This is a genomic window from Amycolatopsis sp. NPDC039088 (assembly GCF_055598845.1).
The window spans coordinates 116,477-173,240 of record NZ_JBVKAE010000004.1 but is presented as its reverse complement, the minus strand read 5'-3'; the positions used below and the strand labels follow the sequence as shown (position 1 = coordinate 173,240).

The window sequence follows — 56,764 nt, the reverse complement described above, 5'->3', positions numbered from 1 at the left end:
TTCGAGCTCCCACGAGGTCACGACACCGTGCTGGTACTCAAGCGACATCTTGGTGTCAGGCACCAGATCGACGATCTTCGCCGGGGCGGGATCCTGCTCCAGCGAACCCATCGCCCAACGGCCGCCGACGTGGACCTCCGCCTCGATGCGGGCGCCGAACCAGCGGGTGAACACGCCGGGGTCGGCGATCGAGGCGTAGACTTCGCCTCGTGGCGCGTCGATCATTATTTCTTCGCTCATCAGGGGAGAGGTCAGGTCGCAGCGGGCGGTGAGTGCGCGGCCTTCGACGTGGTCGACCAGGTTCGTCACGGACAGCGCCCAGAACGTGTGCATCATGCCGAGCGGCGAGTCCGGGTCGGCGAGCAGCGCGTCGAAGTCCGGCACACCGGTTTGACTGAACGACAGGGAGGTTGTGTCCCCGTCTTCGGTCAGCACGATCTCGACGACCGTCTCCTTCTCCTCGACCGTCCAGGCGAACCGCAGGACGTTGTCCTCGGCCAGCAACAGTCGCTGTCGCGGACGATCGCCTTCCGGCGTGTAGCGGCCCCAGAACTCGTACCGGGACGGCAGGTCGACTTCCGCGTCTTCGGAAAGCCAAGTACGCAAGGCTTCCGCCTCGGTCAGGGCACGCCAGACCTCGGCGATCGGCGCGCGCATCCGTACCCGGAATCTCGATGGTTCAGTCACGGGCATTTCCCTTCGGGTAACAGGCCACGGCGAGCTTGAAGGCGTCTCCTTCCGCTCCGCCGTAGCGCGTGAACAGGTCCTGCAATGTCGTCTTCAGTTCGTCGAGGAACTCCTGGCGCCGCTCCGGCTCCACCCGGATCTCCCCGGAGACGCCGATCGACGGCAGTTCGGGCGCGGTCCGGTCGAGCGCGGCGACATCCGACTGGACCTCCTCCATGAGGTCCACCAGGTAGCCGAGGCTCAGTTCGTCCCGCACCGCCCGCGGACCGATCCGGCCGACCAGGGCCGGCGACAGCCAGTACGAACGCGCGCTCGCCTGGTACACGCCCTCACTGACGGCGCGCACCTTCCGCTCCGACACCTGCTTCACCAGACCGGCTTCCACCAGGCGTTTCACGTGGTAATAGACCCGTTGCGGGGTCTGATCCAGCACCGCCGCCACCTCGGTGCAGGACCGCGGCTCCGCCAGTTGCCGCAGGACATCCACCCGCTGCGGTTTCAGCAACGCCTCCGCCTGGTCCATCCGCTCCAGGTACTCGACGTCCTTCACGGCCCCACTTCCTCGATCACAAAAACAAGTTTGAACGTAAAAATCCATTTTGTCAATCGCGCATGTGAAAGCCCCCTTCCACTGGAACCCAGTGGAAGGGGGCTTTCAGGTGTTAGAGAAGCGATTTACTCGTAGATCTCGCCCTTCGCGGCCTTCTCGACCAGCGACGAGGGCGGGTTGAAGTGGTCGCCGTAGCGCTCGGCGAGCTGCCGAGCGCGATCGACGAAGCCCTGCAGGCCACCCTCGTACTGGTTGATGTACTGGATGACACCGCCGGTCCACGCCGGGAAACCGATGCCGAAGATCGAACCGATGTTGGCGTCGGCGATGGTCTTGAGCACACCCTCGTCGAAGCACTTCACGGTCTCGAGCGCCTCGGCGAACAGCATGCGCTCCTTGAGGTCCTCGAACGGAACCTCGGCGCTGCCCGACTTGAAGGCGTCGCGCAAGCCTGGCCAGAGACCGGTCCGCTTGCCGTCCTCGTCGTAGTCGTAGAAGCCCGAACCGGTGGAGCGGCCCTTGCGGTCGAACTCCTCCACCATCCGGTCGATGACACCTTCGGACGCGTGCGCGTTCCAGGTGCCGCCGGCGGCCTCGATCGCTTCGCGGGTCTCCTTGCGGATCTTGCGCGGCAGCGTCAGGGTCAGCTCGTCCATCAGCTGCAGCGGCGGGGCCGGGTAACCGGCCTGCGCACCGGCCTGTTCGATCGACGCCGGCTCGACACCCTCGCCCAGCGCGGCGACGGCCTCGTTGAGGAACGTGCCGATGACGCGCGAGGTGAAGAAGCCGCGGCTGTCGTTGACGACGATCGGGGTCTTCTTGATCTGCAGGGTGTAGTCGAAAACCTTCGCCAGCGTGGCGGGCGAGGTCTTCTCCCCGCAGATGATCTCGACCAGCGGCATCTTGTCCACCGGCGAGAAGAAGTGGATCCCGATGAAGTCCTCGCTCCGCTGCACGCCCTCGGCGAGCGCGGTGATCGGCAGGGTCGAGGTGTTCGAGCCGAGCACGGCGTCCGGGTTGACGAAGCCCTCGATCTCCTGGAAGACCTTGTGCTTCAGCTCGACGCTCTCGAAGACGGCCTCGATCACGAAGTCGACGCCGGCGAAGTCCTCCGCCTTGTCGGTCGGCTTGATCTTGGCGAGCAGCGCGTCGGACTTCTCCTTCGTGGTCTTGCCGCGGGAGAGTGCCTTCTCCTCCAGCTTGACCGCGTAGCCCTTGCCCTTTTCGGCGCCTTCGAGGGTGACGTCCTTGAGCACGACGTCGATTCCGGCCTTCGCCGAGACGTACGCGATCGCGGCGCCCATCATGCCCGCGCCGACGACGCCGACCTTCTTGGCCGTGTACTTCTCGAAGCCGTCCGGACGCGAGCCGCCGGAGTTGATGCTCTGCAGGTCGAAGAAGAACGCCTTCGTCATGTTCTTCGAGACCTGGCCGGTGGCGAGGTGCACGAAGTAGCGGGTCTCGACGGTGATCGCGGTGTCGAAGTCGACCTGCGAACCCTCGATGGCCGCGGCCAGGATCGCGCGCGGGGCAGGCATGTTCGCGCCCTTGATCTGCTTGCGCAGGTTCGCCGGGAACGCGGGCAGGTTCGCCGCGAAGCTCGGGTTCGACGGGGTGCCGCCCGGGATCTTGTAACCCTTGACGTCCCACGGCTGCACGCCGGCTTCGGGGTTGGCCTTGATCCACGCCTTCGCGGCGGGCACGAGTTCCTCGACGGTGCCGACGAGCTCGTGCACGAGGCCGAGTTCCTTCGCCTTGGCCGGACGGTGCCGCTGGCCCTGCAGCAGCACGTTCAGCAGCGCGCTCTGGATGCCGAGCAGGCGGACGGTGCGGACGATGCCACCGCCGCCGGGGAGCAGGCCGAGGGTGACCTCGGGGAGGCCGATCTGGCTGCCCTTGACGTCGGCCGCGATGCGGTGGTGCGTCGCGAGCGCGAGTTCGAGCCCGCCGCCGAGCGCGGCGCCGTTGATGGCGGCCACGACCGGCTTGCCCAGCTGCTCGAGCCGTCGCATCTGGCTCTTCATCAGGGCGCTGCCCTCGGTGAGCTCGGCCGCGTTCTCCGGCTTCGCCTTGATCAGGTCGTTCAGGTCGCCGCCGGCGAAGAAGGTCTTCTTGGCCGAGGTGAGGACGACACCGGTGATGTTGTCCTTCTCCGCCTCCAGGCGGTCCACGACAACGCCGAGCGACTCGCGGAAGTCGGCGTTCATCGTGTTGGCGGACTGCTTCGGGTCGTCAAGGGTGAGCACGACGATGCCGTCGGCGTCCTGCTCCCAGCGGATGGTCTTCGCTTCAGTCATTGTCTCTTCCTCAGACCCGCTCGATGATGGTCGCGACGCCCATGCCGCCGCCGATGCACAGGGTGACCAGGGCGCGGCGCGCCTGACGACGCTCCAGCTCGTCGACGACGGTGCCGACCAGCATCGCGCCGGTGGCGCCCAGCGGGTGCCCCATCGCGATGGCGCCGCCGTTGACGTTGACCTTCTCCTCGTCGAGGTGCAGGTCCTTGATCCACTTGAGGACGACCGAGGCGAAGGCCTCGTTCAGCTCCCACAGGTCGATGTCGTCCGGGGTGAGACCGGCGAGCTTCAGGACCTTCTCGGTGGCCGGGGTCGGGCCGGTGAGCATGATCGTGGGCTCGGAGCCGACGGTCGCGGTCGCCACGATGCGGGCGCGCGGGGTCAGGCCGAAGTCCTTGCCGATCTGCTCGTTGCCGACCAGGACGACCGCGGCGCCGTCCACGATGCCGGACGAGTTTCCGCCGGTGTGGACGTGGTTGATCTTCTCGACCGAGTGGTACTTCTGCAGCGCGACGGCGTCGAAGCCGCCCAGCTCACCGATGCCGGCGAAGGCGGGCTTGAGCTTGCCGAGGCCCTCGACGGTGCTGCCCGGGCGACGGTGCTCGTCGTGGTCGAGGATCGTGACACCGTTGATGTCCTTCACCGGGACGACGGACTTCGCGAAGTAGCCGCCGGACCAGGCCGCTTCGGCCCTTTCCTGCGAACGCACGGCCCACGCGTCGACGTCCTCGCGGGAGAAGCCCTCGATGGTCGCGATCAGGTCGGCGCCGGTGCCCTGCGGGACGATGTAGTTGTCGTACGCGGTGGCGGGGTCCATGAACAGCGCGCCGCCGTCGGAGCCCATCGGCACGCGCGACATCGACTCGACGCCGCCCGCGATGATCAGCTGGTCCCAGCCGGAGCGGACCTTCTGCGCGGCGGTGTTGGTGGCTTCGAGGCCGGAGGCGCAGAAGCGGTTCAGCTGCACGCCGGCGACCGACTGCGGCAGGCCCGCGTTCAGTGCGGCGGTGCGCGCGATCACGGCGCCCTGCTCGCCGACCGGGGATACGACGCCGAGGACGATGTCGTCGATCACGGCGGGGTCGAGGTTCGGGTGACGGACCTTCAGTTCCTCGATGAGGCCGACCACGAGATCGACCGGCTTGGTGCCATGGAGGGCACCGCCCTTGTTCTTGCCGCGAGGCGTACGGATCGCCTCGTAGATGTAGGCCTCGCTACTCACAGAAAAACTCCTCCGCAGTACGGCGCTGTATCGGGGATGGACACAGCCGGATCGTACCGGCCGGTAGCCATGCTAATGGGCATTAACATAAACCGCGATAACCCCATGGTGTCAATGGGTTGCGATGCACGCAACCGGCGCTATCGTGTGTTCACCTATGGATCACCCGACCGAGCGCCAAGCCCGACCGCGCGACCGCAAGGCCCAGCTGGCAGGCCTCGCCGCGGAGCTGTTTCGCGCCCGCGGGTTCCACGGCGTCGGCATCAACGACATCGCCGCCGCGGCCGGGATCACCGGGCCCGCGCTGTACCGGCATTTCGCGGACAAGCAAGCGGTGCTGTCCTACGTCGTGCTCTCCGGCATCGACGACATGGAGAGGGCCACCACCGAGACGCTCGCCGACGTCGACCTTCCCGTTCCCGCGCAGGTCAACGCCCTGTTGGGCACGCTGGCCGCGCAAGCCGTCGAGCGGCGCGAGGTCGCCGCGCTGTGGCGTTGGGAAGGCAGGCATCTCCCCCGGGAGGAACGCCGGGAGATCCGCCGCCGGTCCGGCGCGGTGCTCGCGGCGTGGTCCAAGGCGCTGCTCGCGCTGCGTCCCGAACTGACCCCCGACGACGCCGAACTGCTGTGCTGGGCGGGGCTGAGCGTGTTCGGCAGTGTCTCCGTACATCACACGTCCGTGGCGAAGAAACGCTTCGCGCAGCTGCTGGTGCAACTGGCGGAGTCGGTGCTGCATGTCACACTGCCCGAACCCGGGGAGGCGCCGGAAGAGACGCCGTCGATGTCACTCGGCGAGCCGTCCCGGCGTGAGCAGATCCTCGCGGCCGCGACCGAGTTGTTCGGGCGACGCGGCTTCCGCGCGGTGAGTATGGAGGAGATCGGCGCGGCGGCCGGGATCGCCGGGCCCAGCGTGTACCGGCACTTCCCCAGCAAGGCCGCGCTGATGGTGGCGATCGGGCATCGAGCGGCCGACAGGCTCGCGCTCGCCGCGGAACGCGCGCTGCGGACCGACGACGAACGCGACGCGCTGCGCAGGCTGGCGGCGTCCTACGTGCACACCCTGCTGCACACGCCCGAGCTGCTGGTGTCGTTCTCCGGTAGTCCGATGGAGCTGCCGGAACGCGACAAGGCGGATCTGATCCGGGTCCAGCGGGACTACGTCGCGCGCTGGATCGCGCTGGCTTCGGAAGTCCGCCCGGAACTGAGCCTGCGCGAAGTGAAGATCACCGTGCACGCGGCGCTGACCATCGCGAACGACCTCGCGCGTACCCGGCGGGTCAACGGCCGCCCGAACATCGAGGCGGAGCTGACCGCGCTGACACACGCGGTCCTGAAGGTCAGCTCCTAGCAAACTCGCGTGTCCCGCAAAGGCCGGCGGTGCACGATATGCCCGTGCCAACGAAACGCGGCCTGCATCTGGTGACCAGGGAAGAAGACCACAAGGTCACCACGCTGGAACTCTTCTTCGACCTGGTCTTCGTCTACGCCATCACCCAGACCACCCAGCTGATGGCCGATCACCTCACCCCGCTCGGCATCGGGCAGGGCGTGGCGATGATCGCCGTCCTGTGGTGGTGCTGGTGCGCCTACGCCTGGCTGGCCAACACCGTGCACGTCGACCGCGGTATCGCCCAGCTGGCGATGTTCGCCGCGATGGGCACGATGTTCCTGGTGTCGCTGACCATCCCGGAGGCGTTCACCGACCTGCCCGGCGGGCTGTACGCGCCGCTGATGTTCGTCGGCTGCTACTTCCTCGTGCGGCTGCTGCACCTGATCGCCTTCCTCGGCGCCGGGCGGAACGACCCGGCCCTGCGCAAGACGGTGCTGAAGATGTTCGTCGGCCTGCTGCCGAGCGTCGCGTTGCTGACCGTCGCGGCCTTCTTCTCCGGCTGGGTACAGCTCGGCATCTGGGCCGCCGCCCTGCTCGCGGACTACGTCAACGTCTTCCGGACGCGCTCTTCGGACTGGCGGCTGCACCAGCCCGGCCATTTCGCCGAGCGCTTCGGGCTGATCGTGATCATCGCGCTCGGCGAGTCGATCGTGGCGATCGGCATCGGGATCAGCTCGTATCCGATGTCCTGGCCGATCACGCTGGCCGCCGTCTTCGGGCTCACGCTGGCCTCGGCGATGTGGTGGATGTACTTCGCCGTCGTCGCGCACGTGTCCGAGCGCAACCTGAAGCGCGCGGACGGCGTGGAGCGGGTCCAGATCGGCACGGACACCTACACGTTCCTGCACCTGCCGCTCATCGCCGGGATCGTGCTCGTGGCGCTGGGTCTGAAGAAGTCACTGCTGTACGTGTCCGACACCGAACACCACAGCCTCTCCGACGGCCTGCACGGAACGCCGATCTGGGCGCTCACCGGCGGGCTCGCGCTCTACCTGATCGCGTTGAGCGGGCTGCGACGGCGAAACCTGGGCGCGTGGAATGTGCAGCGGCTGGTGCTCGCGGTGGTCCTGCTGGCCGCGACGCCGGTGCTGGAGCTGGTACCGGCGGTGGCGCTGGTCGGCATCGTGGCGCTGGCGGCGGTGGGGCTGGTGACCTTCGAGAGGCGCAAGATCGTGAGTAATCCGGGCCTCCACGACCACCGAAATCACTCACCGGCGTGACGTTCGCCTCCCCCGTGGTAGCGCTTCCGGCCGAGGAGCGTTAACCTACTCGTCAGTAGGTAAGCGAGGCAGGGAGACTCACCGTGGGTGCGCCTAGGAAACGAGACGCGATGGGCCTTGGCCTGTCCGCGCTCACCCGGCTGGCCGGGAGCAAGGTCATTGAACGGGCAGGACTGCGGAAGCCCGTGCAGAACCTGGTCAGCGCCGGGACGCGGAACGGCTTCCGGGTCGCCGGCGCGGCGGGGAGGACGTTCAAGTCCGCCCAGCGGCTCGGCAAGCCCGCGCGGCTCGCGCCGACGGAGGACACGGGACTGTTCGATCTCACCCCGAGTGAGGACCAGCAGCTCATCGTCGAGACCGTGACGGAGTTCGCCGCCGAACAGCTGCGGCCCGCCGCGGCCGACGCCGACGCGAAACTCAAGGCCCCCGAAGGCCTGCTGAGCCGCGCCGCCGAACTCGGGATCACGCTCGTCGGCATCCCCGAGGAGCTGGGCGGCGTCGGCACCGAGCGATCGGTCGTCACGAACGCGCTGGTCGCCGAGGCCCTCGCGCACGGAGACCTCGGCCTCGCGGTCGCGGTGCTCGCGCCGTCCGCGGTCAGCACCGCGCTGGTGTCCTACGGCGACGAGCAGCAGCAGGCCGACTACCTGCCCGCGTTCGTCGGCGAGAACGTCCCGGCCGCGGCGCTCGCGCTGCAGGAGCGCACGGCGTTGTTCGACCCGTTCAAACCGGCGACCAAGGCCCGCCGCACGCCGAAGGGCTACCAGCTCGACGGCGTGAAGTCGCTGGTACCCCGTGCCGCGGACGCCGAACTGTTCATCGTCTCGGCCGACCTCGAAGGCCGCGGCCCCGCACTGTTCCTCGTGGAATCGTCCAACGCGGGCGTCACCATCGAGACCGAGCCCGCGATGGGCCTGCGCGGCGCGGCCACCGGCAAGCTGCACCTGGAGAAGGTCGCCCTGCCCGCCGGAGCGCTGCTCGGCGGCGGCAAGGCCGAGGTCTTCACCGAGGTCGTCCGGCTCTCGCGGCTCGGCTGGGCCGCACTGGCCGCCGGTACCGCCAAGGCCGTCCTCGACTACGTGGTGCCCTACGTCAACGAGCGCAAGGCGTTCGGCGAACCGGTGAGCCACCGGCAGGCCGTCGCGTTCTCGGTCGCCGACATCGCGATCGAGCTGGAGGGACTGCGGCTGGTCACGCTCCGCGCCGCCGCCCGCGCCGAACAGGGCAAGCCGTACGCCCGCGAGGTCGCGCTGGCCAGGAAACTGGCCACCGACAAGGGAATGCAGATCGGCAGCGCCGGAGTGCAGCTGCTCGGCGGGCACGGCTTCGTCAAGGAACACCCGGTCGAACGCTGGTACCGCGACCTCCGTGCCATCGGCGTGATGGAAGGCGCTGTCCTTCTCTAGGACTTTCGAAAGGCAATCATGATCAACCTTGAGGTTCCGAAGAAGGCCGGCACCCTGATCAACCAGGCGTACCAGGCCGCGGCCGAGGTGTTCCGGCCGATCTCGCGCAAGTACGACCGCGCCGAGCACACCTATCCGACCGAACTCGACATGTTCGCCGCGCTGCTGGACGGGCTGAACTCCTCCGGCGAGGGCGGCGCGGGCGCGGCGGGCGTCCGCCGGTCGGAGAAGAACGAGAAACCGGGCAACCGCAACGGTTCCAACCTCAACATCGTGCTCGGCACGATCGAGATGTGCTGGGGCGACGTCGGATTGCTGCTGTCGATGCCGCGTCAGGGCCTCGGCAACGCCGCCATCGGCTCGGTCGCCACGGACGAACAGCTCAAGAAGTTCTCCGGGCTGTGGGCCGCGATGGCGATCACCGAACCGGACTGCGGCTCGGACTCCGCCGCGATCACCGCGACCGCGCGCCTCGACGGCGACGAGTACGTGATCAACGGCGAGAAGATCTTCGTGACGGCCGGCGAGCGTGCCGACGCCGTCGTCGTCTGGGCCACTCTGGACAAGACGAAGGGCCGCGCGGCGATCAAGTCGTTCGTTGTCGAGAAGGGCACCCCCGGCTTCGAGGTGGTGCGCGTCGAGCACAAACTCGGCATCCGCGCCTCCGACACCGCCGTGCTGCGCTTCGAGAACGTCCGCGTGCCCAAGGAGAACCTCCTCGGCACCCCGGAGATCGACACCGCCAAGGGTTTCGCCGGGGTCATGCAGACCTTCGACAACACCCGCCCGCTGGTCGCCGCCATGGCCATCGGCGTCGCCCGCGCGGCGCTCGAGGAGACCCGGAAGATCCTCACCGACGCCGGGGTGACCATCGACTACGACAAGCCCGTCCACAGCCAGCACGCCGCGGCCGCCACGTTCCTGCAGCTGGAAGCCGACTACGAAGCGGCCTACCTGCTGACCATGGAATCGGCGTGGATGGCCGACAACCGCAAGCCGAACTCGCTGCAGGCGTCGATGGCCAAGGCGAAGGCAGGCCGCTCGGTCGTCGAGATCACGCTGAAATGCGTCGAGCTGGCGGGAACCTACGGCTACACCGAGGAATCGCTGCTGGAGAAATGGAGCCGGGACGCGAAGATCCTGGACATCTTCGAAGGCACGCAACAGATCCAGCAGCTCATCGTGGCTCGCCGGCTCCTGGGTAAGACGAGCGCCGAACTCAAGTAGCGCTCGAAGTGTCTCGTAAGGGGTCCCCATAGGGCGATTTTGGTCCTATGGGGACCCCTTATGACACGTGAAGGCGCCCGTGCAGCTGCACAGGGCTTCCGCATCGGCACCTTTTTCGTTTATTCCCAACAGACTCCGCGACCACGACAACACCATCCGGCGACCCGCTGAAGGGGCCGGGCCGGGGTATTCTCGTAGTTTTCCCAGCCCGCCAAGGCCGGAGTCGCGATGAGACTGTCCGCTCGACAGCACTCCCCGGTCGCGCAGTGGTGTCTGATCGTCCTCGGCGTCACGGCCTGCTACTTCGCCGTCGGCCAGATCGGCATCCAGTGGGCGATCGTCCGGGAGCAGATCTCGCCGCTGTGGCCCGCGGCCGGGGTCGCGCTGGCGGTGCCGATGCTGCTCGGGCCGCGGTTCTGGCCGGGGATCACCCTCGGCGCGCTCCTGACGAACATCACGTTCGGGCCCTCGCCGCTCGTGGTTCTGGTGATCTCCGCCGGGAACACCCTCGGACCACTCCTCGGCTACGCCTCGATGCGACGGTGTGGTTTCCGCACCCGGCTCGACCGGCTCCCGGACGTCGTCCTGCTGGTCGTCGTCGGTGCCATCGGCGGCACGGCGATCAGCGCGCTGATCGGCACCGGCGTACTGGTCGCCGGAGGAGGGCTCGGGTCAGCCGAGTTCTGGCCGACGGCGCTGGTCTGGTGGACCGGTGACGCGATGGGCGTCCTCACCATCACCCCCCTGCTGCTGCTCGCGCAGAGATTCCGGCCGCCGACCCGGATACCGCTTTCCCGCTGGGCCGAAGCCGCCGCGCTCGGCGTCTGCGTTCTCGGTTCCTCGTTCCTCGCCGGCACCAACCCGCCCAAGACGTTCATCGTCTTCCCTGTGCTGGTGTGGGCGGCCTTGCGCTTCCGGCAGGCCGGCGCGCTGCTGTGCTCCCTGTGCGTCTGCGCCTTCATGATCTTCACCGCGGCGCGCGGCGTGGGGCCTTACGGCGGCTACGAACTGGTGCCCAGGATGCTGCTGGTCCAGGCCTTCGACGCCACCGTCGGGATGACGGCGCTGGTGCTGTCCACGATCGTCCTGCAACGCGACCGCGCCACCGCGGAGATCACCGACGCCTGGCACCACATCACCGAAATGGTCGGCATGATCGCGCCACGCCAGTCGTTGCGCAGTGCGATGACCACTCAGCGCAAGAGCGACGAAGCCGCCGACTGAGGCTCAGGCGACCTGCTCGTCGAGGAAGCGGTCGAGGTAACGCCACGTGGTCCCCCGCGCCTTCCGGCCGGTGAGGACGCCGAGGTGGCCGCCGGGCGCGGTCTCGAAGGTCACCGACGGCGCGTTGTCCAGCAGGCCGGTCAGCCGCTCGACAGCGGCACGCGGCGCGATCGTGTCGTTCTGCCCGGCGATGACCAGCGTGGGCACCTTGACCCCGGACAGCGCGATGATGCGCCCGTTGAGGTCGACCGTGCCCTCGGCGAGGTCGTTGGCGCGGAAGAACCGGTGGTAGATCTGGCCGAACGTCCGCCCGGGGTAGGCGATCATGTTGTCCATGAAGTGGTCGACGGCCTCGATCTGCGCCAGGTAGTCACGGTCGTCGAGATTCTTCAGAATCGCCAGCGGTTTGGTGATCTCCTTGCTGATACCGGTCGCCCGGAAGACGCGGCTGACCAAATAGGACGGTGCGCCGCCGAGAACGCGGTAGATCGGCGTCAGCAGATGGCCGCCGGTGAGGTCCACCAGCGGGCGGAACGGGGCGATCAGCGGGATCGCGGTGAAATCGAACGGCGACGCGATGGTCGCGATCGACTCGATCGGCAGCTCGGGCTGGTCGGCGGCGGTCAGCAGGGAGAAGATCCCGCCGAGGCACCACGCGACGACGTGCACGCCCTGGCCGCCCGAATCCTCGCTGACCTTGCGGATGGCCCGCGGGAGCACTTCGTCGATCCAGTGCTCGATGCCGAGGCGCCGGTCGGAGAAGGCCACGTTCCCGTAGTCGACCAGGTAGGTGTTGCGGCCGCCTTCGACCAGATGCTCGGCGAGGCTGCAGCCACGGCGCAGGTCGAAGCACAGCGCGGGCGCGGCCAGCGGCGGCACCAGCAGCACCGGCGGACCGGACACCGGCTCCTTGCCGTTCGTCAGCCGGTAGACCGACCGGTTGGGGCCCTGGTCGATCAGGACGCGCGGCACCGGGCGGAGATCGGCGACACCACCGTGCAGCACCTTCCCGACGACGTTCGACGCGGCGGCGGCGAGCCGTGCCGGGGGTGTGGCCATGGGGTGCCTCCTGGAGGGATCAACGCGGTAAGACGCAATCTTGCCGTGTACCGGCGTGCGACTCAACACCGTCGTCGTCCCAGGCCGTCCACTTCGGACGGTCGCTAGGCCGTCCGAGTTAAGAACCGGACTCCTTTTCCGCCGCCGGAGCACTGCGCGCGGCCCGCGATTCGTACTCCGCGCGGGCACTGGAATGCGTTGCCGAGGCCAAAATCCTGTCCCCGCCGAGTGCGCGCACCAGCCCTTCGCCGATGCGCCGGGGAAGCAGTCGTGTGATTCTGCCCATGGCGTCCAGCGACGCGGGAACGAAGACGTCGAATTTGGGACGGCGCAACGCATCGGCAATGGCCTGCGCCACATCTTCCGGCCGCACCGATTTGAAGAACTTCGCCTCGCCGAGCCCGCTGGCCAGTTCGGTGCGCACCACGACGGGCATCACGCACGAGACCAGGACGCCCGTTCCGCGCAGTTCCAGATGCACCGACTCCGACAGGCCGACGACGGCGTGTTTCGTGGCGCAGTAGGTGGCGGCGCCGGGGAATCCGGCCTTTCCCGCCATCGAAGCGATGTTGACGATGTGGCCCGTGCCACGCGGGCGCATCCGTTTGACCGCTTCCCTGGTGCCGTGGATGACCGCGTGCAGGTTGATCTCGAGCAGCCGCCGGGTCGACGCGTCGTCCTCTTCGTCGAGCGGTGCGAGCGGCATGATGCCCGCGTTGTTGATCAGCACGTCGATCGGGCCGACGCGCCGCTCGACCTCGTCGAGGAACTCGGTGAAGCCCTTGGTGTCGGTCACGTCGAGCGGCAGCGCCTCCGCACCCAGCTCGGCCGCGGTCTTCTCGGCGAGCACCTGGTCCAGATCGCCGATGACCACCTTGGCGCCGAGCCGGGACAGCGCCGTCGCGGTGGCGGCGCCGATGCCCTGCGCCGCTCCGGTGATCACGACGACCTTGCCGGCCAGGGAACGTTCACGTTTGGCCATGACGCGGGCTCCTTTGCGACTGCGCCGTCCGGGGCACTGTTGGCGACGTGTCAACTATGGTGCACTGGAAGCCGCGAGGACGCCAGTCCTAGGGCCGCTGCTCGAACACCTGCCCGATCCAGCCGTTGACGTCGAAGCGTTCCGTCGGCTTGAAGCCCTGGCTCTCGTAGTAGCGCTGCAGGTCACCGTCGCCGCCGGCCCAGCAGTCGACCCGCACCAGTTCGATGCCCCGTTCCCGTGCCTCGGCCAGCGCGAACTCGATGAGCCGCGAGCCGACCCGGTGACCGGAGAACCGCCGCGAGGTCAGCAGCAGGCCGATGTAGATCTCGGGCTCGTCGACCGGCGGGACGTGCGGGAAACGGTCACCGAGGATGATCGCGCCCGCCGCCTCGCCGCCGACCTCGGCGAGATACAGCCCAGGGCCGTCGACCATCCCGCGCACCCGCTCGATCCGCTTCGGGATCGTCGACCACGGTTCGGTCCCCCACTGACCCGCACTACCCCGTTCGACCAGCCACGCGACGGCCTCGTCGAACATGTTCAGCAGCGTCTCGAAGTCCCCAGAACCACCCTGCCGGATGATGAAATCGCTCATTCTTCCGTTCTACAACATCGTGAGGATGCGAGGACCTTCTGCGGTGATCGCGACCGTGTGCTCGACGTGCGCGGCGCGGCAGCCGCTCGCGGTGTGCAACGTCCAGCCGTCTTCGGCGGTCCGGTACTCGTCGCTGCCGTCCGCGATGTACATCGGCTCGATCGCCAGGACCAGGCCCGGCTTGAGCCGCATGCCGCGGCCCGCCCTGCCCTCGTTCGGCAGGTGCGGGTCCTCGTGCATCGCGCGGCCGATGCCGTGCCCGCCATGGTTCTCGAGGAGGCCGTACCCGGCCTCGCGGCCGACGGAGCCGACGGCGTGGGAAATGTCGCCCATCTTCCCGCCCGCCAGCGCGGCGGCGATACCGGCGGCCAGACCACGCTCGGTGGTCGCGATGAGTTCGAGGTCGGCGGGGTCGGCGGTGCCGACGACGTAGCTGATCGCCGCGTCGCCGTGCCAGCCGTCGATGTAGGCGCCACAGTCGATGCTGACCAGGTCACCGTCGTTCAGCCGGTAGTCCGACGGGATGCCGTGGACGACGGCGTCGTTGACGCTCGCGCAAATCACTCCGGGGAACGGCGTCGGCGCGGAATGCGGCCGGTAGTTCAGGAAGTTCGGCTTCGCACCGGCATCGCTGATCACCTGCGCGGCGACCATGTCCAGCTCCTTCAAGCTGACGCCGATCACCGACGCCTTCTTCACCGCTTGCAACGCCTGCGCCACGACCCGGCCGGACTCACGCATGACGTCCAGCTCGGCTTGGGATTTCAACTCGACCATGGCGATAACTATACCGGTATAGTTATCGTCCGCAAGCACGGCCCTCTGACCGCGTTCAGAGGACTAAACGCGGTCAGGCGACGCCGAGGTGCCGCGCGATCAGCATCCGCTGCACCTCCGAGGTGCCCTCCCCGATCTCCAGGATCTTCGCGTCCCGGTAGAAACGGCTCACCGGGAACTCGTTCATGAAGCCGTACCCGCCGAAGATCTGCGTCGCCTCGCGCGAGTTGTCCATGGCGGCGTTCGACGCGACCAGCTTCGCGATCGACGCCTCCTTCTTGAACGGCTCGCCGCGCAGCATCTTCGACGCCGCCGCGTAGTACGCCAGGCGCGCGGTGTGCGTGCGCACCTCCATGTCGGCGATCTTGAACTGGATCGCCTGGTACTCACCGATCTTGTGCCCGAACGCCTCGCGTTCCTTGACGTAGCGCAGGCATTCGTCGATACAACCCTGCGCGAGCCCGACGCTCAGCGCCGCGATCGCGACCCTGCCTTCGTCCAAAATGGACAGGAACTGGGCGTACCCTCGGCCGCGTTCGCCGACGAGGTTCTCCGCCGGGACACGGGTGTCGTCGAACGACAGCTCGTGCGTGTCCGAACAGTTCCAGCCGACCTTGGAGTACTTCGGCGCGACCGAGAAGCCCGGAGTGCCGGACGGGACGATGATCGCCGAGATCTCCTTGCGCCCGTTCTCCTTCACGTCGGTGACGGCGGTGACCGTGACCAGTTTCGTGATGTCGGTACCGGAGTTGGTGATGAACGATTTGCTGCCGTTGATCACCCAGCTGTCGCCGTCGAGCTTCGCCCGCGTGCGGGTGGCACCCGCGTCCGAGCCGCCGCCCGGTTCGGTGAGCCCGAACCCGCCGAGCGCGGTGCCAGCGCACAGTTCGGGGAGCCACTTCTCCTTCTGTTCCTCGGAGCCGAACCGGTAGATCGGCATGGCACCGAGGGAAACCCCGGCTTCGAGGGTGATGGCGACCGAGGAATCGACCCGTGCCAGCTCCTCCAAAGCCAGGCAGAGTGCGAAGTAGTCGCCGCCCATGCCGCCGTATTGCTCCGGGAAGGGCAGGCCGAAAAGCCCCATCTCGGCCATCTTCGCGACGATCTCGTACGGGAACTCCTGCCGCTCGTACAGGTCGCCGATGACCGGGGCGACCTCGGAACGGGCGAAGTCCTCGACCGTCTTGCGCAGCGTTTCGTACTCGTCGTCAAGCCGGAAGTCGATCATTGGCCATCCTTTTGGGGTGTCACAACGGCTACGGTCTCGTCCAGTGCGACCTGTTGGCCCGTCCGGACGGGGAGTTCGCTGACCACGCCGTCGATCGGCGCGGTGATCGTGTGCTCCATCTTCATCGCCTCGACGACCACGAGCGGCGTCCCGGCGCTCACGACGTCGCCGGCGGCGACCTTGACCACGAGCACGGTGCCGGGCATCGGGCTGGTGACCGGTCCGGCGCCACCCGCGGCACCGGCGGCCGACCGCAGCCTTTCGCGTTCACCGATCGCGAAACTGTGGCCGTCCCGCGCGAGCCAGACGGTCTTCCCGCGTCCGGCCGCGTGCCGGTAACGGTGGAACCCGCTGGGATGCCGGACTTCGAGCAGATCGCCCTCGCGCCGCGCGGAAACCCGCGTCGGCTCGCCGCCGTCAACACTGACGAGCGCGTTCGCCGGGGTGCCCTGCACGCGCACGACGACTTCGGAAGCACCGGACTTCAACGCGAAATCGATTCCGCCGGTCGCGCCGAGCCGCCAGCCGTCGGGGACGTCCCAGGGATCGATGACCCGCCCTTGCGGCTGCAAGGAAAGCAACCTGTCGAGCGCGGCGGCCACGAAGAATTCCGGCGGCACCTCTTCGGAGACCAAAGTGGACAGTTGCCGGTCGACGAGCCCGGTGTCGAGCTTGCCGTCGCGGACGTCGGCGTCAGCCAGCAGCCCGCGCAGGAAGGCGACGTTCGTGCCGAGGCCGAGCAGCGCGGTGTCGGCGAGCGCGAGATCGAGCCGGTGCAACGCGGCCGCGCGATCCGGTCCCCAGGCGATGACCTTGGCCAGCATCGGGTCGTAGTTCGAACCGATGACCGCGCCCTCGCTCATCCACGAATCGACACGAACGCCCTCGCCGGACGGCTCATGGACCGCGAGCACCGTTCCACCGGTCGGGATGAAGCCACGAGCGGGGTCTTCGGCGTACACACGGGCTTCGACGGCGTGGCCGTCCAGCCGGACGTCGTCCTGCGACACCGTGAGCACGTCGCCCGCGGCGATCTTGACCTGCCACTCGACGAGGTCGAGCCCGGTCACCAGTTCGGTCACCGGATGCTCGACCTGCAGACGGGTGTTCATCTCCATGAAGAAGAACTCGTCGGGCGCGAGGGCCGACACGATGAACTCGACCGTGCCCGCGCCCACGTAGCCGACCGACCGTGCCGCTTCGACCGCGGACGCGCCCATCTTCGCGCGCGTCTCCTCGTCCAGCAGGACCGACGGCGCCTCTTCGATGATCTTCTGATGCCGCCGCTGCAGGCTGCACTCGCGTTCGCCGAGGTGGATCACGTTGCCGTGCTTGTCCCCGAGCACTTGGATCTCGATATGCCTCGGCGTGGTGACGAACCGCTCCATCAGCAGTGTGTCGTCACCGAAGGAGCCCTTGGCCTCACGGCGGGCGGACTCCACCGCGGCGTCCAATTCGGACAGTGCGTGCACCAGTCGCATACCCTTGCCGCCACCACCGGCGGACGGCTTGAGCAGCAGCGGGAACCCGACCCTTTCCGCGGCGGCGGCGAAGCCGCCTTCCGGAATGTCCACATCGGACGCCCCGGGCACGACCGGGACACCGGCCTTGGACACCGTCGCCTTGGCGCGGATCTTGTCGCCCATGGCGTCGATCGCCTCGACCGGCGGCCCGATGAAGACCAGCCCGGCTTCGGCGCAGGCACGGGCGAACTCCGCGTTCTCCGCGAGGAAGCCGTAACCGGGATGGACCGCCTGCGCGCCGGTGTCGAGTGCCGCCTGGACGATCGCCGGAATCGACAAATAGCTTTTCGCCGCTTCGGCCGGGCCGATGCGGACCGCCGTATGCGCCTCGCGGACGTGCTTGGCGTCGGCGTCCGCGTCGCTGTACACCGCGACCGAGCGGATGCCGAGCCCCCGCAGTGAGCGGATCACGCGGACGGCGATCTCCCCGCGATTGGCGACCAGAACCGTGTCGAACATGCTCACATCCTGAAGACGCCGTAGTTGACATCGGAAAGCGGCGCGTTGGCCGCCGCGGACAGCGCGAGCCCGAGCACCGTGCGGGTATCCGCCGGATCGATCACGCCGTCGTCCCACAACCGCGCCGTCGAGTAGTACGGGCTGCCCTGCGCCTCGTACTGCTCGCGGATCGGATCCTTGAAAGCCTCTTCGTCCTCTGTGGACCATTCGCCGCCGCGAGCCTCGATGGCGTCGCGGCGGACCGTCGAGAGCACCGACGCCGCCTGCTCACCGCCCATCACCGAGATCCGCGCGTTCGGCCACATCCACAGGAACCGCGGCGAGTACGCGCGACCGCACATCGAATAGTTGCCGGCACCGAAGGAACCACCGATGACGACGGTCAGCTTCGGCACCCGCGCGCACGCCACCGCGGTGACCATCTTCGCGCCGTGCTTGGCGATACCGCCCGCCTCGTAGGCGCGGCCGACCATGAAACCGGTGATGTTCTGCAGGAACAGCAGCGGGATCGAGCGTTTGTCGCACAGTTCGATGAAGTGCGCGCCCTTCATCGCGGACTCGGCGAACAGCACGCCGTTGTTCGCGATGATGCCGACGGGGTGGCCGTGGATCCGGGCGAACCCGGTGACCAGCGTCGAGCCGTACTCCTTCTTGAACTCGCCGAACCGGCTGCCGTCGACGAGCCGGGCGATGACCTCGCGGACGTCGTAGGGCACGCGCGGGTCGGTCGGGACGACGCCGTACAACTCGTTGGGGTCGGCGGCCGGTTCCTCGGTCGGGAGGACGTCCCACGGGCGCGGCGAACGCGGTCCCAAAGTTGACACGATCGAGCGAACGATGCGGAGCGCGTCGGCGTCGTCCTCGGCCAGGTGGTCGGTGACGCCGGACTGGCGCGAGTGCACGTCCCCGCCGCCGAGTTCCTCTGCCGTGACGACCTCGCCGGTCGCGGCCTTCACCAGCGGCGGCCCGCCGAGGAAGATCGTGCCCTGATTGCGCACGATGACCGCTTCGTCGCTCATCGCCGGGACGTACGCGCCGCCCGCGGTGCAGGAGCCGAGCACCGCCGCGATCTGCGGGATGCCGCGCGCGGACATGGTCGCCTGGTTGTAGAAGATCCGGCCGAAGTGCTCACGATCCGGGAAGACCTCGTCCTGCCTCGGCAGGAACGCGCCGCCGGAGTCCACCAGGTAGACGCACGGCAGATTGTTGTGCAGCGCGACCTCTTGCGCGCGCAGGTGCTTCTTGACGGTCATCGGGTAGTACGTGCCACCCTTGACCGTGGCGTCGTTCGCGACGATCACGCATTCGCGGCCGGAGACCCGCCCGATTCCGGTGATGATCCCGGCCGACGGCGCTTCGTCGTCATACAGTCCGGTGGCGGCCAGCGGGGACAGCTCCAGGAAGGGCGAACCCGGGTCGAGGAGGGTGTCGACCCGGTCGCGCGGCAGGAGTTTGCCCCGCTCGACGTGGCGGGTGCGGGATTTCTCCGTGCCTCCGAGCCGGGCCGCGGCGAGCCGCTTGCGCAGGTCCTCGACCAGCTCGGCATGGGAGGTGACGCTGCGGGCGTACTCGTCGCTGCCCGGATCGGCCGAAGTGCTCAGTACGGGTGTGTCCATGGCTCCTCGTCGCCAAGTTAGCCGTCGTTAACTCGCGTGCTCAGGTTAACGCCTGCTAACCCGCTCTGTCCACCGCATCCCCGGCAAGTACGTGAAGGCCCCCTTCACCGCGCTAGGCGCAATGAAGGGGGCCTTCACGTACTTCGACAGATCAGCCGATGGCCGAGACCAGCGGGGCGTAGTAGCCGCCACGCTGTCCCGCGACCGTCGGGTGGTACGAGTTCACGACCGGCCAGGTGAGGCTGTGCAGGTAGTCATCCGCCGACGAGCAGATGTTGTGCCCGGTGAAGGCACCCCGCACGTCGACGAACTTCGCCCCGTGCGCGGCCGCGCGGGCCGAGAGCACGGAGGCCAGCGCGTCGGAGCCCGAGTTGATCGCGCTGCGCTTGGTGTCGCTCAGCCCGACCGAGCACGAACCCGGCACCGTGTAGAAGCGCGGGTAGCCGAGGACGACCAGCCGCGCGGACGGCGCCTTCGACTTGATGGTGCTGTAGACGTTGTTCAGCAACCCGGGCAGCGTGTTGTTCACGTAGTTCTTGGCGGTGTTGACCCGGTTGATGCAGGTCTGATCGCTGCCGGTGGTGCAGGTGGTCATGACGTCGGCGAACCCGGCGTCGTTGCCACCGACCGACACCGTCACCAGCGTGGTGCTGGAGGTGACGTTGGCGGCCTGGTTGAGGACGTCGCCGGTGCGCGCCCCCGAGCACGCGACGAATTTGAACGCGGTGCCGGCGTGGGCATTGGCCCACAACTGGGGATACGCGTTGGTGCTGCGCATGCAGTTGCCCGAGTCCCCGTAGCTGCCGGCACCCACACCGGAGGAGTACGAGTCACCGAGCGCGACGTAGTTGGTGGCGGCTTGCGCGGTACCGGCAAGCCCGAAACTGGCGAGAACGGCGACCCCCAGGGCCGCGACTGATCGAGTGAAGGAACGCGATTTGATCCGAGCAGGGACGGCCATGGTCACTCCTTCGTGACAAGTTAACGAGACACAGCATTACCAGGTGGTAGCTCCACGCAAAAGGGTCATTTCCCCAGGTAACCCGCTTGGCTCAGGCTGGAAGTACGGCCGCGTGTTAGCGCTCGCTAACAGGCGCCCCTAATATGGCCAGATGTCGGCGAACCCCACCCCACTCGTGAACGGCGAGAAGGCGAACAGGCGCGAACAGATCATGGCCGCCGCCGCCGAGCTCTTCGCCCACCACGGGTTCCACGGCGTCGGGATCGACGACATCGGCGCGGCGGTCGGCATCTCCGGGCCCGCGTTGTACCGGCATTTCCGCAGCAAGGACGCCATTCTCGGGGAAATGCTGAACTCGATCAGCCGCTACCTCCTCGACGGGGGGACGGCACGCGCGAGCCAACGGGGCGAGCCCGGCGATGTTCTCGAAGCACTGGTGCATTTTCACGTGGACTTCGCGCTCGCGCATCCCGCGCTGATCACCGTCCAGGAGCGCAACCTCGCCAACCTCACCGACAGCGACCGCAAGCAGGTCCGCGCCATGCAGCGCCAGTACGTCGAGGTGTGGGTGCGCGCGATCAGCGACGCCGTGCCCGGGATCGGCGAGCGGCAGGCCAGGTCGGCGGCACACGCGGTCTTCGGGTTGATCAACTCGACGCCGTACAACCGCCATCTCGGTGACAGCGAACTCGCCGAAATGCTCTGCCGCCTCGCGCTGGGTGCACTGCACGCCGCCAAGTGACCACGTCCGGGTTTCCGCCTGTCGCCACTTTTCCGTCCACTGGTGTTTGATAGGCACGTGGAGCCCGACAGGAGCGAATACGAGCGGAGGCTCGTCGAGAAGGCGCAGCGTGCGCTCGTGGCGATCAGCCTCGGGGAGGACGCCGAAGCGCTCGACGAGCTCGCGCCGACGGCCGACGAACCGGTGGCCCGCTCCGAAGAGACCAAAGAGCTCGTCATGATGCTCTTCGGCGAATGCAGCGCCATGGTGTCGACGCTGGGTGATGGAGGAAGTGCGCCGGTCAAGGTGCAGGTGTTCGACGAGGACGGCGAAGAGGTCTCCATCGACCAGGCCGATCCGCCCGTCCGGACGGCCGTGCGCACGCTGCTGGCCGAAGTGCACGGCAACAGCGAGGCCGCGCAGGAACAGGTCGAGATCGCGCTCGCCAACGCCGCGCCGGACGAGGTCGACAGCCTGGTGCTGCAGGCGCTGCGCTGGACGATCCGGCTGTCTGCGGAATGTCTCGACCGGGATCTGCCGGTGGCGCCCTGGATTTCGGACGCCGTCGCCGACTAGAACAGCTGCCTGACGAGTTTCGCGATCTGCTCGGTTTCGATCAGGAACGAGTCGTGCCCATAGGGCGAGCCGATGACGGCGAACTCGGCACCGGCGACACCGTCCGCGATCGCCCGCGACTGGTAGAGCGGATAGAGCCGGTCGCTGTCGACCCCGGCGGCCACCGTGCGCGCGGTGATCCGGCGCAGCGCGTTCGTGACGCCACCGCGCCCGCGGCCGACGTCGTGGGTGTTCATCGATTCGGTGAGCACCACGTAGCTGCCGGCGTCGAATCGGCGGGACAGCTTCCCGGCGTGATGGTCCAAATAGGACTCGACGGCGAACCGGCCGCCACGCAAAGGATCCTCGCCGTCCTGGTGACGGCGGCCGAACCGTTGCGAAAGCTCGGCTTCGCCGCGATAGGTGACGTGCGCGATCCGGCGCGCGATACCGAGTCCTGCCGACGGGCCACCGCCGGGGAGGTCGTAGTAGTCGCCGCCGTGCCAGCCCGGATCAGCCCGGATGGCGTGCAGTTGCGGCGCGGCCCAGGCGATCTGGTCGGCCGACGCCTGCGCCGTCGACGCGAGGACGAGCAGGGACGCGACCCGCTCCGGTTGACCCACCGCCCATTCCAGCGCGCGCATCCCACCCATGGAACCGCCGAGCACGGCGGCCCACCGGCCGATACCCAGCGCGTCGGCGAGGACGACCTCGGCGGCCACCTGATCCCGTACGGTCACGGCGGGAAACCTGCTGCCCCAAGCCTTTCCATCCGGATGCCGCGATGACGGCCCGGTCGAACCCTGGCAGCCGCCGAGTACGTTCGGGACCACGACGAAGAATTCGTCCGTGTCGATGGCCTTGCCAGGACCGATCAGACCGTCCCACCAGCCAGGACTGACGTGTCCTTCCTCCGCCGGTCCGACGGCGTGACTGTCACCGGTCAGCGCGTGCTCGACGAGAATCGCGTTGGAGGCGTTGGAATTCAGCCTTCCCCAAGTTTCGTACGCGAGCGTGAAAGGCAGTTCCGGCCCGGTTTCGAGCACCTGGACGCCAGTGACGAACTGCCGCCGCCCAGGCGGATCTCCCTCCCGCCACGCCCCGGTGCCGGGAGGGAGATCGGGAGCCTGGGTCACAAAGCCGCCTTGGCCGCCCGGAATCCGGCCTCGAGGTCGGCCTTGAGGTCCTCGATCCCTTCCAGTCCGACGGCGAGCCGGACGAGCCCCGGCGTGACACCGCTCGCCCGCTGCTCCTCCGGGGCGAGCTGGCTGTGCGTCGTCGACGCGGGGTGCACGATCAGGCTGCGCACGTCGCCGATGTTGACCAGCTGGCTGTGCAGTTCCGTACCGTCCACAAAGGCCCGTCCGGCTTCGACACCGCCACGCAGGTCGAAGGACAGGACGGCGCCCGCGCCCTTCGGCAGGTACTTCTTCGCGGCCGCGTGGTACGGGCTCGACGGAAGCCCGGCGTAGTACACCTTCTCGACCTCGTCGCGCTGCTCCAGCCATTCGGCCAGCGCCTGCGCGTTGGACACGTGCCGCTCCAGCCGCAGTGACAGGGTCTCGATCCCTTGCAGGATGAGGAAACTGTTCAGCGGAGCGATCGCGGCACCGGTGTCACGCAGGATCTGCACCCGGGCCTTGGCCGCGTACGCGCCGGGGCCGAGCGCCTCCCAGTACTTGAGGCCGTGATAGCTCGGATCGGCCTCGTTGAACCCGGGGAAGCGCGCGGGATCCTTGCCGAAGTCGAAGGTTCCGCCGTCGACCAGTACGCCGGCGACCGTGGTGCCGTGGCCACCGAGGTACTTCGTGGCCGAATGGACCACGACGTCGGCGCCGTGCTCGATCGGGCGGACGAGGTACGGCGTCGGGACGGTGTTGTCCACCACCAGCGGGACACCCGCTTCGTGCGCGGCGTCGGCGACCGCGCGGATGTCGAGCACGTTGCTGCCCGGGTTGGCCAGCGTCTCGGCGAAGAACAGCTTCGTGTTGGGCCGGACCGCGGCCTTCCACTGCTCGATGTCGTCCTGGTCCTCGACGAACGAGACCTCGATGCCGAGCTTCGGCAGCGTGTAGTGGAAAAGGTTGTAGGTACCGCCGTAGAGCGACGGGCTGGAAACGAAATGGTCACCCGCGTTCGCGAGGTTGAGGATGGCCGCCGTCGTCGCCGCGGATCCGGAGGCGAACGCCAGCGCCGCGACACCGCCTTCGAGCGCGGCGAGGCGCTGTTCCAGGACGTCCTGCGTCGGGTTGTTGATCCGGGTGTAGATGTTGCCCGGCTCGGCGAGGCTGAACAGATCGGCGCCGTGCTGGGTATCGCGGAACACGTACGAGGTGGTCTGGTAGATCGGGGTCGCCCGCGCACCGGTGGCGGTGTCCGGCGCGGCGCCGGCGTGGATCTGCTTGGTCTCGAACGACCATCCGTCCGCGCTCATCGCGATTCTCCTAGCGGTTCAAGGGGTTTCGGCTGTTGTCACCGAAGCTAGCTCCGCCGGACGGAGCACCCAACCACTCTCAGGAGGTGGGAATCTTCTCCTGCAGGGCGAACCGGTTGCCCTCGGAGTCGACGAACATCGCCCACCAGCCCCACGGCTGTTTCTCCGGACGGGCCGGGAACTCCACCCCTTTCGCCGAAAGCTCCTCATACGTCTTTTCGATGTCGTCGGCATAGAAGAAGAAATTGGCCGTCGGCAATTCGTCCCGTACTTCGAACCGCTTCAAGTCCTCCGGGGCGGTGCTCAGGATGAGCGCCGTCGCACCATCGGCGGAACCGACCTCGACCCAGCGGTTCCCCTTGTCGTCGTACGGCACGTCGGTGGTGATCTCGAATCCGACGACCTCGGACCAGAACCTCTTCGCCCGCTCCTGGTCGGTCACCCCGACGACGATCTTGTGCACGCCCTGAATCGCCACAGCCGGCTCCTTGTATCCATCATGGATATAACGAGATCGGAGTGTATGCTCCTCTGATGGCCGACGGCAACCCTCAGCTCACCCCCGCGGCGTTCCAGACCCTGCTGGCACTCGCGAACGGCAAAGGTGGCCGCGCGCACGGGTACGCGATCATGGGTTTCGTCGACGAAGTGAGCGGCGGGGCCGCCCAGCTCGGGCCGGGGACGCTGTACCGGACACTGGCCCGGCTCGTCGCCGACGGCCTGGTCGAGGAGGCTCCCGACGCGAGCGAAGACCAGCCCCACGACTCACGCCGCCGCTACTACCGGCTGACCGGCGCCGGTCGCGACGTCGCCGCCCGCGAGGCGGAGCTGCTGAGCAGGTTCGTCGCCGTGGCCGGCCGGGCCGGCCTGCTGAAGCGGGCGGAGTCGGCGTGAACCGGCCTCTCGGCTTGGTGCCGCATCTGTTCGTCAAGGACGTGGACGCGTCACTTTCCTTCTACGGCAAGGCCTTCGGCGCGGTGGAGCTGTTCCGCAACGTACTGCCGAACGGCGTCGTGCTGTTCGTGGAACTCGCCGTCGGAGACGCGCGGCTGTTGGCGAGCCAGGAGATCCCGCAGCTGGACGCGCTCGCTCCCGCCACCCTCGGCGGCACCCCGATGCTGCTGACCCTGGAGACCGAGGATCCGGACGATCTCGTGCGTCGCGCGGTATTCGCGGGCGCGAGGGTGGAGGCACCGGTCGAGGAGATGTTCTTCGGCGAGCGCTACGGCCGGATCGTCGATCCCGACGGGCACCGGTGGGCGCTGACGACCAAACGTGAGCAGTACACACCCGAGGACATCGACGCGAGGACCCCGCGCGAGGTCTGATGTGTGCGGAGCCCTCTGCTGCTGGACAATCGCGGCATGGTTTCCGTGCGCAGCGTTGTCGACCGGGTGGGGCCGACGCTGTTGCACGCCCTCCAGGTCCCCGAGGAGTCCCCGGCGGTCGGCGACGTCGTCATCGCCGAACCCGGCAACACCCTCGCGGCGGGCGACCTCGTCCTCGGCGTCGCGATCACCGAGACGTCGGACGCCGCCGAACTCGTCAAGCTCAGCGCGTCGAAAGGGGCCGCCGCGGTCCTCCTGAAGCCGCCGCTCGCGGCGAAACCTTCGGTGAAGCGGGCGGCGAAGTCGGCGGACATCGCGTTGATCGAAGTGCGCTCGGCGACGTCGTGGGCCCAGCTGGTCTGGCTGCTCAGGACCGTCCTCGACGCGCTCGCCGACGAATCCGACGCGCTGGAGGACGGCGGCGGACCCGGTTCCGGTGACCTGTTCCGGCTCGCCGACGCGGTCGCTTCCGTCGTCGACGCGCCCGTCACCATCGAGGACACCAACTCGCGGGTGCTCGCCTACTCGGCCCGGCAGGACCTGACCGACTCCGCGCGCGTCTCCACGATCATGGGCCGCCGCATCCCCGACGACGTGCTCGCGCGGTTCCGCTCGCGAGGGGTGTTCCGCGAGCTTTCCCGTGGGCGGCAAACGATCTTCGTGCCCGCGCAGCGCGACGGCACGCTGCCCCGGCTCATCGTGCCGATCCGGATGGGCGGTGAACTGCTGGGGTCGATGTGGGCGGTCGTCGCGGGCCCGGTCTCCGACGAACGCGCCGCCGCCTTCGCCGACGCGGCGCCCGTCGTCGCGCTGCACCTGCTGCGCCGCCGCGCGCACACCGATTCGCAACGCCGGGTCTCGGCCGAACTCCTGCGTGCCGTGCTCGAAGGGAAGGCCAGCCCGCGCAAGGCGATCGCCGAACTCGACCTGTCCGAGGAGCCGCACCGCGTCGTCGTCATCGAGGTCTCCGGCGGCGACGGTCGCGACGACGAGGGCCTGCGGCTCGCCCTCCTCGAACGGATCTCGCAAGGTGTCGGCAGACGACCGGTGGCCACCGAACTCGGCGGCCTGCTCTACGCCGTCGTCCCGGACGGCGACGGCTGGGACGAACTCCGGGCCGCGCTCGAAGCCCTCCCGGGGTCGCGCCGCGGCGGCACTCCTCGGGCGGCCGCCGGTTCGGCCTGTGAGATCGGGGAACTCGCGACCTCTCGAACACAGGCCGATGAAGCGTTAGGCCTGCTACGCGCCAAGCTCGTCCCCGGCCGCGTCGTGGTCTTCGACGAGGCATGGACAGCGCTTTCGCTGCATCGCGGAGCGACGGCGGCGAGTACGGCGAAGGTGGCCGAACTCGGCCCGCTCGGCCTGTTGCGCGCGCACGACGAAGCCCACGAGAGCGGCTACGTCGACACGCTCTACCAATGGCTCCGGTACCCCGGCGATCCCCGCGCGGCCGCGAAGGAACTCCGGATCCATCCCAACACCCTCCGGTACCGCATGCGGCGGCTGCTCGACCTCGTCCCGCTGGACCTCGACGATCCCGACGTCCGGCTGGCGTTGATCACGCAACTCGTTTCGCTCCGGTGGAGCTGATTCAACTACAAACCACTCGATATCGAACACTTTGTAGTGCGACAAAATTGTGCGCCGACGTCAGGAAAGGGTCTTTCAGGACGTAAAACGTCTTGAAAGACCCTTTCCTGACATCCGGCGGCTAGTGGGCGCTGGCGCGATATCCGTCCTCAATGGTCTGGCGTACCGCGGCGAGCAGATCGGCACCGGGGTAAAGCGGCAAAAGCACACCGGGGCCGCCGTCGACCCTCAGCGCGGCTTCGTAGCCATGCCCGGGAGTTTCGACCAGACCGACGATGACATCCGCCGGATTTCCTTCGGTGTCGACGGTGCGGACACGCCGTTCCCGCCGCCAGTCCTGAGTTGTCATGCGCAACAGAATGGCAGCTTACCGGCCAGTAAGATCAACATCTTGACTCGATCGTGCTGCATTTACCGATCCGCAGGTTGCACGGCCGCGCTCACCCCCAGCGAACGCGGCCGTGCGTCAAACTCGATAACCGAGGTCGTCGGCGACGAATCGCTTCGGGACCATCCGGATCCAGACGGTCCCTTTCACCTCGGGATCATCGTGCAGGTACGAACGAAAACGCGCATCCCATTTCCGTTCGTCGGGCCCGAGATACCGGCTCAGCAGCCGCCGTCCACGAGGAACGTCGAACGGCAGCAGCTCCGCCTCACCTCGCGCGAGCACCTGCTTGACCTCGCCGGTACCGACGTCGCAGACATCGACCGTCAGCGCGATCGCCGGTGACTCGCGGACGAGACCGGCCAGGCGCGCCCACGGTCCGGTGAGGATCCAGAACGCACGGTTCTCCCACAGATACCAGGTCGGGCGCACGGTCGGCCCGGCCGTGGCGACCCTCGCCGTGAGCGGACCGGCGAGGAATTCGTCGACGTCGAACATCAGACCTCGAGCAGCGTTTTGCCGACCGCGCCCCGCGACTGCATCACCGCGTGCGCGTCCGCCGCCCGTTCGAGCGGGAACCGTTGACCGATCACGGGTTCCAACCGCCCCGCCGCGGCTTCGGCGAGAGCGGACTCGGTGAACGCCCGCATTTCCGCGGGCCCGCCGAACTGCCGGACCAGCGTGACCCCGCGCGCGACGGCGTCCTCTTCGGACACCTCGGCCCAGACGCCACTCGACAAGCCGTAGAGCAGCATCCGGCCACCGGGCCTCAGCAACCCGAACGAAGTCGTCCCGATCTCACCGCCGACCCCGTCGAATACGACGTCGACCTCGCCCGCCTTCGCCGCCCAGTCCGGTTCGCGGTAGTCGACCGCCAGATCGGCTCCGCGTGTCCGGACGTGCTCGGTCTTCGCGGGACCGCCAGCCGCGCCGACGACCTCCGCTCCCGCCGCCTTGGCGAGCTGGACCACCAGTCCGCCGACGCCCCCGGCCGCGGCCTCGACCAGTACGCGCTCCCCCGGCTGGATCTTCGCGGCGGTCACGAGCGCCGTCGCCGTCCGGCCGTCGGCGAGGATCGCCACCGCCGCGTCGAGGGCCAAGCCGTCCGGGACCTCGAAGACGGCATCGGCGGCGACAGCGACACGCTGCGCGTACGCCCCGGAGCCGCCTGTCGAGGTCACGACGCGTTTCCCGGCCAGACCGGGGTCGACCCCTTCGCCGACCTTGCCGATCACACCGCCGACGCCGTTGCCCGGGATCATCGGCAGCTCCACGCGGAACGGCCCGCCGCCGGCGCGGACCTGTGTCTCGACGAACGTGATGTTGGCGTACGCCACCTCGATCAGCACCTGACCCGCTGCCGGGACCGGCTCGGGGGCGTCGCCCGCGACGAGCACTTCGGGCCCGCCGAACTCTTTCAACCACACGGCTCTCATGTGACCCAAGGTGCAAGCTCCAGTTCAGTGGAGGTCAAGCGACTGTGCCATAAGAACCATGATCGGCTCGCGAGATTGTCGCGCGCGCACGATGACACCGCCGTCCGGGTGCATCACCGTGAGTGGCAGCACCTTCTAGTAAACCGCCGCAGGAGGCCCCAGTGCGTATCGCCGTCCCCCGTGAAATCAAGAGGCACGAATACCGGGTGGCGCTCACCCCGGCGGGCGTGCACGAACTGACCGGGCGCGGCCACGACGTCTTCGTCGAGACCGGTGCCGGCCTCGGCTCGTCGATCACCGACGAGGAGTACGTCGCCGCGGGCGCGAAGGTCCTCGCGACGGCGGAGGAGACCTGGTCCGAGGGCGAACTCGTGCTCAAGGTCAAGGAGCCGATCGCCGAGGAGTACCCGCGGCTGCGGCGCGACCAGGTGCTGTTCACCTACCTGCACATCGCCGCCGACCGGCCGCTGACCGACGCGCTGCTGGCCGCGGGCACCACCGCGATCGCGTACGAGACGGTGCAGACCCCGAACCGCGCGCTGCCGCTGCTCGCGCCGATGTCGGAGGTCGCCGGGCGGCTGGCGCCGCAGGTGGGCGCGTTCTCCCTGATGAAGCCCAGCGGTGGCCGCGGCGTGCTGCCCGGCGGGATCCCCGGCGTGCACCCCGCGCGCGTGGTCGTGATCGGTGGCGGTGTCGCCGGTCTCAACGCGGCACGGGTCGCGCTCGGCCTCGGCTCGGACGTCGAAATCCTCGACACCAACGTCGACCGGCTCCGCCAGATCGACAACGACTTCGGCGGCCGCATCCGCACGGTGACCTCGAACGCGCTGTCGGTCGAGCAGGCCGTCCTGGAGGCCGACATGGTCATCGGCGCGGTGCTCGTGCCCGGCGCGAAGGCGCCGAAGCTGGTCTCGAACGACCTCGTTTCGCGGATGCGGCCGGGCAGTGTGCTGGTGGACATCGCGATCGACCAGGGCGGTTGCTTCGCCGACTCGCGGCCGACCACGCACGACGAGCCGACCTACAAGGTCCACGAGTCGGTGTTCTACTGCGTCGCGAACATGCCGGGCGCCGTCCCGCGTACGTCGACCTACGGTCTGACCAACGTGACGCTGCCGTACGCCGTCCAGCTGGCGGACCACGGCTGGCAGAAGGCGCTGCAGGCGGACGCTTCGCTGGCGAAGGGCCTCAACACCCACGATGGCGCCCTGACCAACGCCCCGGTCGCGGCCGCGCACGGCCTGCCCGCCACCGATCTGGCCACCGTCCTGGCCTGACCCCCAAGCCACACTCCCACGCGAGGGACCTTTGCCACCCCAGTGCGAAGGTCCCTCGCCCCTTTTCTCGTGAGCGCGACGACGGCTGGAACCGTCTTTCAGGTGTCTGTCTTCTAGGTGACTACTCGTGGCCTGCGACTGGTCTCTTCCTGGGACCCCTCCGCACCCTCCGGTCCCAGTCGCTCACCAGGCCAGGGCGCCCCGCGCCCGAGGCCGACCCACTCGAGAACCGCAGCCGGACGCACCGTCGGGCTCCGGGGGCTCGGCCCCGGGAGATACGACGAAGCCCCACCTCGGGGAAGACGCGCCAGCGTCAACCAAGGTGGGGCAAAGGGGCTGAGGGCGGCCCGCTCAACCAGCCTGGGGGTCACTGGGAGCGGGCCGCCTCCTACATCGTAGGTAATAAGTCGCCGTCGCGCTGCATGGGGTTGCCATGTCATTCGGATTATTTCTTCACAGACCCTCGCCACGGTCGGTGAAGATTTCCGCTCCACGCCGCAAAACCGGTAGTCAGCGGCCATTCGGCCCAGTGTCGGCTGCACTGGGGGACGGAACCGTCACCCCACCGAACGTGACGAAGGTCGCTTTCGGCGGATTGACCCCTTCCGCGGGTGCCGACTCACCGGGTGAGGCAGGATGTCGCGTGATCGGCCTTCGTCAACAAAAGGGGACGGTATGCACGACGGCAGTGGCCGCATCGCGGTGCAGAACCTGAGCAAGCAGTTCGGTGCGGTCAACGCGGTCCAGAATCTGAGCTTCACGGTGGAGCCGGGTTCGGTGACCGGTTTTCTGGGGCCCAACGGGGCCGGGAAGACCACGACGCTCCGGATGTTGCTCGGGCTGGTGACGCCCACGAACGGCACGGCGACCATCAACGGGCGCCCGCACGACCAGCTGGGGAATCCGGCCAGGGTCGTCGGCTCGGTGCTGGAGAACGAGGGCTTCCACCCGGGACGTACGGCGCGAAATCACCTGCGCGTGTACTCGGCGGCGATCGGGATGCCGGATCAGCGGGTGGACGAGGTTTTGGGCCTGGTCGGCCTGTCGTCCGCGGCGGACCGCAAGGCGGGCGGGTTCTCGCTCGGTATGCGGCAGCGGCTGGCGCTGGCGACGGCGTTGCTGGGGAATCCGCAGGTGCTGGTGTTGGACGAGCCCACGAACGGTCTCGACCCCGAAGGCATCCTGTGGCTTCGGAACTTCCTGCGCGCCTACGCGCGTGAAGGACGCACGGTGCTGGTCTCGAGCCACCTGCTGAACGAGGTGGAGCAGACGATCGACCAGGTCGTGATCATCAGCCAGGGCATGACGCGCTACAACGGCTCGCTGGACCAGTTGCGCAAGAGCAACCAGTCGCGGGTGCTGGTGCAGTCCGCGGACGCGAACGGTCTGGTCGCGGCGATGCAGGAAGCGGGCATCACGCAGGTCTCGCCGATGCCGGACGGTCGGGTCGCGGTCTCCGGTGCGACGGTGCAGCAGATCGGTGACATCTCCGCCAAGGCTGGCATCGCCGTCTACGGCATGCAGGAGGAGACCGCGGATCTGGAGCGGATGTTCTTCCAGCTGACCCAGGGCCAGTACTCGGCGCCGCCGCCCGGGTTCCAGCAGGGACCGCCGCCGGGCCACCAGGGTCCGCCCCCGGGTTATCAGGGCCCGCCGCCCGGGTACCAGGGGCCGCCGCCGGGCTATGCCCCGCAGAACACCCCGCCGCCCGGGTTCGCGCCGCCGAACACGCCGCCGCCCGGGTTCGCTCCGCCGCAGCAGCAACAGCAGTTCCAGCAGGGCCAGCAGCCCCAGCAACAGCAGTACCAGCAGGCGCCCCCTCAGCAGGCGCAGCAGCAGGGTCAGAACGAGGGCTGGGGAGGCCAGGGCTGATGGGCAATCTGATCAAGGCGGAGTTCCGCAAAACGCTCACGCTTAAGGCATGGTGGGCGCTGATGATCCCCGCGGTGGTCTTCGCGTTCGCGTTCGCCCTGTTCTGGGGCATGATCACCAACGACTTCAGCGACTTCCTCGGGCGCTCCGACACTCGTGAACTGACCGAAGCGCTCGGCATCTCGACCGGCGAACTGCCCGTCGGCCTGCTCGCGCTCGGGCACGGCATCAACATCGGCACGATGATCCCGATCATCTTCGGCGTCTTCGCGCTCGCCGGTGAGTACACGAAGAAGACGATCACCACGACGTTCCTCACCGCCCCCAACCGGGTTTCGGCGCTGAGCGCGAAGATGATCACCTACGTCGTCTGGGGCGCGATCTACGGTGTGATCATCGTGGCCGCGGCGAGCCTCGGCACCGTGATCACGGTCGACAGCGAACGCCTGCCCACTGCCGGTCAGTGGCTGGGCGTGCTCGGCGCCGGTGTCCTCGCGACGATCCTCGCGACCCTGTTCGGCATCGGTGTCGGCGCGGTGTGGCGCAGTGTGGTCGGCAGCATCATCACGCTGACCATCTGGATGCTCGTGGTCGAGAACGTCCTGGTGTTCGTCATGTTCGGCGCCGCCGACGTCACCTGGCTCGGTGGCGTCCTGCCGAACGGCACGGTCAACGGCATCGTGGGCGCCATCGGCGCGGAAGCGTTCGGTGCCGCCGGCGTGAAGGTGCCGGGTCTGCAGGACGAGACGGCGTGGGCACTGCAGTACGCGGCGGGCGCCCCCGGCGCGTTCTCGTGGTGGGCCTCCGCGCTCATCTTCTTCGGCTGGACGATGATCTTCTTCCTGGCGGGCTGGGCCGTGAACCAGAAGAAGGACATTACTTAATCAATCGCGCGCTTCCGCAAACGTGCCGAAGGGGCGCCGTTCACGTTCGACCTCAGGTTGGGCGTGGAGGCGCCCCTTCATCACGTTTCCGGGTGCCTTCGGCCCAAAAGAGGGCGCGCGACGGGTGAAGTCTCCGTCGGGCGCGGGGCGCCCTTGGGGAGACCGTTCGGTGGCGTCGACGTGGGTCACCTCCCCGGCCGACGTGGTCACCTCCGGAAACCCGGCAGGAGTTGTCGGTGGGGCCACCTAGGCTGGCGGGGTGACTACTGCTCCACCTCGCCCGCGTCAAGCCAGTCCGGCTCGTGAGACGGCCCCGGTGCCCACCGGAGGCTGGATCCGACGGCTGGCCGCTTCGTGCTGGAAACACCCCTGGCTGGTCGTACTGTCGCTGGGCGCGGCGATCATCGGCGTCGGGTTGCAGGCCGCGGCTCCGCTGTTGATCCGCGAAGCGCTCGACGACGCCGTCGCTGGCGAAACCTCCCGTCTCGGTCTGCTCGCCGCCGTGATGGCGGTGCTGCAGGTGCTGACCTTCGGCAACGCCTTCGCCCGCCGGTACGTCGGCGGGCGGCTGGCTCTCGACGTCCAGCACGATCTGCGCCGCCAGGTGTTCAACGCGGTCTCCCGGCTCGACGGCGGCAAGCAGGACGCGTTGCGCACCGGCCAGGTCGCCTCGCGCGCGATCTCGGATCTGCAGCTGGTCACGTCGGTCCTGATGCAGGTGCCGCTCTCGGCGGGATCGGTGATCTTCGCGCTGCTGTCACTGGGCGCGATGCTGTGGATGTCCCCGACGCTGACCCTGATCGCGATGGTGGTCGCCCCGGCGATCGCGATCATCATGGCGGTGAGCCGGAAGCGGCTGTTCCCCGCGACGTGGGCGGCGCAGCAACGCGCGGCCGATGTCGCACAGCAGGTCGAGGAGACCGTCACCGGCGTCCGTGTGGTGAAGGGCTTCGGCCAGGAGGCACGCGAAGTCGCGAAGCTGGAAAACACGGCGAAGAAGCTTTTCGCCGAACGCATGCGCGCGGCACGGCTGTCCTCCCTGCCGACGGCCACGACAGCCGCGCTGCCCGCCGCCGGTCAGGTCGCGGTGCTGGCGGTCGGTGGCGTTCTCGCGCTGAAGGGCGAGGTCAGCCTGGGCACCTTCCTGGCCTTCGCGACCTACCTCTCCATCCTGATCGGCCCGGCCAGGATGATCTCGAGCCTCGTCGTCCAAGCCCAGCTGACCCGGGCCGGAGCGGAACGGGTCAACGAACTGATCGACGCCCAGCCGGACGTCGTCGACAGCCCGGACGCGCGGCCGCTGCCCGACGGCCCGCTCGGCGTCCGGCTGGAGGATGTCTCCTTCGGCTACACGCGGTCGGATCCCGTCCTCGACGGCCTCACACTGGAGGCCCGGCCGGGTGAGACGCTCGCCCTGGTCGGCACGGCCGGTTCGGGGAAGTCGACGATTTCGCTGCTGCTGCCCCGGTTCTACGACGTGCACAGCGGTTCGGTCCAGGTCGGCGACCTCGACGTCCGCGACGTTCGCCAACACGACCTGCGCAGTGTCATCGGCGTGGTCTTCGAGGAGGCGTTCCTGTTCTCCTCCTCGGTGCGCGACAACATCGCCTACGGCAGGCCGGACGCGAGCGACGAAGAGATCAGGGCCGCCGCGCGGGCGGCGGAAGCGGACGAGTTCATCCAGCGGCTCCCCGACGGTTACGACACCCTCGTCGGCGAGCGCGGCCTCACCTTGTCCGGCGGCCAGCGACAGCGGCTCGGCCTGGCCAGGGCGTTGATGACCGATCCGCGCGTGCTGGTCCTCGACGACGCGACCTCGGCCATCGACACGGTCACCGAAGCGGCGATTTACGACACGCTGCGTTCCGTCACCGCGAGCCGGACGACCCTGTTGATCGCGCACCGCCGCTCCACCCTCGCCCTCGCCGACCGGATCGCCGTCCTGGACAAGGGCCGGGTCGTCGATGTCGGCACCGAAGAGGAACTGCTGGCGCGTTGCCCGCTGTTCCGCGAACTCGTCGCGGGTCCGGGCGACGACGTCGAGGAACCGCATCGCTGTGAAGGCCTCGATTGCGGCCCCGCGGGGATCACCCCCACCCTGTGGCCGCATCAGGAAGACGCCGACGAACTGGCGGGCGAGCGGCGGAAGGGCACCGGCGGCGAGTGGGAGGTCGACCTCCCACCGAGCGGCGAACTCCTCGAAGGCGTCCGGAAACTGCCGCCCGCCACGGACACCCCGCGGCTGCCGGGCACGGACGTCACCGCACCCGAACCGAGGTTCCGCCTCGGCCGTCTGCTGAAACCGGTGCGGGGCCCGCTCGCCGTGGTGATCGGGCTGGTCGCCGCCGACGCGCTGGCCACCATCGCGATGCCCGCGCTGTACCAGCACGGCATCGACAACGGCGTGCGCGCCGGGGTGGAGGCGGCGATCTGGCTGGCCGCCGGGATCGGCGCGCTGGTGATCCTCGCGGACTGGTTGGTGGTCTACCTCCAGACCAGGATGACAGCGCGGGTCGGCGAGACGGTGCTGTATTCGCTGCGCGTACGCAGTTACGCCCATCTGCAACGGCTGGGGCTCGACTTCTACGAACGCGAACTGTCCGGGAAGATCATGACCCGGATGACGACCGACGTCGACGCGCTCTCGACGTTCTTGCAGACCGGCGTCGCACAGGCCGTGGTGAGCGCGCTGACGCTGGTCGGTATCGCGGCGGCGCTGATGATCACCGACATCGGACTGGCGGCGTACGCGCTCGCGGTGCTCCCCATCCTCATCGTGGCGACGGTGATCTTCCGCCGCGCGTCCTCGAAGGCGTACACCGAAGCGCGGGAACGCGTCAGCGTGGTGAACGCGGACATGCAGGAGAACGTCAGCGGGCTGCGGGTCGCGCAGGCGTACACACGCGAAGAGCGGACGGCGGAGAAGTTCGCCTCCCGCAGTGACGAGTACCGGCGTTCACGGCTACGCGCGCAGCGCTATGTCGCGACGTACTTCCCTTTCGCGGCAATGCTTTCCGGACTCGCCGAGGTCGTCGTGCTGATCGTCGGCGCGAACCGGGTCGCGACGGGCACCCTGTCGGCCGGTGTGCTGGTGGCGTTCCTGTTGTACCTGGGCCAGTTCTTCTCGCCGATCCAGCAGCTGTCGTCGGTCTTCGACGGCTATCAGCAGGCGAGGGTCGGCCTGTCCCGCATCGGCGATCTGTTGCGTACGCCGACTTCCGTTCCCGAAGCGGAGAATCCGGTCGCGGTCCCGGAGCGGCTGCGGGGCGAGGTTTCCTTCAAGGACGTCGATTTCGCTTACACCGCGTCGGACGAGCCCGCACTGACGGGGCTTTCGCTGGAGGTTTCGGCAGGCGAGACCGTCGCCTTGGTCGGGGCGACGGGCGCCGGGAAGTCGACGGCGGTGAAGCTCGTCGCCCGGTTCTACGACGCGACAGGCGGCGTGGTCCGGATCGACGGAACCGACATCCGCGAATACGACCTGGCCGCGCTGCGGGCGCGGATGGGCGTGGTGCCGCAGGAAGCGCATCTGTTCTCGGGAACCGTCGCGGACAACGTGCGCTACGGCAAGCCTTCCGCGACGGACGCGGAGGTCGAGGAAGCGGTCCGGTCCGTCGGCGCGCTCGACGGCGTCGCCGCTCTCCCCGCTGGTTTCCACCAGCCCGTCGGTGAACGCGGACGGTCGCTTTCGGCCGGGCAGCGGCAACTCGTCGCCCTCGCCCGCGCCGAACTCGTCGACCCGGACGTCCTCCTGCTCGACGAGGCGACCGCGGCCCTCGACCCGTCCACCGAAGCCGCCGTCCTGCGCGCGACGGAACAACTCGCGCGCCGTCGCACGACGTTCGTCGTCGCGCACCGCCTCGCCACCGCCGCCAAAGCCGACCGGATCGTGGTGCTGGACCACGGCCGGATCGTCGAACAGGGCACGCACACCGAACTGGTGGCTGCCGGTGGGCACTACGCGCGCCTGTGGTCCCTGGGCTAAGGAACGTGCTTCCGATCGACGTGCCGGAGTCGGTACTTTCGCGTACCTGAGCGGACGACACGGTTGGCTTACCCCGCATTTAGTCCTCTAAATGCGGGGTATCGCGGGCGCTCAAGGCCAGCCCGGTCCGCGTCCAGTGGGACCCGGAACGCGACATCCGCCTCGGCCCGCTGAAGCACCGCTCGCTCCAGATGGGGCTGAGCGGCGAGGCCGTCGATCGCTATGTCGACAAATGGATCCCCGCGGTCACCGACGTCACCCCGGCCATGCGCGACATCGGCGCGCTCGTCGCCGCGAACCGCATCGACGAGGCCGAAGCGCTGCTACCCCCGGAGCGTCCGTACGCCGCTTAAGACCGCCAGGCGAGGCCGCTCATCCCGGCGGCCTCCAGGTCCCGCGCCGAAGCCCACCGGAAGGTTCCCGGCCGGACGTGCACCCCGGCTGTCACGGCCCAGTCCGGCTCGTCGGGCTCGACGTGCTCCATCTCCTCGAAATCGGAGAGCGTCGGCCACACCGCGCAGCACGAGTCGCACATCAGCACGACCTTGCCGGATTCGGTGACCAACGGGCGCACGCGCCCCTCGTCCCAGAACGACGGACACTCGTCCAGCCACATCGTCTGCCACCACCTCGCGGGCGACCGGCGGCCGGCCCGACACCGGCCGCATCCTCCACCCAGCAAAGCCCGCCGACGTGAACTCCAGGCTGTCCTCCGGCGACGATTTCGCCAAGCTTTCCGGACGAAACAGTGATCTGACCTGCACAGACGGCGGCGGCGACACCAAAGGTCCCCCGCTCCCCCGGGTGGCCGCGACCCCCGTCCGGGGGTGACTCATTTTCGATCTCTTGATCGAGACAGTGACCCATCACCTAGTGCGCCACGCCTCACACAGGCCAGTTCCATCACACGGCCGCCACCGAGGGGGTTAGCCTGGTAGGCGCATCAGCGGTGTTCAAGATCTCGAGACGGATAGAGGCGAGTCCAAGCCGTGTCCAGCAGCAGCCCTGCGTCACAATTCGGCCCCAACGAGTGGGTCGTCGAGGAAATGTACGACCAGTTCCTCGCCGACCCCACCTCAGTCGATGCCGCCTGGCACGACTTCTTCGCGGACTTCAAGCCAACGCAGGCCGCGCAGACGAAGGCTGACGACGCACGTCAGACCGTCAAGGATGGCCCGGGCACCAACGGCCAGGCCTCCACGCCGTCGCCGCAGACGGTCCGCAACGCCGAGTCCACCGCGAAGCAGACCGCTCCGAAGACGGAGACAAAGGAGGCCGCGCCCGCGAAGCCGGCTCCGAAGACCGAAGCGAAGGCGGCCGCGCCCAAGGCGGCCCCCGCGAAGGCGCCGGCGAAGGCTCCCGCCAAGCCGGTCGAGAAGGACGCCGAGCCGGAGTCCAAGCAGCTCCGTGGCGCGGCCGCGGCGATCGCGAAGAACATGGACGCGTCGCTGTCCGTGCCGACGGCCACCAGTGTGCGCGCCGTCCCGGCGAAGCTGATGGCCGACAACCGCATCGTCATCAACAACCACCTCAAGCGCACGCGCGGCGGAAAGATCTCCTTCACGCATCTCATCGGTTACGCGATGGTCCGTGCGCTGAAGAACTTCCCGAACATGAACCGGCACTACCAGCTGATCGACGGGAAGCCGTTCGCGATCACGCCGGAGCACGTGAACTTCGGTCTCGCGATCGACATGAAGGGCAAGGAAGGCTCCCGCACGCTCGTCGTGGCCTCCATCAAGGCCACCGAGAACATGACCTTCATGCAGTTCTGGCAGGCCTACGAGGACATCGTCAAGAAGGCCCGCAACGGCAAGCTGACCGCCGACGACTTCGCCGGCACCACGATCTCGCTGACCAACCCCGGCGGTATCGGCACCAACCACTCGGTGCCGCGGTTGCAGGCAGGCCAGGGCGCGATCATCGGCGTCGGCGCCATGCAGTACCCGGCGCACTTCGAGGGCACCAGCGAAAAGGCACTGGTCGACCTCGGCGTGTCGAAGATCATGACACTGACCTCGACCTATGACCACCGCATCATCCAGGGCGCGGAGTCCGGCGAGTTCCTCAAGCGCATCCACGAGCTGCTGCTCGGCGAAGACGGCTTCTACGACGACGTCTTCACCAGCCTGCGCCTGCCGTACGAGCCGATCCGCTGGGTCGCCGACATCCCGGACGGCCCGGTCGACAAAACCGCGCGCGTGATCGAGCTGATCGACGCCTTCCGCATGCGCGGTCACCTGATGGCCGACACCGACCCGCTGAACTACCGGCAGCGCAGCCATGCCGACCTCGACGTCCTCTCCCACGGCCTGACCCTGTGGGACCTGGACCGCGAGTTCCCGGTCGGCGGCTTCGCCGGCCAGGAGCGGATGAAGCTGCGGGACATCCTCGGGGTGCTGCGCAACTCCTACTGCCGCACCGTCGGCATCGAGTACACGCACATCCTCGACCCCGAAGAGCGCCGCTGGATCCAGGACCGCGTCGAGATCCCGCACGAGAAGCCGGACCCCGCCGTCCAGAAGTACGTGCTCTCGAAGCTCAACGCCGCCGAGGCGTTCGAGACGTTCCTGCAGACCAAGTACGTCGGCCAGAAGCGGTTCTCCCTCGAAGGCGGCGAGACCGCGATCCCGCTGCTGGACACGCTGCTGGACAAGGCCGCCGAGCACGAGCTCGACGAGGTCGTCATCGGTATGCCGCACCGCGGCCGCCTGAACGTGCTCGCGAACATCGTCGGCAAGCCGATCGCGCAGATCTTCCAGGAGTTCGAGGGCAACCTCGACCCGGGACAGGCGCACGGCTCCGGTGACGTGAAGTACCACCTCGGCGCCGAGGGCAAGTACTTCCGCATGTTCGGCGACGGCGAGACCAAGGTGTCGCTGACCGCGAACCCGTCGCACCTGGAGACCGTCGACCCGGTCCTCGAGGGCATCGTCCGTGCGAAGCAGGACATCCTCGACAAGGGTGGCGAGGGCTTCACCGTCCTCCCGGTCCTGATGCACGGCGACGCGGCCTTCGCCGGCCAGGGTGTCGTCGCCGAGACGCTGAACCTGGCGCTGCTGCGCGGTTACCGCACCGGCGGCACCGTGCACGTCATCGTCAACAACCAGGTCGGCTTCACCACCGCGCCCGAGCACTCGCGGTCGAGCCAGTACGCCACCGACGTCGCGAAGATGATCGGTTCGCCGATCTTCCACGTGAACGGCGACGACCCCGAGGCCGCGCACTGGGTGGCCAAGCTGGCCGTCGACTACCGCCAGGCGTTCCACAAGGACGTCGTGATCGACCTGATCTGCTACCGCCGCCGCGGCCACAACGAGGGTGACGACCCCTCGATGACCCAGCCTGCGATGTACGACATCATCGACACTAAGCGTTCGGTCCGGAAGACCTACACCGAATCGCTGATCGGCCGCGGCGACATCTCCGTCGAAGAGGCCGAGGCCGCGTTGCGCGACTTCTCCAGCCAGCTGGAGCACGTGTTCAACGAGGTCCGTGAGCTGGAGAAGCACCCGGCGAAGGCCAGCCCCTCGGTCGAGGAGGAGCAGCAGGTCCCGGCCAAGGTGCCCACGGCGACCACCACCGAGGTCATCGAGCGCATCGGCGACGCGTTCCTCAACGTGCCCGAAGGCTTCACCCCGCACCCGCGGGTCAAGCCGGTCATGGAGCGCCGCCACAAGATGTCCCGCGAAGGTGGCATCGACTGGGCGTTCGGCGAGCTGCTCGCGTTCGGTTCGCTGGCCATGGAAGGCCGCCTGGTGCGGCTGTCCGGCCAGGACTCCCGCCGCGGCACCTTCACCCAGCGCCACTCGGTCCTGATCGACCGCAAGAACGGCCAGGAGTACTCGCCGCTGGCGAGCCTGGCCGACGGCCAGGGCCGCGTGATGATCTACGACTCGGCGCTGTCCGAGTACGCGGCGGTCGGCTTCGAGTACGGCTACTCCGTGGCCAACTCCGAAGCGCTGGTCATGTGGGAAGCGCAGTTCGGTGACTTCGTCAACGGCGCGCAGACCGTCATCGACGAGTACATCTCCTCCGGTGAGGCCAAGTGGGGCCAGCTGTCGGACGTCGTGCTGCTGCTGCCGCACGGCCACGAAGGCCAGGGCCCGGACCACACCTCCGGCCGCATCGAGCGTTTCCTCTCGCTGTGCGCGGAGGGCTCGATGACCGTCGCGGTGCCGTCGACCCCGGCGAACTACTTCCACCTGCTCCGCCGCCACGCCCTCGACGGAGTCAACCGGCCGCTGGTGGTCTTCACCCCCAAGTCCATGCTGCGCAACAAGGCGGCGACTTCGGCGGTCGAGGACTTCACCGGCCAGTCGAAGTTCATGTCGGTCATCGACGACGCCGTCGTCGACCCGTCGAAGGTGCGCAAGGTCCTGCTGACGTCGGGCAAGCTGTACTGGGAACTGGTGGCCGAGCGGACGAAGCGCGAGGCGAACGACATCGCGATCGTGCGCGTCGAGCAGTACTACCCGCTGCCGAAGAAGAAGCTGGTGGCGGCGCTCGAGCGCTACAACGGCGCGCCCGCGGTCTGGGTCCAGGAGGAGCCGGAGAACCAGGGTGCGTGGCCGTTCTTCGGCCTGAACCTGCCGCGGAAGCTCCCGGAGGTGTTCTCCAGCCTGGACGTCGTTTCGCGGCGCCCGATGGCGGCACCGTCGGCCGGTTCGTCCAAGGTGCACGAGGTCGAGCAGAAGGCGCTGATCGCGCGGGCTTTCGACTGATCGCCTGAGCAGTACATGAAGGCCCCCTTCCTTGCGCCTGGCGCAAGGAAGGGGGCCTTCATGTACTTGAGGTGTCGAATCCGGTGGGTCCCGTTCGTGTAGGGGTAAACGAACCGAAGGAGACACCATGAAGACGCTGCTCGACGGCCTCAAGCTCCCCGAATCCGCCCGCTGGCACGACGGCCGCCTGTGGCTCGCGAACTGGGGAACCGGCCAGATCCTCGCCGTCACGCCCGACGGCGAAAGCGAAGTGATCGCGACCGTGCCGACCATGATGCCGATCACGATCGACTGGCTCCCCGACGGTCGCCTTCTCATCGTCGACGGCCCGAACGCCAAGCTGCTCAACGCGGACCTGAGCACCTACGCCGATCTCTCGCCCGTCGCCTCTCTGTGGAATGAAGTCGTCGTCGACAGCCACGGCAACGCCTACGTCAACGGCTCCAGCGACCTGCAGCAGCCCGGCGTCATCGCCGTAGTCACTCCCGAGGGCGAAGCACGCCAGGTCGCCGACGGGATCCTGTTCGGCAACGGCATGGTCGTCACACCCGACGACAAGACGCTGATCGTCGCCGAGTCGTACGGCAACCGGCTCACCGCCTTCGACATCGCCGAGGACGGTTCGCTGTCCGGACGGCGCGTGTGGGCCGATCTCGGCGGTGATCACCCGGACGGCATCTGCCTCGATGCCGAAGGCGCAGTCTGGTACGCCGACGTGGCGGGCAAGTACTGCGTCCGTGTCCGCGAAGGTGGCGAAGTGCTTCAGAAGGTCGAAACCGACCGAGGCTGCTTCGCCTGCGCGGTCGGCGGCGAGGACGGGCGTTCGCTCTACGTCCTCGCCGCCGAATGGCACGGCTGGGAGAACCCGTTCGGTGACGGGCCGACCGGACAGGTCCAGGTCGCGGAAATCGGCTAACCGATGGCCTCGGAAGTCGCCTTCGCGACCCAGCTCGCTGCTGTGAAGGTCCCTTTACCTACAGGTCAGCAACATAAGGTCGCGACGCCCGACCTACCCCGGCGTCCACAAAGGACACCAGCGGGTAGCAGCGGTCCGTGAAGGACTCCTTGAGGGACCCAGAGTCCCTCAAGGAGTCCTTCACGGACTCGGTAAACGCCACGGTCGCCCCAGGCGCACCAGAGGGTTCGCTCTAGCCACTCACGACCCCCTTGTCCCGCTCAGGCAGTGGCGACCACGCTCACATTCGGCTAACCGATCGCCTCGGAGGTCGCCTTCGCGACCTTCAGGGCGTTCTCCTTGCACACCGTCTGGTTGACCGTCCCGGATGGATTGGGGCCGGTCACGATGATCTCCGCCTCGACATTGCCCTGGTAGAACTTGATCTGGCACTGGCTCGCCGAGTCGAGCTTGGCGTAGACGGCTTTGGTCGCCTTCGCCATGCTGGGGATGAGGACGCCGCCGTCGTTCACGGCCTTCTCCAGCCCCGCCTTCGCCCAGGCTTCGCCGGCGCCCGAACCCGGCTCCTTCGACTTCGACAGGTACATCCCCACCGTCGCCGAAGGCGCGTCGGGTTCACGCCAGGAGCAGAACGAGCGGGTGTAGGTGATGTCGGAGTTCGACGTGCTCGCCGGTTCCTCGCCCTTCGGCGTTTCGAGCGGCGGCAGGTTCCTCACCCCGCTCCCGATCTTCTGGCAGGTGGGCATCGCGGAGTACTTGTCCGGCGGCCCGGTCTTCTTGGACGAGGTCGGCGAAGAGGACGCCGTCGAGCTCGAATCGCCGGAAAGCAGGAAGATCGCGGCGACCCCGCCGCCGACGAGAAGGACGACGGCGCCGATGACGAGGCCAACGATGAGTCCGGTGTTGGACTTCTTCGGCGGCGGGCCGTAGCCGGGTTGCGGGTATCCCGGATATCCCTGCGGCGGGTACGGCTGCTGAGGCCCCTGCTGATATGGCGGTCCTGGCTGCATGCGGAGAGATTAAGGCTTCGCGACCGTCCAGATAGGACGAACGCGGCAACTGGGGGCCGAATCACCCTCCGGATACGGGAAGGCCCCCTTCCCAGCAGGAGGAAGGGGGCCTTCACGTACTCCAGGGGTGGATCAGAGGGTGAGCGACCAGCTGTTGAGCGTGCCGGTGTCGACCTGGTACACGTCCTGGACCTTCAGCGTCCAGGTGCCGTTCGCGGCCTCGGCCGAGGCGTTGACGGTGTACGTGGTGTTGATGTTGTCGGACGAGTCGTTGCTCGAACCCTTGAGGCGGTACGAGGTGCCGTCCGGCGCGATCAGGTCGATGACCAGGTCACCGACGTAGGTGTGGGTGATGTTCACCGCGACCTTGGTGGTGCCCGAAGCGTTGCGGGCACAGTTCGCGACGCTGACGGTGCTGGTCACCGCGGCACCCGCGTCGGGGATGGCGACGGGGCTGCTGTTGGTCTGCGTGCCGCAAGGCGTGGGCTCGGGGCCGGGGCCACCGCCGGTACCGGTGTAGAGCAGCACGTTCGGCGAACCGGTGCCCGCGTTGGTCACCTTGCCCTTGGTGCCGGCGTTGACCAGCGCGTCACGGACCTGAGCCGGCGTCGCCGACGGGTTGGCCGAGGCGTACAGAGCCGCCGCGCCGACGACGTGCGGGGTCGCCATCGAGGTGCCGCTGATGGTGTTGGTGCCGTTGTTCAGCCAGGTCGACGTGATGTTGCTGCCCGGCGCGAAGATGTCGAGGCAGGTGCCGATGTTGGAGAAGCTCGACCGCGCGTCCGTGTTCGTCGTCGAGCCGACGGTGATCGCCTCGGGCGTACGGGCGGGCGAGGTGTTGCACGCGTTGGCACCACTGTCGTTACCGGCGGCGACACCGTAGGTGATGCCCGCCGCGATCGACCGCTGGACGGCCTGGTCGAGGGTCGCCGAAGCGCCGCCGCCGAGGCTCATGTTCGCGACGGCCGGCTTGACGGCGTTCGCGGTGACCCAGTCGATACCGGCGATGACACCGGCGGTCGTGCCGGAGCCGGAGCAGTTCAGCACGCGGACGGCGACGAGCTTGACGCCCTTGGCCAGACCGTGCGCGGTGCCGCCGATGGTGCCGGCGACGTGGGTGCCGTGGCCGTTGCAGTCCGTGGCGTCGTTGTCGTTGTCGACGGTGTCACGGCCGTGGGTCGCGCGTCCGCCGAAGTCGGGGTGCGTGGTGAGGATGCCGGTGTCGACGACGTACGCGGTGACGTTGGACGCCGTGGTGCTGTAGCTGTACTTCTGGTCCAGCGGAAGGCTCTGCTGGTCGACCCGGTCCTGGCCCCAGGACGGCGGGTTCAGCTGATCCGTCGAAGCCGAGACGGTCTGGTTCTGCTCCACGTAAGCCACCGCGGAGTCTGCGGCGAGCCGCTTCGCCTGCTTTTCGGTCAGTGCGCCGGAAAAACCGCGGACCGACGACGCGAAGGTCTTTTCGACCGTGCCGCCGTGGCGGTTCGTCAGGCTCTTCGCCGTGGCTTCGACCGACGAGCCGTCCTTCAGCACGACGATGTAGCTGTCCTTGATCGCCTTCGCACTGTCGGCGTTGACGATCGAACCCTCCGCGGCCGAAGCGACGGTGGTGCCGCCGAGTGCCGTCAGCACGGCGACGGCCGCGGCGACGCCGAAGGCGGGCAGACGTCTCTTCAAGGTTCCCAGGGAATTGTTCAAGATATTCCTCCCAGGCAGGGTCGACCCACGGACGTAAGCGCCCGCCGGATCGTTGGGGTGACTCAGAGGTGAAGCGCGTTCCACTTAGGAGCGCAGGCTGAGACTAAGTCGCGTTTTCACCCCAAGGAAGACCTTGCATTACGGACATCTCGGGGGTATTGGACGCGCTGGAAGCGCAGGTCGGGCACCGTTCGGCCCCCGCCTTTAGTCGCGTTTTGCGCCCGTACGGCCCACGAAGAATTAGGGAACCGCACATCTCGTGGTCGCTTTTCCGACCACCGGTCGTTGCAGCGGCGTGAAAGTACACACGGATGGCCGCCTACTAAAGTCGCGACCTCGCCGAGCGGAAATCGATTTCCATCCTACCTTCGGATGGAGCATGCTCGTCCGCATGTTGCTCAGACAGGAAACCCCGGCCGACCGCGAGGCGATCCACGCCGTCCACCTGGCCGCTTTCGCGAAACTCAGTGTCCCGGTGGTCGAAGCGAAGCTCGTCGACGAGCTCCGCGAAGAAGGTGATCTGATCGGCGCACTGTCCATCGTGGCCGAACGCGAAGGTGAAGTCGTCGGGCATGTCTGCTGCAGCCCGGCGTGGCTCGGCGAGGACGCGAAGTCGGTCGTCGGCCTCGGCCCGCTCGGCGTGCTGCCGGAGTACCACGCTTCCGGCATCGGCTCGGCGCTCGTGCACGCGGTTCTGGGTGCCGCCGACGCGCTCGGTTACGGCGCCGTGGTCCTGCTCGGCGACCCGCGCTACTACTCCCGGTTCGGCTTCGTACTCGCCGAACAGCACGGGATCACACCGCCGGTCGCGGAATGGGCGCCGCATTTCCAGGTCCGCACGCTCCGCGCGTACGACCCAGGTCTCCGGGGCGCGTTCCGCTACTCACCCGCCTTCGAACGCCTCTAGCCGACTACGCGTTCAGGAGGGGGCGAGGAGGTTGTTCCGCCGCAGGAACTCCTCGGCGACGTCGAGCGGGTTGCGCTTCTCCTCGCTGAACTGGACGTTCAGCTCGGTCAGCTGATCGGTGGTGAGCACCGCCGAGACCCGGTTCAGCGCCTCGACCTCCTTCGGCGACAACGTCCCCTTCGCGATCAGCGGCACGATGTTCTGCGCGGGGAACATGTTCTTGTCGTCCACCAGCGGCACGAACCCGTTCGCGGCGATCGTGGACGACGTGCTGAACAGGTCGGCGACCTGGATGTCGCCGGACTTCAGCGCGGCGACCGTGACCGGGCCGCCGGTGTCGGTCGTGCGGATCTCGGCGAACTCGCAGCCGTAGAGCGTCTTGATCTTGTCCTTCCATCGGCTGCTCCACTGGCCGGGACCGCCGAAGACGAGGTCCTTGCAGCGCGGGCCGAGATCGGAGAACGTCTTCACCCCGGAATCGGCGAGTTCCTTGCGCACCACCAGCAGGTCCTTGTCCTCGGCGGGTGCCTGTTCGAGCACCTCGAAGCCGGGCGGCAGTTTCCGTTTCAGCTGCGCGTAGACGTCCTGCGGTGTGGTCGCCTGCGTCTCCTTGTCGAAGTAGCGCAGCAGGTTCCCGCTGTAGTCGGGAACCACCGAAAGCGACTTGTCCTGCAGCGCCTTGACGACGACCTCGCGGCTGCCGACCGGCGGGCGCACGGTGACGTTCTCCGCACCCGCGTTGCGCAGCGCGCCCGCGTAGATCTGGGCCAGCAGCAGGCTTTCGCCGACGTCGGACGCGCCGATGATGATGTCGCCGGTCGCGCCACCTTCGGCACCACCCGCCAGTGGATTACCACAAGCCGTTGCCAGCAAAGCGATCCCGGCGAACAGTGCCGCCACCGTCCGCCTCATGCCTTCGCCTTCTTCCCGCTCGTGGCCTGCGCCAACCGAACTCCCTTGGGCACCAGCGCACGCTGGACGCCCGCCAGGAGAAGATCCAGCGCGACGGCGAGCAACGTCGTCAGGACAGCGCCCGCGACCACCTGTGGATAGTCCAAAATGGCCAGACCGTCGAGCAGAAACCGGCCGAGCCCACCGAGCCCGACATACGCGGCGACGGCCGCCGTCGCCACCAGCTGCAGCACCGAGTTCCGTACGCCGCCGAGCACGAGTGGCAGCGAGATGGGCACCTCGACCTTCCACAATCGTTGCCAGCCGGTCATTCCGATGCCCTGCGCCGCGTCGACCACGCCGTGGTCGGTCGCCTGCAGCCCCGCGTACGTCCCGGCGAGGATCGGCGGGATGGCGAGCACCACGAGGCCGATGATCGTCGAGGTCACGCTTTCGGTGATCAGCAGGAACAGGAAGGTCACCAGCCCCAGCGTCGGCAGGGCGCGGATGGCGTTGCCGCCGCTCACCAGTAGCACCGCGCCGCGGCCGGTGTGCCCGACGTAGAGCCCGAGCGGGATCGCGATCACCACCGCGAAGACCAAGGCCAGCACCGTGTAGCCGAGATGCTGGAGAAGCCGGTTGAGAACGCCGTCGGTGCCCTGCCAATGGGCCGGGTCGCCGAACCAGTTCACGACGTCGCCGATCATTTCGCCCCCGCCGTGGTCGCCACCTGGTTCCAGGGTGTGAGGACATCACGCAGCCGCACCAGCAGCAGATCGACGATCAGCGCGAGCAACAGGGTCGCGACGATGCCGACGACGATCGGCGAGAAGTACTCGCGCTGGAAGCCGTCGGTGAACAGCACGCCGAGCCCGCCGGTTCCGATCAGCGCGCCGACGCTGACCAGGCTGATGTTGCTGACCGAGGCCACCCGGACGCCCGCCGCGAGCACCGGCACCGAAAGCGGCAGTTCCACGGCGAGGAACCGGCGCGCGGGTTTGTAGCCGACCGCGGTCGCCGCCGCGACGACATGCGGCGGGACGGCGTCGAGCGCGTCCAGCACCGGGCGCACCAGCAGGGCGGCGGTGTAGACGGTGAGCGCGACGATGACGTTGACGCTGTCGAGGATCTTCGAGCCGATGATGCCCGGGATCACCACGAACAACGCGAGTGACGGGATCGTGTACAACAGGTTCGACACCACCAGCAACACGGACCGCGCCGCGGCGAACCGGTGCCCCAGCCAGCCGGCCAGCACCGCGATCACCAGTCCCAGTACCAGCGGCACCAGCGAAAGGTAGATGTGGTCGAGCAGGTCGCCGAAGAACTGCGAGCGGTTGTTGGCACTGCCGAGATAGCGGCCGAGTTCCGCGAAGAAGTCCCCCATCAGGAACCCAGTGGCAACGCTTCGATCACTTCGAGAACCTGCTTGGCTCTGACCACACCGAGGACCTTGTTACCGGAATCGACGACGACGCCGAGACTCGCGGGCGACGACAGCGCCGCGTCGAGCGCGCCGCGGATCGGTGCTCCCTGTACGTACAGCGAGCCGCCGGCGACCAGGTCCTTTTCGGTCAGTTCACCATCCACAGTGGACTCGGGGCGGAGCCAGCCGCGCGGCTGTCCGTCGGCGTTGACCGCCAGCAGCCATTCGTCGGCCGTGCCCGTGACCGGCTTGCCGACCTCGACCCGCTTGACCTCTTCGACGACGATGCCTTCCGCGGGAAGGAAGGAGAGCCCGCGGTAGCCGCGGTCCTTGCCGACGAACGACGCGACGAAGTCGTCGACGGGGTGCCGCAACACCTCCGAGGGCGTGCCGTATTGCGCGAGCACACCACCGACCCGGAGCACCGCGATCTTGTCGCCGAGCCGCACGGCCTCGTCGATGTCGTGGGTGACGAACACGATCGTCTTTCCCAGCTGTGACTGCAGGCGCAGCAGCTCGTCCTGCAGTTCCTCGCGGACGACCGGGTCGACGGCGGAGAACGGCTCGTCCATCAGCAGTACCGGCGAGTCCGCCGCGAGCGCCCTGGCGACGCCGACCCGCTGCTGCTGGCCGCCGGAAAGCTGGGCGGGGTACCGCTTGCCGAGTTCCGTGGGCAGGCCGACGGTTTCGAGGAGTTCGGCCGCGCGTTTGCGCGCCTTCCCCTTGTCCCAGCCGGACAACAGCGGCACGGTGGCGATGTTGTCCAGGACGGTCCTATGTGGAAAGAGACCGGCGTGCTGGATGACGTAGCCGATGCCGCGGCGCAACAGGGCCGGGTCGCCGTCGCTGACGTCCTCGCCGTCGAGCAGTACCGTGCCCGAGGTCGGCTCGACCATCCGGTTGATCATCCGGAGCGACGTGGTCTTGCCACAGCCGGACGGCCCGACGAAGACGGTGATGGTGCCGTCCTCCACGGTGAGGTTCAGGTCGTCGACCGCGACCGTCCCGTCCGGATACCGCTTGGTCACGCCACGGAACTCGATAGTCACGTGTCTCTCCCCATGTCTGGTCGAAAAACCGTAGCCCAGATCCTGCCTGTTGGCACGGTGTCTCAAGCATCGGGTCACTAGGCTGAGCCCGTGAGTTCTCCCGTCGATGACGTCCTGGCTGCGCACGGTGTCCACGTGCGACCGCTCCATCAGGTGATTTCCCTGCTCCGGACGGATTGGCGTGACCTCGGCGAACTGATCCGGATCAGTACCGCCCCACGCCGGAGTGTCGAGGACGTCCTGAACGCCCTCGGCGACGACCTCGAGCGGGTCGAAGCCCGTTTCCGGCTGGCCCCGGCCGCCCGTGAGAAGTACGCGCGCTTCGAGGCGCGGGACCGGAAACCCGATCCCGACCTGCTGAAGACCATCACCAGCTACGTCGAGAACGTGCCGTCGCCGCTGGCCGCGCTCGACCACGTGCAGGCGACGCCGGAGACCGTGCTGAAGCGCGCGCTGTGGCTGGACGAGCAGTACGACCTCGACACGGCGAAGCTGCTGTTCCTCGGCGACCATGACCTCACTTCACTGGCCGTGCGCGCGCTGCGGCCCGACGCGGACCTCACCGTCGTCGACCTCGACGATCGGGTGCTGGCCTACATCGACGAGCTCAGCGAGCGGTCGATCCGCACCCTGCACACGGATCTGCGGGTCGGCTTGCCACCCGCGGTGAGCGGGCGGATGGATCTCGTGTTCAGTGATCCGCCTTACACCCCCGAAGGAATGGGCCTGTTCGCCGCGCGCGGGGTTCAAGCGCTCGCCGAACCTTCGGACGGGCGGCTGCTGCTCGCTTACGGGTACAGCCCCCGACATCCCACGTTGGGCGCGCAGGTGCAGCGTGCGCTCGCGACACTCGGGCTGACCTTCGAAGCGATCCTGCCGGGCTTCAACCGGTACTTCGGCGCGCAGGCGATCGGGAGCGCGGCGGATCTTTACGTCTGCCAGCCGACCGCGAAGTCGAAGAAGAACCGCGGCGGCAAAGGGAAGTCCGCGATCTACACGCACGGACCGCAGTCGGTGGAGTCCGCCGGGGCGGCCAAGCCGTCGTTGCTGGACAAGCTGCACGAGATCGCCACCGAAGGCGGGCTGGCGCTGGAATCACGGCCGGTCGACTGGTCCGTTTCCGGACCGGAGGGCGACGCGGTCGCGATGGACCTTTCGGCCGACCCCGGCCCGTGGCTGCTGCGGACCCTGCTGGGCACCAACGCGCGGCGGCTCGCACTGCTGGTCCCGAACTCGCATCCGGATCTGACCAACGCCGAAGCGCAGAGCGCGCTCAACCGGCTGGTCGGAGCGAAATACCAGCTGCGACTGCTGCGCAGCACCCCGGACAACCGGCACGCCATCGTCGTCGCGGACGCCGTCGAGCACCAGAACGAACTGCTGACCAGGGCACACGCGCGGCTCGCGAACGTCTCACTCGACGTCCCGTCTGACCTGACGGACGCTCGGCTGATCGATCTGCCCCGGCACCGGCTCACAGAACTGCTCGGCTGACGCGGTTCTCGAACTCACCGGCGCTCCGGCCGGTGTGTCATCGGAACTTCATGCGCCCTTCCTAGGTTCGATCCCATGAACGGACCGTACGGAGCTCAGGGCCCGGCACTGCCGTACGGGTTCGCCTACCCGCCCGGCCAGTCGCCGCACCACCACAGGACCAGCGGCCTGGCGATCGCCGCGCTCGTACTGGGGCTGACCGGATGCTTGGCACTGCCGTTGCTCCCCGCGATCGTCGTGGGCGTCATCGCGCTCACCCAGACCGGTCCGGGGAAGCGGCCGGGCCGGGGGCTGGCGATCGGCGGCCTCGCGGCGGCGGGATTCTGGGCCGTCGGCTGGATCGCCCTGCTCGGGAACACCATGGGGAACCCCCACCACTACAGCGCGAGCCCACCGGGCGCGAGTTGCGCGACCCCGCCACCCGGCTACGCCAACGCATGCACCCTGAAGCCGGGCGATTGTTTCGAACAACCCACGGTCAAGGGCACTTTCACCAGCGTCGAACTCACCGCGTGCGGGAGCGCGCACAGCACCGAGACCGTCGGGGCCTTCACCGCGGCGGACGGCCCCTGGCCCAGTGGCGAAAACCTGAAAGCGGAGGCACTGGTCAACTGCCAGCGGATCATGGCCAAGAACGTCGACCGTCCGCGGCTCGAAGCCGCCGGTGTCTACGCCGAGCTGAGCTACCTGAGGCCGGAACGCGACGCCTGGGACCACGGCGTGCGCACCGTGTTCTGCACGATTCACGCGCCCGACGCGCAGCTGACCGAATCCGTGCTCACCGCCGGCGCGGATCTGGCCGTTCCAACCGGCTGACGTGCGCAACCCCCACACGATATGAAAGGCCCCTTCATTGCAAATTTTGCAATGAAGGGGCCTTTCATAGCACTTGAGCGACCCTGAAAGGGACTGTCACACCACGCCGTCGGCCTCGGCGGCCTTCGCGACCGCGGCGGCCACCTCGGGCGCGACCCGCGGGTCCAGCGGGCTCGGGACGATGCGGTCCGGGCCGAGGTCGTCCTGCGCGACGGAGAAGATCGCTTCGGCCGCAGCCAGCTTCATGTTCTCGGTGATCGCCCGCGCGCCGGAGTCCAGCGCGCCGCGGAAGACGCCGGGGAACGCCAGCACGTTGTTGATCTGGTTCGGGAAGTCGCTGCGCCCGGTCGCCACGATCTTGGCGTACCGCGACGCCGCGACCGGGTGAACCTCCGGGTCCGGGTTGGACAGCGCGAAGACGATCGCGTCGTCGGCCATCCCGGCCAGCAGCGTCTCGTCGATGGTCGCGCCGGACAGGCCCAGGAAGACGTCGGCACCCTTCAGCGCCTCACCGAGTCCGCCGCGCAGACCGGCCGTGTTCGTGGTTTCGGCGAGCTTCCGCTTGATCGGGTTCAGGCCATCGCGGCCTTCGTGGATGATCCCGCGCGAGTCGAGCACGGTGACGTCCGCGACGCCGGCGTTCTGCAGGATCCTGGCGCAGGCCACACCCGCCGCGCCCGCTCCGGAGACGACCACGCGCTGGCCGGAGATGTCCTTGCCGAGGACCTGGTTCGCCCCGCGCAGCGCGGCCAGCGTGACGATCGCCGTGCCGTGCTGGTCGTCGTGCATGACCGGGCAGTCGAGTGCCTCCTTGAGCCTGTCCTCCAGCTCGAAGCACCGCGGCGCCGAGATGTCCTCCAGGTTCACCGCACCGTACGACGGGCGCAGCCGGACCAGGGTTTCGATGATCTCGTCGACGTCGGTGGTGTCGAGCACCAGCGGGATCGAGTCGAGCCCGCCGAAGGTCTTGAACAGGACCGACTTGCCCTCCATGACCGGCAGCGAGGCGCTCGCGCCGATGTCACCGAGGCCGAGCACCGCCGTACCGTCGCTGACCACCACGACCAGCCTGTCCGCCCACGTGTACCGCTTCGCCTTGGCCGCGTCCTCGGCGATCGCCCGGCTCACCTTCGCCACCCCAGGCGTGTACGCGACCGAAAGGTCACGAGGCGAGGAGATCGGGCGTGTCGCGGCCACGGAGAGCTTGCCGCCCTCGTGTCCTTCGAAGATCTCGGCGTCGGTCACTGGCGTGGTCATGGTGGATCCCGTCATTGCTTCCGCCGTGGCTAAGGACGGCGAAGTCTCGATTGGAGCGTAAGTCACTGGATTCTCCTGGGACTGCGAGCGGGGGAACTGGTAGATGGCAGGTCGAAAGGGCATGGCCCGGCCACCTGGGGTAACTCGTCCTCCGACACGGCAGCCCAGCGCGGTAGCGCCGGCCTGTCGGCGAAGCGTCCAATCGGCCATCGGTGCCGTGGGTGTGGCGACGGCCGCGGACGCAGCGGTCAGATCATTGTGACAGGACCCCGGACCAGTGTGCCCCTCTGGTGCGGTTGATGTCACAAACCGGCCCGGATTTCCGCAGCTCAGGAGAGGTTTCCCAAGACGTCCATCCGGTTTGGGAAGGCGACGTCGGCCCTCGTTAGCATTGAGGTCATGCAAGCCAGGCGTCTCAGCATCTCCGACTGCTTCGAGTTCACCCCGCGCGTTTTCCCCGATCACCGCGGCCTGTTCGTGGCACCGTTCCAAGAGGAGGCGTTCACCGAGGCGGTCGGACATCGGCTTCGCCTGGCACAGACCAACACGAGCGTTTCCCGCCGCGGCGCCGTTCGTGGCGTGCACTTCGCGGACACCCCGCCGGGACAGGCGAAATACGTCTACTGCCCGAACGGTTCCCTGCTCGACGTCATCGTCGACCTCCGGACAGGCTCGCCCACCTTCGGCGAATGGACGTCCGTGGTGCTCGACAGCTCCGAGTACAAATCGGTCTACATCGCCGAAGGCCTCGGCCACGCCTTCATGGCACTCGAAGACGACACCGTCATGACGTACCTCTGCTCGGAGCCGTACAACCCGGCGGCCGAGCACGGCATCAACCCGATGGACGCCGACCTCGCGCTGCCGTGGCCGCGGGACATCGAACCCGTCCTGTCCGAAAAGGACACCGGTGCGCCCAACCTGAAAGAGGCCTTGGAGCAGGGGGTTTTGCCGCGTTACGAGGAGTGCGCCGCGTACTACGAGAAGTTGCGGGCGGAAGGTTAGCTAACGCCGCACGTCCTCCCGGAGCACCCGTTCCACATTCCGCTCCGCCAGCGCGGTGATCGTCACGAACGGGTTCACCCCGGTGCTGCCCGGAATCAGCGACCCGTCGGTCACGTAGAGATTCCGGTAGCCCTTCACGCGGCCATACAGGTCCGTGGCCTTCCCCAGCACCAACCCACCCAGCGGGTGATAGGTGAACCGGTTCTCGAACGACCGCGTATCCCCGAACAGGTCACTCCGGTACACCGTGCGATTCGCCCGGTTGACCTTGTCGAACAAGGACTTCGCCGCGACGATCGACGGCGTCCCCTGCGCGGTGCTCCACCGCAGTCGCGCGGAATCGCTGGCGGCGTCGTAGGTGAAGTGGCCGCGTTCGGGGTTCTTCGTGATCGCCAGGTACAGGCTCAGCCACGTCTCGGCCCCGGCGGGCACCGGCGCGATCTCGGCGAAGACCGGGTGCACCGGGTCGTCCCACGCGTCGATGCCGAGCGCGGGCATCCCCGACTGCAGCGAGCCGCCGAAGTCCCACGCGTGGTTGGCCCGGCCCAGCATCACGTTGCCGTTGGTCCCCCAGCCGCGGCCGACCTCCTCGTTCAGCTCGGGCAGTGTCCCGGTTTCCCGCGCCCGCAGGAGCAGTTCCGTCGAGCCGAGGCTGCCGGCGCCGAGGAAGAGGTACTTCGCGCCGAGTTGTTTCCTCGCCACGACCGCGCCGTTCTCGGACGTCTCGTGCACGGTCAGGACGTAGGTGCCGTCAGTCTGCCGGGTTATCCCCCGCACCTGATGCAGTGTCTTGATGGTCACGTTCCCGGTGCCCAGCGCGGCCGCGAGGTAACTCTTGTCGAGGGAACGTTTGCCGTGGTTGTTGCCGTAGATGACCTCCGAAGCGAGCGCCGACCGCGGCACCGTGCCCGCTTCTTCCCGTTTCATGTACTCGAAGTCGTAGACACTGGGCACGAACACCGTCTTGAGGCCCGCTCGCGTCGCCGCCTTCCGGGAAACCCTCGCGTAGCGGTAGGAACGGCAGGTTTCGAACCAGCGCGGGTCGATGTCGTTCACCCCGAGCACCCGGTTCGCCCTGGGGAAGTAGGTCCCGTACATCTCGTCGGCGTCGACGGCGGGCAGGATCTCCTCGAAGTACGACCGCTTCGGCGTCACGGCCATCGCGCCGTTGACCAGCGAACCGCCGCCGACCCCTCGGCCGACGTACACGGACATGTCGCCGTAGTTCACCCTGTCGAGGACACCGGGGTACCGCTTGATGTCCCGGTTCGCCAGATCCAGCCAGAGGAAGGACGCGAGCGGGGCCTGCGTGCGGTTCTTGAACCACATGGCCCGCCGGTCCGGCTTGAGCATGTCGCAGAAGACCTTGCCGTCAGGGCCGGGGTCGGCCCACAGCTTGCCCATTTCGAGCATGACGGTGGGAATCCCGGCTTCGCCGAGGCGGAGCGCGGTGACGGCGGCGCCGTAACCGGTGCCGACGACCACGGCCGTCGAGAAGCCCGGAGCCGGTTGGCCGGCCCGCGCGGTGGAAATCGTGGTGAGCCCGAGAGCGGCGGCGGAGTTGAGCGCGGTGAACCCGAGGAACGTGCGGCGCGACAGTGGGGACATGGGCCGATGATCACCCGCTGCTTCGCAGGCCTTCAAGACCGAATCCGAAGACGATTCGCGTCAGCTGGGTAAACACCGTTAATGTTCACTCGAACGTGGCGATTTCCGGGATCCCCCTGGGTGTCTTCCCCGATGTGGCCGCAAGCGGCGCAGACCACTCTTTCCGGTCATGAGACGTCTTCTCGCAGCGGCCGCGGCCGCACTTTCCGCCGCCGCCCTCATCGTCCTGCCCGGCTCCGCCTCCGCGGCGCCGTCCCCCTTGCCCGACTTCGACTTCTCCGCTTGCCCCGCCCCGCCCGCCAACGCCGATCCGGGCACCTGGCGCTGCGAAGCCTTTGTCTCCCAAGGAGCCCTGACCATCGGTGACCGGGAGATCGCACTCGGGGAGATACGGCTGACGTTCTCCGAGGGCGAAGTGGACGGGAAGTACGCGCAGGTGTTCGGCGAGCTGCGCCACGCTCCCGCCAGGATCGACGACACTTTCGGCGCGAGCATGCAGCTGAAGTACGGCGGCTACTCGGATTTCCAGTCGAACGACGAACGCCGCGGCGAACTGGACCTGTACGCCGTCCTGAGGCATCCCTTGCTGCCCAAGGGATGCACGCTCGGGACGTTCGACACGCCGCTTCACTCGGTGGTCAAGGACGATCCCGCGGTACCCTTCGAGGTGATCTCGCAGAACCCGAAGACGGTGAAATTCGGCGTCGTCGACACGCAGCTCGCCCTCCCCCGCACGACCGGCTGCGGACGGCTGGCACCCGTGGCCGACCGCCTGCTCGGCCTGCCGTCGCCAAGCGGGAAGAACACCTTCAAGCAGACGACCTACGTGCAGTTCAAAAGCCTCTGACCGTCCGCGTTCCGGCGCTGGGGTCGTGAGTGATGAGTGTCGTTAGAGCGAACCCTCTCTTAGGTACCTACTCGTCACCTGCGGGCCTGGCTCGTGGGGGAAGCGGGGGGGGGGGGCCCCCCCCCCCCCCCCCCCGGAGGGAGGGGGGCTCCCCCCCCCCCACAGGGGCCGTGGGGGGTGTTTTGGGACGGGAACGGCCCCAGAGGGGGGGAAGGGGAGTTTT

General features: G+C 68.1%; 48 protein-coding genes and 1 pseudogene (1 of these 49 only partly in view). 22 read left to right on the top strand and 27 right to left on the bottom strand.

The window, feature by feature from the left end:
- From ACZ7KI_RS07210 to ACZ7KI_RS07195, 4 genes are all read right to left on the bottom strand, one after another.
- On the bottom strand, positions 1-693 hold the 5' portion of the coding sequence (locus ACZ7KI_RS07210; protein WP_470272304.1) for an SRPBCC domain-containing protein. It extends 201 nt beyond the left edge of the window; the window shows 693 of its 894 coding nt (coding positions 1-693); the start codon lies at positions 691-693; the stop codon falls past the left edge of the window.
- Complete coding sequence (locus ACZ7KI_RS07205; protein WP_470272303.1) at positions 680-1,237, bottom strand: helix-turn-helix domain-containing protein; 558 nt, start codon at positions 1,235-1,237, stop codon at positions 680-682. The genes ACZ7KI_RS07210 and ACZ7KI_RS07205 overlap by 14 nt, the downstream gene beginning before the upstream one ends.
- A gap of 125 nt (positions 1,238-1,362) precedes the next feature.
- Positions 1,363-3,534: a 3-hydroxyacyl-CoA dehydrogenase NAD-binding domain-containing protein gene (locus ACZ7KI_RS07200; protein WP_470272302.1), complete on the bottom strand. Its 2,172-nt coding sequence runs from the start codon at positions 3,532-3,534 to the stop codon at positions 1,363-1,365.
- A 10-nt stretch (positions 3,535-3,544) separates the two neighbouring features.
- Positions 3,545-4,756 carry an acetyl-CoA C-acetyltransferase gene (locus ACZ7KI_RS07195; protein WP_470272301.1) on the bottom strand — a complete coding sequence of 404 codons (1,212 nt, stop codon included), beginning with the start codon at positions 4,754-4,756 and terminating at the stop codon, positions 3,545-3,547.
- Between the two features lie 157 nt (positions 4,757-4,913).
- Here ACZ7KI_RS07195 and ACZ7KI_RS07190 point away from each other — a divergent pair, with 157 nt between their 5' ends.
- From ACZ7KI_RS07190 to ACZ7KI_RS07170, 5 genes are all read left to right on the top strand, one after another.
- Positions 4,914-6,104 carry a TetR/AcrR family transcriptional regulator gene (locus ACZ7KI_RS07190; protein WP_470272300.1) on the top strand — a complete coding sequence of 397 codons (1,191 nt, stop codon included), beginning with the start codon at positions 4,914-4,916 and terminating at the stop codon, positions 6,102-6,104.
- A 38-nt stretch (positions 6,105-6,142) separates the two neighbouring features.
- Positions 6,143-7,366 carry a low temperature requirement protein A gene (locus tag ACZ7KI_RS07185; protein WP_470272299.1) on the top strand — a complete coding sequence of 408 codons (1,224 nt, stop codon included), beginning with the start codon at positions 6,143-6,145 and terminating at the stop codon, positions 7,364-7,366.
- 110 nt (positions 7,367-7,476) lie between these two features.
- The gene (locus tag ACZ7KI_RS07180) at positions 7,477-8,772 is read left to right on the top strand and encodes an acyl-CoA dehydrogenase family protein (protein ID WP_470272418.1); all 1,296 of its coding nucleotides are present in this window, start codon (positions 7,477-7,479) and stop codon (positions 8,770-8,772) included.
- A gap of 18 nt (positions 8,773-8,790) precedes the next feature.
- On the top strand, positions 8,791-9,999 hold the full coding sequence (locus ACZ7KI_RS07175) for an acyl-CoA dehydrogenase family protein (protein WP_470272298.1): 1,209 nt from the start codon (positions 8,791-8,793) through the stop codon (positions 9,997-9,999).
- Positions 10,000-10,227: 228 nt separating this feature from the next.
- Entirely contained in the window at positions 10,228-11,223 is a 996-nt protein-coding gene (locus ACZ7KI_RS07170) for an MASE1 domain-containing protein (RefSeq protein ID WP_470272297.1), read from the top strand.
- A gap of 3 nt (positions 11,224-11,226) precedes the next feature.
- Here ACZ7KI_RS07170 and ACZ7KI_RS07165 read toward each other — a convergent pair whose 3' ends face one another.
- The 8 genes from ACZ7KI_RS07165 to ACZ7KI_RS07130 all read right to left on the bottom strand — a co-directional run bounded on the left by ACZ7KI_RS07165 (position 11,227) and on the right by ACZ7KI_RS07130 (position 20,423).
- Entirely contained in the window at positions 11,227-12,282 is a 1,056-nt protein-coding gene (locus tag ACZ7KI_RS07165) for an alpha/beta fold hydrolase (RefSeq protein ID WP_470272296.1), read from the bottom strand.
- Between the two features lie 118 nt (positions 12,283-12,400).
- Positions 12,401-13,264: an SDR family oxidoreductase gene (locus tag ACZ7KI_RS07160; protein WP_470272295.1), complete on the bottom strand. Its 864-nt coding sequence runs from the start codon at positions 13,262-13,264 to the stop codon at positions 12,401-12,403.
- 88 nt (positions 13,265-13,352) lie between these two features.
- A complete protein-coding gene (locus tag ACZ7KI_RS07155) occupies positions 13,353-13,859 on the bottom strand; it encodes a GNAT family N-acetyltransferase (RefSeq protein WP_470272294.1) in 507 nt (168 codons plus the stop codon).
- 9 nt (positions 13,860-13,868) lie between these two features.
- Positions 13,869-14,636: a type I methionyl aminopeptidase gene (gene map / locus ACZ7KI_RS07150; protein ID WP_470272293.1), complete on the bottom strand. Its 768-nt coding sequence runs from the start codon at positions 14,634-14,636 to the stop codon at positions 13,869-13,871.
- A 73-nt stretch (positions 14,637-14,709) separates the two neighbouring features.
- Positions 14,710-15,864 (bottom strand): acyl-CoA dehydrogenase family protein, encoded by a 1,155-nt coding sequence (locus tag ACZ7KI_RS07145; RefSeq protein ID WP_470272292.1) that lies wholly within the window; start codon positions 15,862-15,864, stop codon positions 14,710-14,712.
- Positions 15,861-17,846: an acetyl/propionyl/methylcrotonyl-CoA carboxylase subunit alpha gene (locus ACZ7KI_RS07140; protein WP_470272291.1), complete on the bottom strand. Its 1,986-nt coding sequence runs from the start codon at positions 17,844-17,846 to the stop codon at positions 15,861-15,863. Before ACZ7KI_RS07140 ends, ACZ7KI_RS07145 begins: the two co-directional genes overlap by 4 nt.
- Positions 17,847-17,848: 2 nt before the next feature.
- Positions 17,849-19,462 carry a carboxyl transferase domain-containing protein gene (locus ACZ7KI_RS07135; RefSeq protein ID WP_470272290.1) on the bottom strand — a complete coding sequence of 538 codons (1,614 nt, stop codon included), beginning with the start codon at positions 19,460-19,462 and terminating at the stop codon, positions 17,849-17,851.
- 151 nt (positions 19,463-19,613) lie between these two features.
- On the bottom strand, positions 19,614-20,423 hold the full coding sequence (locus ACZ7KI_RS07130) for an SGNH/GDSL hydrolase family protein (protein ID WP_470272289.1): 810 nt from the start codon (positions 20,421-20,423) through the stop codon (positions 19,614-19,616).
- Between the two features lie 151 nt (positions 20,424-20,574).
- Here ACZ7KI_RS07130 and ACZ7KI_RS07125 point away from each other — a divergent pair, with 151 nt between their 5' ends.
- Entirely contained in the window at positions 20,575-21,165 is a 591-nt protein-coding gene (locus ACZ7KI_RS07125) for an SACE_7040 family transcriptional regulator (protein ID WP_465464333.1), read from the top strand.
- 57 nt (positions 21,166-21,222) lie between these two features.
- Positions 21,223-21,720 (top strand): hypothetical protein, encoded by a 498-nt coding sequence (locus ACZ7KI_RS07120; RefSeq protein ID WP_465464332.1) that lies wholly within the window; start codon positions 21,223-21,225, stop codon positions 21,718-21,720.
- Here ACZ7KI_RS07120 and metX read toward each other — a convergent pair.
- The 3 genes from metX to ACZ7KI_RS07105 all read right to left on the bottom strand — a co-directional run bounded on the left by metX (position 21,717) and on the right by ACZ7KI_RS07105 (position 24,611).
- The gene (gene metX, locus ACZ7KI_RS07115) at positions 21,717-22,835 is read right to left on the bottom strand and encodes a homoserine O-acetyltransferase MetX (protein ID WP_470272288.1); all 1,119 of its coding nucleotides are present in this window, start codon (positions 22,833-22,835) and stop codon (positions 21,717-21,719) included. The two genes, ACZ7KI_RS07120 and metX, sit on opposite strands and share 4 nt — an antisense overlap.
- Entirely contained in the window at positions 22,832-24,133 is a 1,302-nt protein-coding gene (locus ACZ7KI_RS07110) for a bifunctional o-acetylhomoserine/o-acetylserine sulfhydrylase (RefSeq protein ID WP_470272287.1), read from the bottom strand. The genes metX and ACZ7KI_RS07110 overlap by 4 nt, the downstream gene beginning before the upstream one ends.
- A 79-nt stretch (positions 24,134-24,212) precedes the next feature.
- Positions 24,213-24,611 (bottom strand): VOC family protein, encoded by a 399-nt coding sequence (locus ACZ7KI_RS07105; protein ID WP_470272286.1) that lies wholly within the window; start codon positions 24,609-24,611, stop codon positions 24,213-24,215.
- 56 nt (positions 24,612-24,667) lie between these two features.
- Here ACZ7KI_RS07105 and ACZ7KI_RS07100 point away from each other — a divergent pair, with 56 nt between their 5' ends.
- From ACZ7KI_RS07100 to ACZ7KI_RS07090, 3 genes are read left to right on the top strand one after another with little or no spacing between them, the layout of a single operon-like run.
- Complete coding sequence (locus ACZ7KI_RS07100) at positions 24,668-25,027, top strand: PadR family transcriptional regulator (RefSeq protein ID WP_470272285.1); 360 nt, start codon at positions 24,668-24,670, stop codon at positions 25,025-25,027.
- Entirely contained in the window at positions 25,024-25,461 is a 438-nt protein-coding gene (locus ACZ7KI_RS07095) for a VOC family protein (protein ID WP_470272284.1), read from the top strand. The genes ACZ7KI_RS07100 and ACZ7KI_RS07095 overlap by 4 nt, the downstream gene beginning before the upstream one ends.
- A 36-nt stretch (positions 25,462-25,497) precedes the next feature.
- Positions 25,498-27,051 (top strand): PucR family transcriptional regulator, encoded by a 1,554-nt coding sequence (locus ACZ7KI_RS07090; protein ID WP_470272417.1) that lies wholly within the window; start codon positions 25,498-25,500, stop codon positions 27,049-27,051.
- Positions 27,052-27,172: 121 nt separating this feature from the next.
- Here ACZ7KI_RS07090 and ACZ7KI_RS07085 read toward each other — a convergent pair whose 3' ends face one another.
- The 3 genes from ACZ7KI_RS07085 to ACZ7KI_RS07075 form a co-directional block, all read right to left on the bottom strand.
- A complete protein-coding gene (locus ACZ7KI_RS07085) occupies positions 27,173-27,400 on the bottom strand; it encodes a hypothetical protein (RefSeq protein ID WP_470272283.1) in 228 nt (75 codons plus the stop codon).
- A gap of 117 nt (positions 27,401-27,517) precedes the next feature.
- Positions 27,518-27,937 carry a pyridoxamine 5'-phosphate oxidase family protein gene (locus ACZ7KI_RS07080; protein ID WP_470272282.1) on the bottom strand — a complete coding sequence of 140 codons (420 nt, stop codon included), beginning with the start codon at positions 27,935-27,937 and terminating at the stop codon, positions 27,518-27,520.
- On the bottom strand, positions 27,937-28,875 hold the full coding sequence (locus ACZ7KI_RS07075) for a zinc-binding dehydrogenase (RefSeq protein WP_470272281.1): 939 nt from the start codon (positions 28,873-28,875) through the stop codon (positions 27,937-27,939). The genes ACZ7KI_RS07080 and ACZ7KI_RS07075 overlap by 1 nt, the downstream gene beginning before the upstream one ends.
- A gap of 161 nt (positions 28,876-29,036) precedes the next feature.
- Between ACZ7KI_RS07075 and ald the strand changes: the two genes are divergently transcribed.
- From ald to ACZ7KI_RS07050, 5 genes and pseudogenes are all read left to right on the top strand, one after another.
- On the top strand, positions 29,037-30,152 hold the full coding sequence (gene ald, locus ACZ7KI_RS07070) for an alanine dehydrogenase (RefSeq protein WP_465503848.1): 1,116 nt from the start codon (positions 29,037-29,039) through the stop codon (positions 30,150-30,152).
- A gap of 675 nt (positions 30,153-30,827) precedes the next feature.
- Positions 30,828-32,024, top strand: coding sequence for an ABC transporter ATP-binding protein (locus ACZ7KI_RS07065; RefSeq protein WP_470272280.1), 1,197 nt, complete (start codon positions 30,828-30,830; stop codon positions 32,022-32,024).
- On the top strand, positions 32,024-32,908 hold the full coding sequence (locus ACZ7KI_RS07060; RefSeq protein ID WP_465464324.1) for an ABC-2 transporter permease: 885 nt from the start codon (positions 32,024-32,026) through the stop codon (positions 32,906-32,908). The genes ACZ7KI_RS07065 and ACZ7KI_RS07060 overlap by 1 nt, the downstream gene beginning before the upstream one ends.
- Positions 32,909-33,167: 259 nt before the next feature.
- Positions 33,168-36,893 (top strand): ABC transporter ATP-binding protein, encoded by a 3,726-nt coding sequence (locus tag ACZ7KI_RS07055; RefSeq protein ID WP_470272279.1) that lies wholly within the window; start codon positions 33,168-33,170, stop codon positions 36,891-36,893.
- 113 nt (positions 36,894-37,006) lie between these two features.
- Positions 37,007-37,246 (top strand): annotated as a pseudogene (locus ACZ7KI_RS07050) (DUF4291 family protein); the annotation flags it as partial.
- Here ACZ7KI_RS07050 and ACZ7KI_RS07045 read toward each other — a convergent pair.
- Positions 37,243-37,509, bottom strand: coding sequence for a hypothetical protein (locus ACZ7KI_RS07045; RefSeq protein ID WP_470272278.1), 267 nt, complete (start codon positions 37,507-37,509; stop codon positions 37,243-37,245). The pseudogene ACZ7KI_RS07050 and the gene ACZ7KI_RS07045 overlap by 4 nt on opposite strands.
- Positions 37,510-37,882: 373 nt before the next feature.
- Here ACZ7KI_RS07045 and ACZ7KI_RS07040 point away from each other — a divergent pair, with 373 nt between their 5' ends.
- Together ACZ7KI_RS07040 and ACZ7KI_RS07035 are read left to right on the top strand one after the other, a co-directional pair.
- Positions 37,883-41,617 carry a multifunctional oxoglutarate decarboxylase/oxoglutarate dehydrogenase thiamine pyrophosphate-binding subunit/dihydrolipoyllysine-residue succinyltransferase subunit gene (locus ACZ7KI_RS07040; protein ID WP_470272277.1) on the top strand — a complete coding sequence of 1,245 codons (3,735 nt, stop codon included), beginning with the start codon at positions 37,883-37,885 and terminating at the stop codon, positions 41,615-41,617.
- A gap of 127 nt (positions 41,618-41,744) precedes the next feature.
- Entirely contained in the window at positions 41,745-42,533 is a 789-nt protein-coding gene (locus ACZ7KI_RS07035) for an SMP-30/gluconolactonase/LRE family protein (protein WP_470272276.1), read from the top strand.
- 290 nt (positions 42,534-42,823) lie between these two features.
- Here ACZ7KI_RS07035 and ACZ7KI_RS07030 read toward each other — a convergent pair whose 3' ends face one another.
- Both ACZ7KI_RS07030 and ACZ7KI_RS07025 read right to left on the bottom strand, forming a co-directional pair.
- Positions 42,824-43,543 (bottom strand): hypothetical protein, encoded by a 720-nt coding sequence (locus ACZ7KI_RS07030; RefSeq protein WP_470272275.1) that lies wholly within the window; start codon positions 43,541-43,543, stop codon positions 42,824-42,826.
- A gap of 132 nt (positions 43,544-43,675) precedes the next feature.
- Positions 43,676-45,241: a S8 family peptidase gene (locus tag ACZ7KI_RS07025; protein WP_470272274.1), complete on the bottom strand. Its 1,566-nt coding sequence runs from the start codon at positions 45,239-45,241 to the stop codon at positions 43,676-43,678.
- A 391-nt stretch (positions 45,242-45,632) separates the two neighbouring features.
- Between ACZ7KI_RS07025 and ACZ7KI_RS07020 the strand changes: the two genes are divergently transcribed.
- The gene (locus ACZ7KI_RS07020) at positions 45,633-46,148 is read left to right on the top strand and encodes a GNAT family N-acetyltransferase (RefSeq protein WP_470272273.1); all 516 of its coding nucleotides are present in this window, start codon (positions 45,633-45,635) and stop codon (positions 46,146-46,148) included.
- A gap of 12 nt (positions 46,149-46,160) precedes the next feature.
- On the opposite strand, the gene ACZ7KI_RS07015 is transcribed toward ACZ7KI_RS07020, so the two are convergent.
- Genes ACZ7KI_RS07015 through ACZ7KI_RS07000 form a run of 4 tightly spaced genes read right to left on the bottom strand, consistent with a single transcriptional unit; the run spans position 46,161 to position 49,514 of the window.
- Entirely contained in the window at positions 46,161-47,060 is a 900-nt protein-coding gene (locus ACZ7KI_RS07015) for an ABC transporter substrate-binding protein (protein WP_470272272.1), read from the bottom strand.
- Complete coding sequence (locus ACZ7KI_RS07010) at positions 47,057-47,746, bottom strand: ABC transporter permease (protein WP_470272271.1); 690 nt, start codon at positions 47,744-47,746, stop codon at positions 47,057-47,059. The genes ACZ7KI_RS07015 and ACZ7KI_RS07010 overlap by 4 nt, the downstream gene beginning before the upstream one ends.
- Entirely contained in the window at positions 47,743-48,426 is a 684-nt protein-coding gene (locus tag ACZ7KI_RS07005) for an ABC transporter permease (protein WP_470272270.1), read from the bottom strand. The genes ACZ7KI_RS07010 and ACZ7KI_RS07005 overlap by 4 nt, the downstream gene beginning before the upstream one ends.
- Positions 48,426-49,514, bottom strand: coding sequence for an ABC transporter ATP-binding protein (locus tag ACZ7KI_RS07000; RefSeq protein ID WP_470272269.1), 1,089 nt, complete (start codon positions 49,512-49,514; stop codon positions 48,426-48,428). The genes ACZ7KI_RS07005 and ACZ7KI_RS07000 overlap by 1 nt, the downstream gene beginning before the upstream one ends.
- Before the next feature lie 90 nt (positions 49,515-49,604).
- Between ACZ7KI_RS07000 and ACZ7KI_RS06995 the strand changes: the two genes are divergently transcribed.
- Positions 49,605-51,008, top strand: a complete 1,404-nt coding sequence (locus ACZ7KI_RS06995; protein WP_470272268.1) for a bis-aminopropyl spermidine synthase family protein — start codon at positions 49,605-49,607, stop codon at positions 51,006-51,008.
- Positions 51,009-51,083: 75 nt separating this feature from the next.
- Positions 51,084-51,824, top strand: a complete 741-nt coding sequence (locus ACZ7KI_RS06990) for a DUF4190 domain-containing protein (RefSeq protein ID WP_470272267.1) — start codon at positions 51,084-51,086, stop codon at positions 51,822-51,824.
- A 96-nt stretch (positions 51,825-51,920) separates the two neighbouring features.
- On the opposite strand, the gene ACZ7KI_RS06985 is transcribed toward ACZ7KI_RS06990, so the two are convergent.
- A complete protein-coding gene (locus ACZ7KI_RS06985) occupies positions 51,921-53,081 on the bottom strand; it encodes an NAD(P)-dependent malic enzyme (protein ID WP_470272266.1) in 1,161 nt (386 codons plus the stop codon).
- Positions 53,082-53,480: 399 nt separating this feature from the next.
- Between ACZ7KI_RS06985 and rfbC the strand changes: the two genes are divergently transcribed.
- Positions 53,481-54,086 (top strand): dTDP-4-dehydrorhamnose 3,5-epimerase, encoded by a 606-nt coding sequence (gene rfbC / locus ACZ7KI_RS06980; protein WP_470272265.1) that lies wholly within the window; start codon positions 53,481-53,483, stop codon positions 54,084-54,086.
- On the opposite strand, the gene ACZ7KI_RS06975 is transcribed toward rfbC, so the two are convergent.
- Positions 54,087-55,694, bottom strand: coding sequence for a GMC oxidoreductase (locus ACZ7KI_RS06975; protein WP_470272264.1), 1,608 nt, complete (start codon positions 55,692-55,694; stop codon positions 54,087-54,089).
- A gap of 169 nt (positions 55,695-55,863) precedes the next feature.
- On the opposite strand from ACZ7KI_RS06975, the gene ACZ7KI_RS06970 reads away from it, so the two are divergent.
- A complete protein-coding gene (locus tag ACZ7KI_RS06970; RefSeq protein WP_470272263.1) occupies positions 55,864-56,541 on the top strand; it encodes a hypothetical protein in 678 nt (225 codons plus the stop codon).
- Positions 56,542-56,764 lie beyond the last annotated feature (223 nt).

Excerpts from the sequence above, each read along its gene's own strand:
- ACZ7KI_RS07030 (WP_470272275.1), bottom strand. The coding sequence starts at position 43,543 with ATGCAGCCAGGACCGCCATATCAGCAGGGGCCTCAGCAGCCGTACCCG.
- ACZ7KI_RS07175 (WP_470272298.1), top strand. The coding sequence starts at position 8,791 with ATGATCAACCTTGAGGTTCCGAAGAAGGCCGGCACCCTGATCAACCAG.
- ACZ7KI_RS07110 (WP_470272287.1), bottom strand. The coding sequence starts at position 24,133 with ATGAGCGCGGACGGATGGTCGTTCGAGACCAAGCAGATCCACGCCGGC.
- ACZ7KI_RS07190 (WP_470272300.1), top strand. The coding sequence starts at position 4,914 with ATGGATCACCCGACCGAGCGCCAAGCCCGACCGCGCGACCGCAAGGCC.
- ACZ7KI_RS07015 (WP_470272272.1), bottom strand. The coding sequence starts at position 47,060 with ATGAGGCGGACGGTGGCGGCACTGTTCGCCGGGATCGCTTTGCTGGCA.
- ACZ7KI_RS06975 (WP_470272264.1), bottom strand. The coding sequence starts at position 55,694 with ATGTCCCCACTGTCGCGCCGCACGTTCCTCGGGTTCACCGCGCTCAAC.
- ACZ7KI_RS07170 (WP_470272297.1), top strand. The coding sequence starts at position 10,228 with ATGAGACTGTCCGCTCGACAGCACTCCCCGGTCGCGCAGTGGTGTCTG.
- ACZ7KI_RS07165 (WP_470272296.1), bottom strand. The coding sequence starts at position 12,282 with ATGGCCACACCCCCGGCACGGCTCGCCGCCGCCGCGTCGAACGTCGTC.
- ACZ7KI_RS07140 (WP_470272291.1), bottom strand. The coding sequence starts at position 17,846 with ATGTTCGACACGGTTCTGGTCGCCAATCGCGGGGAGATCGCCGTCCGC.
- ACZ7KI_RS07085 (WP_470272283.1), bottom strand. The coding sequence starts at position 27,400 with ATGACAACTCAGGACTGGCGGCGGGAACGGCGTGTCCGCACCGTCGAC.
- ACZ7KI_RS07010 (WP_470272271.1), bottom strand. The coding sequence starts at position 47,746 with ATGATCGGCGACGTCGTGAACTGGTTCGGCGACCCGGCCCATTGGCAG.
- ACZ7KI_RS06970 (WP_470272263.1), top strand. The coding sequence starts at position 55,864 with ATGAGACGTCTTCTCGCAGCGGCCGCGGCCGCACTTTCCGCCGCCGCC.
- ACZ7KI_RS07200 (WP_470272302.1), bottom strand. The coding sequence starts at position 3,534 with ATGACTGAAGCGAAGACCATCCGCTGGGAGCAGGACGCCGACGGCATC.
- ACZ7KI_RS07180 (WP_470272418.1), top strand. The coding sequence starts at position 7,477 with ATGGGCCTTGGCCTGTCCGCGCTCACCCGGCTGGCCGGGAGCAAGGTC.
- rfbC (WP_470272265.1), top strand. The coding sequence starts at position 53,481 with ATGCAAGCCAGGCGTCTCAGCATCTCCGACTGCTTCGAGTTCACCCCG.
- ACZ7KI_RS07020 (WP_470272273.1), top strand. The coding sequence starts at position 45,633 with ATGTTGCTCAGACAGGAAACCCCGGCCGACCGCGAGGCGATCCACGCC.
- ACZ7KI_RS07160 (WP_470272295.1), bottom strand. The coding sequence starts at position 13,264 with ATGGCCAAACGTGAACGTTCCCTGGCCGGCAAGGTCGTCGTGATCACC.
- map (WP_470272293.1), bottom strand. The coding sequence starts at position 14,636 with ATGGTCGAGTTGAAATCCCAAGCCGAGCTGGACGTCATGCGTGAGTCC.
- ACZ7KI_RS07065 (WP_470272280.1), top strand. The coding sequence starts at position 30,828 with ATGCACGACGGCAGTGGCCGCATCGCGGTGCAGAACCTGAGCAAGCAG.
- ACZ7KI_RS07185 (WP_470272299.1), top strand. The coding sequence starts at position 6,143 with ATGCCCGTGCCAACGAAACGCGGCCTGCATCTGGTGACCAGGGAAGAA.
- ACZ7KI_RS07125 (WP_465464333.1), top strand. The coding sequence starts at position 20,575 with ATGTCGGCGAACCCCACCCCACTCGTGAACGGCGAGAAGGCGAACAGG.
- ACZ7KI_RS07045 (WP_470272278.1), bottom strand. The coding sequence starts at position 37,509 with ATGTGGCTGGACGAGTGTCCGTCGTTCTGGGACGAGGGGCGCGTGCGC.
- ACZ7KI_RS06990 (WP_470272267.1), top strand. The coding sequence starts at position 51,084 with ATGAACGGACCGTACGGAGCTCAGGGCCCGGCACTGCCGTACGGGTTC.
- ACZ7KI_RS07090 (WP_470272417.1), top strand. The coding sequence starts at position 25,498 with ATGGTTTCCGTGCGCAGCGTTGTCGACCGGGTGGGGCCGACGCTGTTG.
- ACZ7KI_RS07075 (WP_470272281.1), bottom strand. The coding sequence starts at position 28,875 with ATGAGAGCCGTGTGGTTGAAAGAGTTCGGCGGGCCCGAAGTGCTCGTC.
- ACZ7KI_RS07035 (WP_470272276.1), top strand. The coding sequence starts at position 41,745 with ATGAAGACGCTGCTCGACGGCCTCAAGCTCCCCGAATCCGCCCGCTGG.
- ACZ7KI_RS06985 (WP_470272266.1), bottom strand. The coding sequence starts at position 53,081 with ATGACCACGCCAGTGACCGACGCCGAGATCTTCGAAGGACACGAGGGC.
- ACZ7KI_RS07080 (WP_470272282.1), bottom strand. The coding sequence starts at position 27,937 with ATGTTCGACGTCGACGAATTCCTCGCCGGTCCGCTCACGGCGAGGGTC.
- ACZ7KI_RS07100 (WP_470272285.1), top strand. The coding sequence starts at position 24,668 with ATGGCCGACGGCAACCCTCAGCTCACCCCCGCGGCGTTCCAGACCCTG.
- ACZ7KI_RS07060 (WP_465464324.1), top strand. The coding sequence starts at position 32,024 with ATGGGCAATCTGATCAAGGCGGAGTTCCGCAAAACGCTCACGCTTAAG.
- ACZ7KI_RS07005 (WP_470272270.1), bottom strand. The coding sequence starts at position 48,426 with ATGGGGGACTTCTTCGCGGAACTCGGCCGCTATCTCGGCAGTGCCAAC.
- ACZ7KI_RS07145 (WP_470272292.1), bottom strand. The coding sequence starts at position 15,864 with ATGATCGACTTCCGGCTTGACGACGAGTACGAAACGCTGCGCAAGACG.
- ACZ7KI_RS07130 (WP_470272289.1), bottom strand. The coding sequence starts at position 20,423 with ATGGCCGTCCCTGCTCGGATCAAATCGCGTTCCTTCACTCGATCAGTC.
- ACZ7KI_RS07135 (WP_470272290.1), bottom strand. The coding sequence starts at position 19,462 with ATGGACACACCCGTACTGAGCACTTCGGCCGATCCGGGCAGCGACGAG.
- ACZ7KI_RS07155 (WP_470272294.1), bottom strand. The coding sequence starts at position 13,859 with ATGAGCGATTTCATCATCCGGCAGGGTGGTTCTGGGGACTTCGAGACG.